The organism is Stutzerimonas stutzeri, from assembly GCF_000590475.1.
GTDB classification, from domain to species: Bacteria; Pseudomonadota; Gammaproteobacteria; order Pseudomonadales; family Pseudomonadaceae; genus Stutzerimonas; species Stutzerimonas stutzeri_D.
Genome location: NZ_CP007441.1, coordinates 1776842 through 1833497, shown reverse-complemented (window position 1 = coordinate 1833497; position 56656 = coordinate 1776842). Strand labels below are relative to the sequence as shown.

Sequence of the window (56656 nt, the reverse complement as noted above, 5' to 3'; positions counted from 1 at the left end):
GCGCCGGTCACGGCAATCGTCATCGTTTCACCAGACGCTTTGGCTTCCAGGACCAAATTGCCGTCAGCGTCTTTGGAAGCAGTCGCAACGGCGCTAACGCCAGCATCTGCATTGAGCTTGGTGATTGCAGCATCGATATCATCACCGTCGGCGAGCGCTACATCGATTGCAGTTCCGCCATCGTACGTCACGGAAATTTGTCCAGCCGCGCCGTTAGGAGCAGCATATGTGCCTACGGTTTTGGCTGTAGTTGCGGGGGTAGTAACAGTCCCCTCCAAAGTAGCCGTGTCCATTTTTCCGATAGACACACTAATGGTCTCATTAGCGTTCGCACCCACCTGGAACGACTGAGTAGCGAAACTACCATCAAGCAATTTGCGTCCACCGAAGGTAGTGGTCTCGCTGATACGATCCATCTCGCTAACCAGCGCGGTAATCTCCTTCTGGATCGAGGTGCGGTCGTCCAGGTTGTTACTGCCGTTCGCTGCTTGCAGAGACAAGTCGCGCATCCGCTGCAGAATATTGGTCGACTGTTGCAGGGCACCTTCAGCGGTCTGTGCCAAGGAGATGCCATCATTTGCGTTGCGAACGGCCACATTCAAACCATTGATCTGGCTAGTCAAACGGTTCGAAATCTGCAAACCGGCGGCGTCGTCCTTGGCGCTGTTGATGCGGCTGCCAGTAGACAAGCGCTGCATAGAGGTGCTGAGCGCATTAGACGAGTTGCTAAGGTTGCGCTGAGTATTGAGCGACGCAATGTTTGTATTGACTGTAAGAGCCATGATGTGCCTCCAAGGGCGCTAGTTACTTTGGTTGCCTGAGCTTGCGACTCCGGGCCGGCTTTTGCCCAGGCACCCATTGAGTTCGCATTCGATTAGCTTATCGGCGTCGTTTCGGTGAGCTTTAGGAGGCAGTCGAAAATAATTTTACAAGCCCCGAAAACAACCTGTACGACACCGGCGAATCCGCCAACAAGCGAGCCCGCCTGCGAAGGTTTTCGGTCGGGTGACGAGATTCTTTAATGAAGAATTGGGGATTGAATGCGGGACGCGATTGCTAGCATGGACGGCAACGGGGCGCGTATGGCTCTGTGCAGTCCGAACGAGCGTTTCGCCGCGGGACGCGCCTCGCACGAGGTTCGTTGTAGACTCGCAGGGTGGGCGCGACCCGCCGATTCAATCGGCATCAAAGCGGCGGGGCGCAGCCGTCCTTCAGCTCGGCAGGTTTGTATGACGATCACACAAGTTGAGGCCGCACTTGGGCAGCATCCCAACATCCGGCTGGCCTACGTTTTTGGTTCAGTTGCCGCTGGCACGGCGCGAGGTAACAGCGATGTGGATGTCGCCGTTCTGTGCGACGGCCCCATGACGGCCAACCAGCAGATACAACTTATCTCGGATATTGCTGAAGCGACTGGCCGTGCCGTAGATCTTATTGACTTGGCAACGGTGGGCGAGCCCTTGCTCGGTCAGATACTTCAGCACGGGGTGCGCATCATTGGCGGAGCGGAACGGCATGCGCGGCTCGTATCGAAGCACATCCTCAACAACGAGGACTTCATGCCTTATGTTGAGCGATTGCTCGCCGAAAGGAGGCAGCGGTGGATAGGCTGATAGTCGAGCGAAAGATCGATTCGCTCCAACGGTGCCTTGAGCGTGTGCGAAGCAAGACGCCCGAAAGCGTCGACGACTTGCTTCATGACCTGGATCTGCAGGACGTGCTGGTTCTTAACTTGAGCCGAGCCGTACAGGTTTGCGTGGATATCGCCGTACACATTCTCAGCGAACGTAAGCAGCCACCCCCGGAAACGATGGGCAAGGCCTTCGATCTACTGGCTCAAGACGGCTTTATGGACCATGCGCTGGCCCAACGCCTGAAAAAATCGGTGGGTTTTCGCAACTTGGCGGTTCACAACTACGACGCCATCAATTGGGTGATCGTGCACACCATTGCGACCAAGCACCTCGCGGATTTCGAGGCTTTTGCCAGAACGGTGATTCGGCAATGTCTGGACAAGGGTTAGCTACTGTCGAAAAAACGCTGCTCTGGGCTTTCGCACCCGTTATAGATAAGCATCGGAGGGTTTCTCCCGCCCTACTGTTTACAGCTTAAACGAGGAGAACTCCAGCGCATACGTTCACCAGCACCGTGCAGGGCTAGGCTTCGAGGGTAGCGAGTCGTTGCAGGAAGGACTCTTCGTCAGCTACTTCGACGCCCAGTTCGTTGGCCTTCGTCAGTTTCGAACCCGCACCGGGCCCCGCGACCACCACGCTAGTCTTGGCTGAGACTGAACCCGATACTTTCGCCCCCAACGCTTCCAACCTGGCCTTGGCCTCGTCGCGGCTCATGCTTTCCAGGGTGCCGGTGAGCACCCAGGTCTGGCCCGCCAAAGGGAGTCCTTGCGCCGCCTTCCGTTCGCTTTGCCAATGCATCCCGAACTCACGTAGTTGGGCTTCGATAGTGCGGGCGCGCTCGGCGTTGGCCGGGTCGTCGAAATAGTCGCGCAAGGCGCGAGCCGCCTTCTCGTTGAGGCGCTCGACCTGACGCAAATCCAGCCAGTCGGCTCCGATGATGCCATCGAGGCTGCCGAAGCGATCAGCCAGACGTTGGGCGCCCGTACTGGCGATGAAGGGAATATTCAGTTTGTCGAGCAGCCCGGCTAATGTTGCGCAAGCCGCGAACTCGGAATGCACCTCGCCCTCCTCCTGCAACTGCACGCCGCGCTCGCGGAGCTGCTGGATGACTAACTGGTTATGCTCGTCCTCGAAGAAGCTGTGGATTTCGTGGGCGACTTCCAGACCGATATCCGGCAGATAGACCAGCACGTCCGGCATCGCTCGACTGATGCGATCGAGCGATCCCAGAGCACGCGCCAGCAGCTTGGCAGTGCCCTCGCCGACATCCGAAATTCCCAAGGCAAAGATGAAGCGTGCCAGGGACGGCGTACGACTGGCATCGATGGCTTTGAGCAGGTTGCGGCTCGACACCTCGGCGAAGCCTTCGAGCGCCAACACCTGCTCGAAGGTCAGGCAGTACAGATCGGCTGGCGAGCCGACCAGTCCGGTATCCACGAGCTGTTCGACGATCTTGTCCCCCAGGCCGTCAATATCCATCGCACGGCGCGAGACGAAGTGGATGATCGCCTGCTTGAGCTGCGCCTGACAGGCCAGGCGGCCGACACAACGATAGATAGAGCCCTCGCTGATCGATTCCCTGCCCTTGCTGCGTTTGATTAGCTGGGTGCGCTCTACGGCAGAGCCGCATACCGGGCATTGTTCAGGCACATGGACTTCACGTGCATGCTCGGGACGGCGCTCCGGGATAACCCCGAGAATCTGTGGAATGACGTCTCCGGCGCGCCGCACAATGACCGTGTCCCCGATCATCACACCCAGGCGTGCAACCTCGTCCATGTTGTGCAGCGTGGCGTTGGAAACCGTCACGCCGGCGACCTGTACGGGCTTCAGCCGCGCGACGGGCGTGATGGCGCCGGTTCGACCAACTTGGAATTCCACATCGAGCAGCTCGGTGACTTCCTCACGGGCGGGAAACTTATGCGCAATGGCCCAGCGCGGTTCGCGAGCGCGGAAGCCCAGCTCGCGCTGCTGGGCGGTCGAGTTGACTTTGAACACCACGCCGTCGATTTCATAAGGCAATGCGTCGCGCTTCTCGCCGATGGCATGAAAGTAGTCGCGACATTCCTTTACACCCTTGGCCAGTTTGAGCTCCCGGCTGATTGGTAAGCCCCAGCTTTTCAGCGCCTCGAGGATACCGATGTGGGTGTCCGGCAGGTCACCATCGCTGCGGCCGACGCCATAGGCACACAGCTCTAGCGGACGGCTGGCGGTAATCTTTGAATCCAGCTGGCGCAGGCTGCCAGCTGCCGCGTTGCGCGGGTTGGCGAATGGCTTGCCGCCCGCCTCCAACTGACGCGCATTGAGCCCCTCGAAGCCCGCCTTGGGCATATAGATTTCGCCTCGCACTTCCAACACGGCTGGCCAGCCGGTGCCCCGCAGTTTCAAAGGAATATTGCGAATGGTGCGCACATTGGCGCTGATGTCTTCGCCGGTGCTGCCGTCACCGCGGGTTGCGCCGCGCACCAGATTGCCATTCTCGTAAAGCAGGCTTACGGCTAAACCGTCGAGCTTCGGCTCACAGCTGTACTCCAGCTCGACACCGTCGCCGAGAAGATCGCCGGCTGGCAGATCCAGCCCTTCGCGAGCGCGCCGGTCGAAATCGATCAGGTCCTGCTCTTCGAAGGCATTGCCCAGGCTCAGCATCGGCACTTCATGGCGGATCTGGCCGAAGGCCGCCAACGCCGCGCCGCCGACCCGCTGAGTTGGCGAGTCCGGAGTAACCAACTCAGGATGCTCGCCCTCAAGCGTCCTGAGCTCTTTGAACAAGCGGTCATACTCCGCGTCGGGGACGCTGGGCTCGTCGAGCACGTAGTAACGGTAGTTGTGGGCGTCGATTTCACTGCGCAGTTCGGCGATGCGCTCGGCGGCGGTTTGAGCGGAAGGCATATGACGGAGCCGTAGCTGTGGCAATGCTGATCAGACAATCTCAGCGCGCCGTTGGTTGATATGAAGCGCGGAATTTTAGCCGATCCTGCGGCTGGAGGCAGGTCGCGATGGTTTCAGGCGGCGGGGCGGGACTGGCAAGCCCTGATAGGCGCCGTACGGCATTCCGCTTCAGCTCGCCGCAGAAGCTGCTCGATGAGAAAGCGGTGGGCTGAAATCGACCCTACGCAACTGGCGCGCATGCGTTGCTCTTTTGAGCAACCCGACCAGCGATGTTTTTCGCTCGCTTCTCCACCCACAAAAAAAACCGCTCCTGAGAGCGGTTTTGGGTCAACGTTTGGTAGTAGTCATCTGCCGGCGTTCGTAATCGACGATGCGCTGGCGGTAGTGTTCGATGGTCTGGGCCGTCAACACACTGCGTTGATCATCCTTGAGCTCGCCGTTGAGTTCCTGCGACAGCTTACGGGCGGCAGCAACCATCACATCGAAGGCCTGCTTGGGATGGCGGGGGCCAGGCAAGCCGAGGAAGAAGCTCACGGCCGGCGTCGTGAAGTGGTCGATATCGTCCAGATCGAAGGTACCGGGCTTGACCGCGTTGGCCATGGAAAACAGCACTTCGCCGTTGCCCGCCATGCTTTCGTGACGATGGAAGATATCCATTTCGCCGAACCGCAGACCGCTCTCCAGAATATTCTGCAGCAACGCGGGCCCACGGAAGCCATGCGGATCGCGGGAAATTACGTTGATGACCAGCACTTCCTCAACCGGGGGCAAATCCTGATCGGATGCGCTTGCCGTTTCATCGTCGCCCGCTACCGGATCCAGCAAGGTTGGGACCGGTTCTTCATCAGAGAAATGCAGGTCGCCCTGTTGGGGATCGCTGTTGCGGCGCTTGCTCGTCTCGCGCGCGCTCATCGAGGGAAGATCGGATTCGTCCCAGGCTGGCTCGTTGTTGCGGCTCACGACTCGTGGCGGCCCCAGCAGCTCGTTGGAATCGTCATCGTCTGGCAGATTGCTCGCGATATTGCGGTCCAGCTTGAACTTCAACTTGCCCTTGCTACCGCGCATCCGCCGCCAGCCATCGAAAAGAATGCCGGCGATGACAATGATGCCGATGACGATCAGCCACTCGCGCAGACCGATATCCATTAATGCTTAAACCCCTGAAATCGATGATAAAGACGCAGATTCAAAGCCGCTGAACAGGCCCATCTGCGCATCGTAAAAATTGCGCTCTAAACTAGCACGACGAACGGTAGATGTGCACCGCCCAGCACGGCTCTTTTATTGGTCTCCGCATACTCTTGATGTTCCTTGGAAACGAGCACGACTCAAGCCTCCACGAGCGCCACCGCCTGCTCCACGTCGACCGCTACCAGCCTCGAGCAACCCGGCTCGTGCATGGTCACCCCCATTAGCTGGTCGGCCATTTCCATCGCGATCTTGTTATGCGTGATGTAGATGAACTGCACCTTCTCCGACATTTCCTTGACCAGACGCGCATAGCGCCCAACGTTGGCGTCGTCCAATGGCGCATCCACCTCATCGAGCATGCAGAACGGTGCCGGATTGAGCTGGAAGATCGCAAACACCAATGCCAGAGCGGTCAGAGCCTTTTCCCCACCCGATAGCAGGTGGATGGTGCTGTTTTTCTTGCCCGGCGGACGCGCCATGATCGCCACCCCGGTATCGAGTAAATCTTCTCCGGTAAGTTCCAGATAAGCGTTGCCACCGCCGAAAACCTTAGGGAAAAGCGCCTGCAGGCCGCCATTGATCTGATCAAACGTCTCTTTGAAACGATTACGGGTTTCCTTGTCGATCTTGCGGATGACGTTTTCCAACGTATCCAGTGCCTCGGTAAGGTCGTCGTTCTGTGCATCGAGATAACGTTTGCGTTCCGACTGCTGCTGATACTCATCGATCGCTGCAAGGTTAATCGGGCCCAGACGCTGAATACGTCCACCTAGACGTTCCAGTTCAGCCTCCCATTCCGATTCGTTAGCCCCGGCAGGTAGCGTCGCGAGTACACCGTGCAAATCGAAGCCGTCTTCATACAGCTGATCTTGCAATGCCTTGCGTCGGACGTTGAGCGCTTGCCATTCCATCCGCTGCTGCTCGAGCTGGCCGCGTAACAGCTGCGCCTGTTGCTCGGCTTGAGTCCGACGTTTTTCGGCATCGCGCAGGTCACGATCGGCATCTTCGAGCGCCAAGCGCGCCAGTTTGAGCTCCTCTTCCACTCCCATGCGCCGCTCCAGCAGCTCTTCGAGCTTCATGCGCAGTTCTTCGAGTGGCGCCTCGCCCTCCTCCAGATTCAGGTTGAGCTGCTCGCGCCGCTCCACGACACGTTCGAACTGCTGTTCGAGGCGCTCCAGTGCCTGGCGAGTCGAATCGGATTGTGCTTTCAGCGATCCCACTCGAACAGCCAGTTGGTGCACATGATCCTTTTGCTGGCGGGCCTCCTGTCGGATGCGATCGAGCTGTTCGCGAGTGCCGTCGCGACTCGCCAGCAACGTCTCGCGCTGCTCGGTATCAAGCGCCATTGCGTCGAGTGCATCCTGCAGATGCAACCGAGCTTCGCCCAGCTGTTCGGTTTCCAAGGCGCGCTGCTCGGACAACTCGAACAGCTCTTCCTCCAGGCGACGACGGCGCAAGCTCAGCTGTTCCAGCTTGGCTTGACTGGCGGATAGGCGGGCATTCAGCTCACCCTGCTGACGGGACAGATCCTGATGATCACGGCGCAGCTGCTCGCGTCGATCTTCCTTTTCGCGCTGCGCCTCGCGAAGCCGCCCGAGCTGGTCGCCCAGTACGTCCAGACTTGCCTCGCGTTCATCACGTTCGGCCTGGAGCCTTTCAAGCTCCTGGCCACGTGCCAATAACCCGGACTCGGCCTCCCCGGCCCGCCGGACCCTCAGAAAGTGTCGGCCCACCCAGTAACCGTCACGGCTGATGAGGCTTGCGTCAGCGGCCAGCGAACCACGCTGCGCCAGCGCCTGCTCAAGATCCTCAACCGGCCGTACTCGTCCTAGCCAGGGAGAAAGGTCGACGGCTGATTCCACCTTGTCCAGCAAGCTGCCATTGACCGCTCCGCCTGCTGGAGATGGACTGGCCAGGCGCAGTTCACCCAGCCCGAAGCTGCTCATATCAAGGTCGTCGAACGAATCCAGCAGCACCGCCTGCAGGTCCGCGCCCAGTACGGTTTCGACCGCCAACTCCCAACCCGGCTCGACGCGAAGCCCTTCGGCGAGACGCGGCTCCTGATCGAGGCCTCGTTCCTGCAACCACTCCGACACGCCCTTGCCTGGGTCCATCGCAGCCTGTTGCAAGGCTTCCAGCGACGCAATGCGACCATTCAGCCGTTGGAGTTCGCCCTGCGCCTGCTGCTCGGCCTGCGTAACCTGCCGTATCTGCTCGCGTAGCTGCTCGAGCTGCTGATCGGCCTCTTCCTGTGCGGCCGATAGCTCTTCAAGATTCAATTCGCCAACGGCCAGCAATTCGCTCATCTCGGCCACCGCGGCATCTTCCGGATCACCGGCGAGTGAGGTGCGCTCGTCGTCCAGGCGACGTTGGCGCTCAAGCAATCGCTCAAGGCTCTGCTCCAGTTGCTGGATGCGCGACTGCTGCACCTCCGACGCGCGACGTGGCTCGGCGCTCTGCTGGTTGAAGCGCTCCCACTGCTCCTGCCAGCGCTGCATGGTGGCTTCCGCCTCCTCGAGTTGCGCGGAGGCTTCCTCCGCGGCGGCATCTGCGATGTCCTGTTCCGGCTCGAGCATTGCCAGCTCCTCGCCGAGGGTGGCGAGCAAGGTGCGGTCATGGCCCAGGTGCGATTCGGTCTCCAGCCGCGCCTGTTCCGCTTCACGCAGATCGTCCTGTAACTGGCGCAAACGCTGCTGGCCGTGCTGGATGCTTTGTTCGACCCGTGCGATGTCGCCGCCGACCGAGTAGAAGCGCCCTTGGATTAAGTTGAACCGCTCGGAGAGTTCATGATGGCCGTCGCGCAGGCGCTCGATACTGGCGTCCGCATTGCGCTGCTCGGCGACCAGCGCCTCGAAACCGACCTCCTGATCGCCGATGACCTGCTCGCGCTGGCCGACCTGATCATTCAGCGCTTGCCAGCGCAAGGCTGACAGTTGCGCCTTAAGCTGGCGCTCCTCGGCCTTGTATTCCTGATATTTCTCCGCCGACTGGGCCTGGCGGTGCAGGCGCTCGAGCTGGCGTTCAAGCTCTTCGCGCAAATCGGTCAGTCGCGCAAGGTTTTCGTGGGTGCGGCGAATGCGGTTTTCAGTTTCGCGACGACGCTCCTTGTACTTGGAGATGCCCGCCGCCTCCTCGATGAAATTGCGCAAATCCTCCGGCTTGGCCTCGATCAGTTTGGAAATCATGCCCTGTTCGATGATCGAATAGCTGCGCGGGCCCAGACCGGTGCCGAGAAAGATGTCGGTGATATCGCGGCGGCGGCACTTCACGCCATTGAGAAAATAGGTGTTCTGCGCGTCGCGCGTGACCCGGCGGCGAATGGATATCTCGGCGAACGCCGCGTATTCGCCCGTCAGGGTGCCATCGGAATTGTCGAAGATCAGCTCGATGCTGGCCTGGGTCACCGGCTTGCGGGTGTTGGAGCCGTTGAAGATGACGTCGGTCATCGACTCGCCGCGCAGGTTCTTCGCAGAGCTCTCGCCCATCACCCAGCGCACGGCGTCGATAATGTTGGACTTGCCGCAGCCGTTGGGCCCGACGACGGCCGCCATATTGCTCGGGAAGCTGACCGTTGTCGGATCGACGAAGGATTTGAAGCCGGCGAGCTTGATGCTTTTCAGACGCATGCGGGCCTATCCGTGGCAGTCAGCGTGAGGAGCAAGCAAAGTCGCCGTGAACATCGTGATTCCTGGCATCGAGTGGTTGCCGTGCAAAACGGCGGAGTTTATCACGCTGTTTTGCCGCCATCGCGGAGCATAGATGCGCAGTGCTTCAAGCAATCGAGAATCGATGCGAACATGGGTTGGCCGAGAGGATGCGATGTCTAGTGTGGGCTTCAGCCCACCGACAGCGATAACCGAGGCGCTTCGCCACTGCTTCGGTGTGGCCCAAGTTATGTTCAGGTGGATTGAAGCGGAACGCCGCACGGCCCAGCCTATTGCTGAAACCGAACGCTGGTTGGCTCTAGCTTTTTCGTAAGAATTTCATCTGCGGCTCGCTTCAGCCGCCCGTCATGCTCATGAAGCGCACCACTTGAACCTGCTCGTCAGTACGGAATTCATGCTTCTCCGGCTTGAGCTGCAGCGCGTCGACCAGCGCCTGGCGCAGTCGCTCGCTGTCGCCCGGATAGCGACGCATCAGGGTCTTGAGATCGAGCGCGCCCTCGTGTCCCAGGCATAGCACCAGCTTGCCTTCAGCCGTGACACGCACTCGGTTGCAGCTTCCGCAAAAATTGTTGCTGTGCGGCGAAATGAAGCCGACTTGGGTTTCGCTACCGGCAACCTGCCAATAACGCGACGGGCCTCCGGTGGTATGGCTGCTGCGGATCAGCTGATGCCCTAGCTCGATGCGCTCACGTACCTCCTCACTGGAACAGAAGGTGATTTCACGCTCATGGCTGGAGATGTTTCCGAGCGGCATTTCCTCGATGAAGCTGATGTCCAGTCCGCGGTCGACGGCGAAATTCACCAGATCCAACACCTCGTCATCGTTCCTGCCTTTCTGAATCACACTGTTGAGCTTGATCCTGCGGAAACCTGCACTGCGCGCTGCATCGATGCCTTCGATGACCTGATGAAGCATGTCACGGCGGGTCAGCTCGGCAAACCGCTCGCGCTTGAGCGAATCGAGACTGATATTGAGACGTCTGACACCTGCCTCGCGCAGTGCTGTCGCGAGTACTGGCAGTTGCGAGCCGTTAGTGGTGATGGCTAGATCTTCCAGCTCTTCACGGGCGCCCAGACGCTCCAGCAAGCTCGGCAAGCCTTTGCGTACCAGCGGTTCACCGCCGGTTACACGAATACGTTTGACGCCCAGGCTAATGAACGCATCGGCCACGGCGTAGAGCTCTTCCAATGTGAGGATTTGCGCGCGCGGAGCGAAGACCATGTCTTCGCTCATGCAATAGGTGCAGCGAAAATCGCAGCGGTCAGTAACCGACAGTCTGAGGTAGGTGATGCGTCGGCCGAACGGATCGACCAACTGAGATTCTGGCATGTCGCTCTCCAAGGCTTGATGCGCGCCCCCTAAGACTATTCCGGAACGTGACACGAGGCAAAGGTATGAAGCTGAATGGTTTCTACCGGAGCGGCGTCACAAATCCCGCTGAAGAGATCGTCCTGGTTTTTTGCACCGCGTCCGCAACGATGTTTTGCTACTGCGGTTCGAACACAAGGATAATTTCACTTTCACCGATTTGCCGGGAGCTTACGCACATGGACAACGACGCCCTCAGATCGATGGGCTGGCGCGAGCGCCTCTACGTCATCATTTTCTTTACCAATACGCCAGCAGGTAAACGCTTCGACACCTGGTTACTGGTATTCATCTTTGCCAGTCTCATAGTCGTGATGCTCGACAGCGTGGCTGTTTACAGTGATCGGTACGGTGTTCTGCTGGACGGGCTCGAGTGGTTGTTTACAGGCATCTTTCTGATCGAGTATCTGGTGCGCATTTACTGCCATCCAGAGCCACGCAAGTACGTATTCAGCTTCTACGGCGCGATCGATGTCCTGTCGGTGGTGCCTGCCTTTATTGCGCTGCTATATCCAGACGCCGAATATCTGTTGGTGGTGCGCGCCATCCGCATGCTTAGAGTGTTTCGCGTATTAAAGCTGACTCACTACCTGAGCCAGGCCAACTTTTTGATGGTCGCTCTTCGCGGCAGCAAACAGAAAATCGTGGTCTTTCTGCTCAGTGTCACCACCATGGTCCTGGTGTTTGGCACCTTGATGTATGTGATCGAGGGTCCATCGAGAGGCTTCACCAGCATTCCGATGAGCATCTATTGGGCAATCGTAACCATTACCACCGTCGGGTTTGGTGACATCGTGCCCCATACGCCACTCGGCAAGGCAGTGGCGAGCATGGTGATGATCACGGGTTATTCGATCATTGCCGTACCCACCGGAATCTTCACAGCCGAACTGGCTACAGCGATGCGGGCAGACAGCCTGCAGCATCGATGCCCAACTTGCGAAAAGCTCAGCCACGAAGCCAACGCGGCCTTTTGTAGCCGCTGCGGCAGCCAGCTGTTCAGGCCAAAGGCGCGTGACAGCGAAGAACCTCAAGCTACACCAGATCAATAGGCCGACTGGACCGCTGTGACTCAGCGACAATCGCGCTGACCCCAATCCCGGCACTCGATCCGAACCGCCCCAGTACGAGGTTGTCACAACCTCTGACTTGCCGCGGGCTGGATGGAGACATGAATGCCCTTGCTCAAATTGGTGCACTTTGCGGGCCTGCTGTGCTGGTGCGGCACCCTGCTTTATCTGCCGGCGCTGATCGCAGCAGGCACTCGACGCAGCGAACCACTCTTCTACCGTGACCATGCGCATCTGACGCGCATGGTCTTCAACCTGATCGGCACGCCTGCCGCCCTGATTGCAATTGCATCAGGCACTGCGCTGTTCCTGAGCGAAGCGCTTGTTGCTGGATGGTTGATCGTCAAGCTCAGCACTGTCGCGGGGATGGTGCTCTGCCATGCGCTCTGCGGTGTGCTGGTACTGCACATCGAGCGTGCACCGGAGCAAAGCGTGAGCGTTCGCTGTCGATTTCTCGGTGCGGTCGCCGCGACCTTCATAACCGCGACGCTTTGGTTGGTGCTGGCAAAGCCCTTCTAGCCCGTGCCCCGAACCGCTCGATCAATTCGAATAAGCCCATGACCGAACGATCCCAACACCGTGCCGTTATCAGCTCAGACCTTCTCCAGATCGACTCCGACGGCGTGTTCGTAGACCAGTCGTCCACCGAGATAAGCGGCGAGGGATATGAGTACGGCCGTGATGCCAGACAGGTACAGCGCCCACAACTGCATGCTCTGCGCATCGTTCTGGTAGCGCAGCAGCCAGTTCAGCGAAGCCAGCGACAGCATCATCACCGCGAGGATGGCATGACACCAGGCGGTGATTTTGTGGCGGATCTCGCGCACCGTTACCAGATCGATCAGACCGAAGATGCTGGCGATCCAGCCACCCAGCGCGCCCACACCGGACAGCCACAAACCGGCACGCCACCAGAAACCATCCAGCGTCCAGAGGTGGGCGAGATCCACCGGCAGCAAGCCGATCAATGCGGCGACAGGGAAATGAATCAGCATCGGGTGCAGCGGGTGGCCGGCTATCGCAGCACGGCTGTGGATGGAGTCTCTGTAACGGGCCATTCAGCGCTCCGGCAGCATTTCGTGGGGATCGGCGACCGCGCCAAACGAGCCGGCAGCCTAATGAAATGGACCACTTTGGCGCTGGCAGTTCCTTTATTGGCCGCGTGTGGCGGTCCGCTGTCGTCACTCAATCCAGCCAGCCACATGGCGCGCCAGGTGGCGAACGTCTGGTGGGGAATGTTCGCCTTCGCCACGCTGGTGCTGGTCGCCGTAAGCGCATTGTGGATCTACGCGCTGGCACGCAAGCCACGTGAAACCAGCAAAGAGCAGGCACTCAAGATCAATCGCCGCTGGGTAATCGGCGGCGGCATCGTACTGCCAAGTCTGAGCATCGTTGTCCTGCTGATCTTCGGCATTCCTACCGGGCGCAGCATGATGCCATTGCCGGTGGACGGTGAGCAGCCGTTGAAAGTCGAGGTCACCGGCCATCAGTGGTGGTGGGAAGTTCATTACCCGGACAGCGGCGTGACCACTGCCAATCAGTTGATCATTCCAGCCGGCCGGTTGATCGATGTGAATGTCACCAGCGCCGATGTCATTCATTCGTTCTGGATTCCGCGGCTTGGCGGGAAAATGGACATGCTGCCAGGCCGCACCAATGTGATCCGCCTGCAGGCCGGCCATACGGGAATCTTTCACGGCCAGTGCTCTGAGTTCTGCGGTCTGCAACATGCGCATATGAAGCTGCATGTCGAGGCGCTGGACGAGGCAGGCTTCGCTGAGTGGGTCAACGAGCGTGAGAACCTCAGCATTACGCAACGTGCGCCGGGGGAAGCCGGTCAGGTGTTCGATGAACGCTGCGGTCAGTGCCACCGCGTCGCTGGCGTTTCCTCAGGCAATAGGGCTCCGGATCTCACCGACCTAGCCACCCGGCCGAACCTTGGCGCTGGGGTGATTGAAAACGACCATGAAGGCCTGCGCCGCTGGCTACGCGAACACAAGACGCTCAAGTTCGGCAATGGGATGCCCGCGCACGACGACGTCGCACCGCAAACACTCGATCAGATCGCCGACTGGCTGGAGACGCTCGCCCCATGAATCCAACCATCAGGGACAACGCCCCTTGCACCGATCCTGATCAGCTTCACGATCAGTTCAACGAAGTCTGGGGCAACCCGCGCGGATGGCGCGCGCTGACCATCGTCAACCACACCAGCATCGGCTTGCGCTTCCTCGTCACGGGTGCGGTGTTCTTCCTGATCGGCGGGCTGATGGCGATGCTGATCCGCACGCAACTTGCCCTGCCTGGCTATGTATTGATGGAGCCGGAGGTCTACAACCAGGTTTTCACCATGCACGGCTCGGTGATGATGTTCCTGTTTGCCGTCCCGATGATGGAAGGGCTGGCGGTTTATCTGATTCCAAAGATGATCGGGGCGCGTGACCTGATTTTCCCGCGTCTGTCGGCCCTCGGTTACTTCTGTTATCTATTCGGCGGAATCATCCTGCTGTCGAGCGTGTTTCTCGGCGTAGCGCCCAAAGCGGGCTGGTTCATGTACACCCCGCTATCCAGCTCAGCACACATGCCGGGGGTGAATTCTGACTTCTGGCTGTTGGGAATCACCTTCGTCGAGATTTCAGCTGTGAGTGCGGGCGTCGAGCTGGTGGTATCGATCCTGCGCACCCGCACCAACGGCATGGCGCTGCACAAAATGCCGCTCTATGCGTGGTACATCCTGGTGATGGCGCTAATGATCGTGTTCGGCTTCCCGCCGCTGATCCTCGGCAGCATTCTGCTGGAACTGGAGCGCGCCGCCGGCCTGCCCTTCTTCGATACCGCCAAGGGCGGCGATCCGGTGCTCTGGCAGCATCTGTTCTGGCTGTTCGGCCATCCCGAGGTGTACATCATCTTCCTGCCCGGAGCCGGCATCGTCTCGACGTTATTGCCCGTGTTCTGCCAACGGCCGCTGGTGGGGTATCGCTGGGTGGTGCTCGGCGTGCTGACTACCGGTTTTCTCAGCTTCGGGCTTTGGGTACACCACATGTTCACGGTGGGCATCCCCGCGCTGGCGCTGGGATTCTTCTCGGCGGCGAGCATGCTGGTGGCGATACCCACAGGCGTGCAGATTTTCGCCTGGATCGCCACGCTCTGGCTGGGCAAACCGGTCTATCACGTGCCGATGCTCTGGCTGGTCGGCTTTCTGATCGTCTTCGTCTGTGGCGGCCTGACCGGCGTAATGGTCGCCCTGGTGCCCTTCGATTGGCAGGTGCATGACACGCACTTCGTCGTCGCGCATATGCATTACGTACTGGTGGGCGGGATGTTCTTTCCGCTGATGGCCGGACTGTATTACTGGCTACCGCATTTTTCCGGTCGCATGCCCTCGGTGCGTCTGGGCCGCTGGGGCTTCTGGCTGGTGTTCATCGGCTTCAACACCACCTTCCTGATCATGCACTGGACCGGCCTGCTGGGCATGCCGCGCCGAGTCTATACCTACGACACAGGGCTGGGCTGGGACATACCCAACCTGATCTCGTCGATCGGCAGTTTCATCATGGCCATCGGCATCGGCACCATCCTGCTGGATATCGTTATGCACTTCCGCTTCGGTCAGCCGGCAAAAACCAATCCCTGGAAAGCCGATACGCTGGAATGGGCCACCAGCCTGCCGCCAAGCCCCTACAACTTCGTCAGCCTGCCGGATGTCACCGACCGGCATCCGCTGTGGAAGGACCCGGATCTGCCAAACAGCATCGCCCGCGCCGAGCACGCCTTGACCACTATCGATCACGGTCGGCGCGAAACCTGGGGTTCGGACCCGCTGAGCGGCGAGGTGCGCGAAGTCATTCACCTGCCGGGCAACAGCTGGTGGCCGTTCGTGGCCTCGGTTTTTCTCGCCGTGCTCTGCCTTAGCCTGCTGAACAAGTTCTACTGGGTCGCGCTTATTGCCACCTTCGCAACGCTGATCGCGCTCTTTCGCTGGTCCTGGGAAAACGGCGCACATCCGGCCGCCGCACCGGATGCGCGCACCCAGCCGGACGAGCCACCGCTACACTCACGCACCTTCGACGGTCCAGGATTGTGGGGCATGGGCGTCACCTTGCTGGCCAACGCCACCCTGTATCTGTCGCTGCTGTTCGGCTGGTTCTACCTGTGGACCGTTTCGCCGGGATGGCAGGTTCCGGAGCGATCCGATCTCAATGTCTGGCTGATGCTGGCCAGCGCCATTGTGCTGACGATCGGGACGCTGTGGATGCGAGTCATACCGGCGCGACTTCGCCGGGGCGACAACACCCGGTTGCAGAGCAATCTGGGCATGGTTGCAGCGATCGGCGTGGTCCAGTTCGCCATGCTGCTGTGGGTGTTGCTGAGCGCCAATCTACGAATCACCGAAACCGCCCACGATGCCGTGATCTTCGTGATCCTCGCCTACAGCCTGATCCACTGTGGCCTGGCGGCGATCTGCACGCTGCTGCAGATGCTGCGGGTGCATTACGGTTATGTTGGTGAGAAGGCGCCCTACGAACCCGTGGTGGTCGAGCAACTCTGGTACTACAACCTGGGGGTAGTCTGGAGCGCTTATGCGGCTATCGCTCTGTTCCCGTCGGCCGTGGGAGGTGCCTGATGAAGTATCGCCGCACCTCGATTTTCCATCCGATGCAGATCCCATTCGGGCTGACCATCTGGAGCCTCTGGTTCGCTGCCATGTATGGCTCGCAGGCCGTGATCTGCTCGATCGCGCCGCCGGATCCCGACCAGGACGTCTTCAACTGGCTGAACGCCAGTTTCGGCGTGCTCACCCTGATTGTGGTCGCGCTGCTGCTCTGGTTGGGCCGTCGATCCTGGAGGCTGTCGCGCAAGCCGCACGAACTCGACGAGCGGCAGGTGTTCGTCACCAAGGTGGCGTCGGGAATTCATTTCATCGCCGCGCTGGCAACCGTATTCGTCGGGCTTCAGCTGGCGTTCTTGCCGCCCTGTGTCTGACCGAACGGCAACCTGGGAACATTTCAGACCGAGCAGCACGCTCAGTCGGTCTTCTTGCGGATCCAGTAGAGATAGGTGCCCTCTTCGGTCTGTTGCTCCACCAATTCGTGACCGAGGAAAACGCAGAACTTCGGGATATCGCGCTGGGTGGACGGATCGGTTGCGATCACCTTGAGCAGTTCACCGCCGCCGAGGCCGCGCACCTTGTTGTGCAGCATCATCACTGGCTCGGGACAGTTCAGGCCGCTGGCATCGAGCACCGCGTCGGCAGACAGTTCAGCAGATTGAGTCATCACAGGCTCCTAAAACAGGACGACATTGTCACCCAGACAGATCATGCGGTCACCCACTGGCGCGTCACCGGCGACGCAAATGGCAGGTCACTTCCTCGCGGTCATGGTAAAGCTGCTTGCAGCCAATGCTCGCTTTCACCCCTCGTTCGGCAAGCCCATCGGCGATGCGTTCCAGCAGCCGCTTCACCTCCGCGTAGCGTTGTTTCATCGGCAACTTGAGGTTGACCACCGCCTCTCGGCACAGACCTTCGCCGATCCAGGTTTCCAGCAAGGCAGCGTTCTTTGCCGGCTTCTCGACGATATCGCAGACCATCCAGTCCACCGGCTGCTTCGGGCGGAAGGCGAACCCGTCGGCGCGGTAATGCCCAACCAGGCCGGATTCCAGCAACTCCTGGTTCATCGGCCCGTTATCCACAGCCATCACTTCTATGTCCCGGTTGACCAGCTGCCAGGTCCAGCCGCCTGGCGATGCGCCCAGATCCACCGCGGTCATACCGGGTGCCAATCGCGCGTCCCACTGCTCGCGCGGAATGAAGTGATGCCAGGCCTCTTCCAGCTTCAGCGTTGAGCGGCTCGGCGCCTGCCTTGGGAACTTCAGGCGAGGAATACCCATCGGCCACATGGCGCTGTTGTCGGCCTCAGCGATGCCGAGAAATACCTCGCGGCCACTTTTGAAGGTCAGCAGCAAGCGCGGCCCCGAGCCACCTTCGACCAGCCGTCCAGCCTTGGTCAGCGCCTTGCGTAACGGGGCCTCGAACTTGCGGCAGAAGTTCGACAGTTCCTTGCCATCGTTGGTGTCCAGCACCTCGAGCCAGACGCTGCCGCATACCGGGTAGGCCTTGAGTTGTTCGAGCAATACGCCGATACGGTCGGTCTCTGGCAGCGTCAGATGCTCGCCGCGCGCCCATTGCCGAGCGAAGATCAAGCGGGCGAAGCGCACGCCGTGCATCAATCGCTGCGCTTGTTCCGGCTCGCTGCAAATGAACTCGGCGCAGGCGCTGTTCGGTTTCGCCTTGGCGTAGCCGGCCACGCTCAGTCGGGCGGCCTGGTCGCTGATCTCGGCGCAGACTTCATTTTCGAAGCCTGGGCGGCAGTGCAGCAGCAATGTATTCATGGTACGAACCCTGTTGTCGCGCGAAGGTGCATGGGCGTCGAAGCGCTCTGCGACCAAAGCCGCGCATGATAGCCGACTGGGGAACCCGGGGCTTGCTGCCTCGGTCCAGTGAACAGTCACCTCGGAATCATTGCAGCCGCATGCGGCATCGTCAGGTGTACATCACTCGATGCCTTGGCCCGGATTCCATTGCCAACTGGACTGGCGGCCCGTTCGTGGCGAAATGATTCGCCAAGGGCTAGCTTCAACAGACCGCTCCCTACTCAGTCAGCCCGACCGTGCGGGCACAAGGAGAGACGAATGCCATCCCTGGACAGCCTGAATTGCCGACGAAGCCTCGATGTAAACGGCAAAACCTATCACTACTACAGCCTCCCCGAGGCGGCGAAGCAGCTCGGCGACATCAGCCGCTTACCGACTTCTCTCAAAGTGCTGCTGGAGAACCTGTTGCGCTGGGAAGATGACGTCACGGTACGCGCCGACGACTTCACCTCGCTGGCGGTATGGCTGAAGACGCATACGTCGGAACGGGAGATTCAGTACCGCCCCGCGCGGGTGCTCATGCAGGATTTCACCGGCGTTCCCGCAGTGGTCGACCTGACCGCCATGCGCGATGCGGTGTCGCGTGCCGGTGCCGACCCCCAGCGCATCAACCCGCTATCACCCGTGGATCTGGTTATCGACCATTCGGTAATGGTTGATCGATTCGGCAGCGACAGTTCGTTCGAACAGAATGTCGAATTCGAAATGCAACGCAACGGGGAGCGCTACGAGTTCCTACGCTGGGGCCAGCAAGCATTCGACAACTTCCGCGTGGTGCCGCCGGGTACCGGCATTTGTCACCAGGTCAATCTCGAATACCTCGGTCAGGTGGTCTGGACGAAAGAAGAAGACGGCGAAACCATCGCCTATCCGGACACCCTGGTCGGCACCGATTCGCACACCACCATGATCAACGGCCTCGGCGTGCTGGGCTGGGGCGTGGGCGGTATCGAAGCGGAGGCGGCGATGCTCGGCCAACCCGTGTCGATGCTGATACCCGAAGTTATCGGCATGCGTCTGACCGGCAAGCTCAACGAAGGCGTCACGGCCACCGACCTGGTGCTCACCGTCACACAGATACTGCGCAAGCACGGTGTAGTGGGAAAATTCGTCGAGTTCTTCGGCCCGGGTCTGGATCACCTTCCGCTCGCCGATCGCGCCACTATCGGCAATATGGCGCCCGAGTACGGGGCCACCTGCGGCTTTTTTCCGGTGGATCAGATCACCATCGATTACCTGCGCCTGACAGGCCGTGATCCGGACCGCATCGCGCTGGTCGAGGCATACAGCAAGGCCCAGGGCATGTGGCGAGATAGCAACTCACCGGACCCGGTATTCACCGCGACGCTGGAGCTCGATCTCGGTCAGGTACAGCCCTCCCTTGCTGGTCCGAAGCGGCCACAGGATCGGGTCTCACTGGGTGACATCGGCGCCAGCTTCGACCTTCTGTTGGAAACCAGCGGCAAAATCCAGCATGCAGACACCGCGGTGCCTGTCGCTGGCGAAAGCTTCGATCTAAAACACGGCGCGGTGGTGATCGCCGCGATCACCTCATGCACCAATACCTCCAATCCGAACGTCTTGATGGCCGCTGGTCTGGTAGCCAAGAAGGCACTCGAGCGCGGCTTGAAACGCGCGCCCTGGGTTAAATCATCGCTCGCGCCAGGCTCCAAGGTGGTCACCGACTATCTGGAGCGGGCCGGCCTGACGACCTATCTGGACCAGCTCGGCTTCAATCTGGTCGGTTATGGCTGCACCACCTGCATCGGTAACTCCGGACCGCTACCCGACGCGATCGGCCAGGCGATCACCGAAAACGACTTGATCGTCTCCTCGGTGTTGTCTGGCAACCGCAACTTCGAAGGGCGCGTGCATCCGATGGTCAAAGCCAACTGGCTGGCTTCGCCACCTCTGGTTGTGGCGTTCGCGCTGGCCGGCACCACACGTATCAACATGGACAAGGAACCGCTGGGATACGACGAGCAGAATCAGCCGGTCTATCTCAAGGACATTTGGCCCACCAGCGCGGAGGTGAACGAGGCCGTCAGCAAGATCGATGGTCAGATGTTCCGCACTCGCTATGCCGATGTATTTAGCGGTGACGAACATTGGCAATCCATTGCCTTCACCGAAGGCGACACCTACGCATGGAACGACAGTTCCAGCTACGTGCAGAACCCACCGTTCTTCGAAGACATCGGCCAACCGCCCGCACCGCCGACGGATGTTGAAAATGCACGTGTATTGGCGCTTTTTGGCGACTCGATTACCACCGATCACATCTCACCGGCCGGCAATATCAAGGCCAGCTCGCCAGCCGGACTGTATCTGCAGCAACTGGGCGTGAAACCGGAAGACTTCAATTCCTACGGCTCGCGTCGTGGCAACCACGAAGTGATGATGCGGGGCACGTTCGCCAACATCCGTATCAAGAACGAGATGCTGGGCGGCGAAGAAGGCGGCAATACGCTTCATCAACCCAGCGGTGAGCGGATGTCGATCTACGATGCCGCGATGCGCTATCAAGCTGAAGGCGTGCCGCTGGTGGTGGTTGCCGGGAAGGAATATGGCACCGGCTCAAGTCGCGATTGGGCCGCCAAGGGCACCAATCTTCTTGGCGTCAAGGCAGTGATTGCGGAGAGCTTCGAGCGCATCCACCGATCCAACCTGATCGGTATGGGCGTGCTGGCGCTACAGTTCGTCGGCGATCAGACCCGGCAGTCGTTGGGCCTGACTGGCAATGAGCAGCTCTCGATTCGTGGCTTGGGGGCTGATATCAAACCCCGCCAACTGCTGACCGTGGATATTCAGCGAGCGGACGGTTCACGGGAGAACTTCCAGGTGCTCTGCCGCATCGACACGCTCAACGAGGTGCAATACTTCAAGGCAGGCGGAATCCTGCACTACGTGTTGAGACAGTTGATCGCAGCCTGAAATCCCTCATCTGTCCTCACCACAACGCCCGCTGCAGCGCTGCTGCAGCGGGCGTTTTGCTTTACGAGCGGGCCACCTGTCGACCCGCACTCAATTAATCGAGTGGCCTGCCGTTAAAAAAAATATCGGTCAGCCGACCACGCCACAAGAAAGACACGCACTAGCCCCACCTCGAACTATCAGGCGTATCCAATGCGAAACAACCAGCCCATCACCCAACGCGAATATGCGTTTCCTGACCAGCAACGGCTGATTTCCACAACCGATCTGAAAGGCAAGATCAGCTATTGCAACGACATCTTTGCCGAAGTCAGCGGTTTCGAGCGCAGCGAGATTATCGGCTCTCCACACAACCTGATCCGTCATCCGGATGTGCCGTCCGCTGTGTTCGCCCATATGTGGGCCACGCTCAAGGACGGCAGGCCCTGGATGGGCATCGTCAAGAATCGACGCAAGAACGGCGACCATTACTGGGTCAACGCGTACGTAACGCCGGTGCTCGACATGCAGCGTACCGTTATCGGCTATGAGTCAGTGCGTACCAAGCCCACCCGCGAGCAGGTGCAGCGCGCCGAAGCGCTCTATGCACGCCTTAACGCGGGGAAAAGCGGTGTGCCGCAGCGCGACAAGTGGCTACCCGTTGCGATCAACTGGTTGCCCTTCATCGTCATCAGCCAGATCGGCTTCATGATCGGCACGTGGTTCGATCATGCCTGGGGCTTTGCGCTGGCCGCACTGCTGTCCGTGCCACTGGGCCTTGCCGGGCGTCACTGGCAGATGCGCGGGGTGAACCGCCTGGTGCGCCTGGCCGAGCAATCTACCAGCGATCCTTTGGTCGCACAGATGTACACCGACAGCCATGGCGTTGAAGCCCGCCTGGAAATGGCAATGCTCAGCGAGCATGCGCGCCTGAAAACCTGCCTGACGCGTCTGCAGGACAGCGCCGTGCAACTCCAGCAGCAGGCCAAGCAGGCCGATGAACTGGCGCACAGCTGCTCGGATGGCCTCGCGCGCCAGCATCACGAAACCGAACAGGTCGCCACGGCCATCAACCAGATGGCCGCGACGACCCAGGAAGTCGCTGGCAACGTGGCCCTGGCGGCAGAGGCCACCGAGCAAGCCAACCGGCTTGCTGCACACGGCCAGGAAATCAGTGGCCAGACCCGCAAAGCCATCGAACTGCTGGCCCATGCCGTGACGGAAACTGGCGATGCGGTGTCGGCCCTGGCACAGAACAGCGACGAGATCGGTACCGTGGTCGATGTGATCAAAAGCATCGCCGACCAGACCAACCTGCTCGCGCTCAACGCGGCCATCGAAGCGGCTCGCGCCGGGGAAAGCGGCCGCGGCTTCGCCGTGGTCGCCGACGAGGTCCGCCAATTGGCCCAGCGTACCGCTGCCGCCACGGGTCAGATCCATCAACTGATCAAAAAACTTCAGTTGCAGGCGCGCCAGGCCGTCGAGACGACGGAGCAAGGCCGTGCACAGGCGAACCGTGGTGTGGAACGGGTGATCGACGCGGACAAAGCGCTCTCTGGTATCAGCACGGCCGTGGAGCGCATCATCGACATGACGTCGCAAATCGCTTCGGCAACCGAGCAGCAGAGCTCAGTTGCCGAGGAGATCAGCCACAACGTCAGCAATATCGCTCGCCTCGCCGATCAAACGTCGGGGGACGCGCAGAGCTCGGCGCTGCTTTCTGAGGGCCTGGCGGCTACGGCGCAATCGCAGTACTCGCTGGTGGAGCGCTTCAACCGCTGAATGCAAACCTGACCCAAGCCCTGCGGCCACGCTAGACGCCCGCTTGCAGTACTGCTGCAGCGGGCGTTCTGCTGTGCGACCGTTGATTAATCAGGGACGGTGCAAGAATGCCGCGACAACGCCCGCCGCGCTGTCCAGGTGTTGCTCGTGGGTCAGCCCTGACTTTTTGAGCGGCTTGAGATCATGGTCGGCGGCCGTCAGCCAGTGCATGCAAATCGCCGGCGACAGCGAATAGCTGGCGACAGTATCCCGATCGCCCAAAGCATCGCGTGCGCCCTGAATGATCAGGCTGGGCGTGCGGAGCTCGGCGAGATGCGCCACGCGGGGCTTTTCTGGCTTGCCCGCGGCGTAGAAGGGATACCCCAGACACACGAGCGCATCGACCTCCAGTTCGTCGGCCAGCAGGCTCGCCATCCGTCCCCCCATCGACTTGCCACCAATCGCCAAGCGCCCTGCGGTTTGCTGACGCACCGACCGGTATACCTCGCGCCACTGCTGCAACAGCTGCGACTGCGGATTGGGTGGACGCTTGCGCCCGGTCGCACGCCGCTCGGCCATATAGGCGAACTCGAAGCGCAAGACCGCCACGCCACGCGCCACAAGCCGCTCGGTCATCTGCTGCATGAACGGACTGTCCATCGGAGCACCTGCACCGTGCGCCAGGATAAGGTTGGCATAAGCCCCGCCCGGCGGATGATCGCCTCTGACGAACGGAATTTCATCGCCCTGTGAGTATTGATCGGCGTCAATACCGGCCATTTGCCCTTTGCCCATCCTTACCCCCGCTTTCGAATGAAAGAAATGCCCGCTCAGCGCAACAAAAACATGCTCACTACCGTGGATGGAAGCCCATACATGAACACAGCAACCAGTACCGCCTATAACTATAAGGTGGTCCGCCAATTCGCCATCATGACGGTGGTGTGGGGAATCGTCGGGATGGGGCTCGGCGTTCTCATCGCATCGCAATTGGCTTGGCCGTTTCTCAACTTCGACCTCCCCTGGACCAGCTTCGGTCGCTTGCGGCCTTTGCACACCAATGCGGTGATTTTCGCTTTTGGTGGCTGCGCATTGTTCGCGACCTCCTACTACTCCGTCCAGCGCACCTGCCAGACCACGCTATTTGCGCCCCAGTTGGCGGCTTTCACCTTTTGGGGCTGGCAATTGATCATCCTGCTGGCGGCGATCAGCCTGCCGTTGGGCTACACCAGCTCCAAGGAATACGCCGAGCTGGAATGGCCGATCGACATTCTGATCACCATCGTCTGGGTGTCCTACGCGGTCGTGTTCTTCGGCACCCTGGCCACCCGCAAGGTCAAGCACATCTATGTGGGTAACTGGTTCTTCGGCGGCTTCATCCTGACCGTTGCGCTGCTTCACGTGGTCAACAACCTGGAAGTGCCGGTCACCGCGATGAAATCCTATTCGCTGTATTCCGGCGCGACCGACGCCATGGTCCAGTGGTGGTATGGCCACAACGCGGTGGGCTTCTTCCTGACCGCCGGTTTTCTCGGGATCATGTATTACTTCGTGCCCAAACAGGCCGAGCGTCCGGTGTATTCCTATCGCCTGTCGATCGTGCATTTCTGGGCACTGATCACTGTGTATATCTGGGCCGGCCCGCACCACCTGCATTACACCGCACTGCCGGACTGGGCGCAGTCGCTCGGCATGGTGATGTCGCTGATCCTGCTGGCACCGAGCTGGGGCGGCATGATCAACGGCATGATGACCCTCTCGGGTGCCTGGCATAAGTTGCGCAGCGACCCGATCCTGCGCTTCCTGGTCGTCTCCCTGGCGTTCTACGGCATGTCGACTTTCGAAGGTCCGATGATGGCCATCAAGACCGTCAACGCGCTCTCCCACTACACCGACTGGACCATCGGCCACGTTCACGCCGGCGCCCTCGGCTGGGTTGCCATGGTTTCCATCGGCGCGCTGTATCACCTGATCCCCAAGGTCTTCGCTCGCGAGCAGATGCACAGCATCGGCTTGATCAACGCCCACTTTTGGCTGGCCACCATCGGCACCGTGCTCTACATCGCCTCGATGTGGGTCAACGGTATCGCGCAGGGCCTGATGTGGCGTGCAATCAACGAAGACGGCACCCTCACCTACTCCTTTGTCGAAGCGCTCGAAGCGAGCCATCCAGGCTTTGTGGTACGCATGATCGGTGGCGCGATCTTCTTCGTCGGCATGTTGCTGATGGCTTACAACACCTGGCGCACCGTAAGTGCCTCCAAGCCAGCCGAATACGCAGCCGCCGCGCAGATCGCCTGAGGAGCCGACCATGAAGAAGCACGAAATACTTGAAAAGAACGTCGGTCTGCTGACCCTGTTCATGGCACTCGCGGTGAGCATCGGCGGCCTGACTCAGATCGTTCCGCTGTTCTTTCAGGACGTGGTCAACGAGCCGGTGGAAGGTATGAAGCCCTACACCGCGCTGCAGCTGGAAGGTCGTGACCTGTATATCCGTGAAGGGTGCGTCGGCTGCCACTCGCAGATGATCCGGCCGTTCCGTGCCGAGACCGAACGCTACGGTCATTACTCGGTAGCGGGCGAAAGCGTCTATGACCATCCGTTCCTGTGGGGGTCCAAGCGCACCGGTCCGGATCTGGCTCGCGTCGGCGGCCGCTATTCCGACGACTGGCACCGGGCGCATCTCTACAACCCGCGCAACGTCGTGCCCGAATCGAAGATGCCCTCCTACCCGTGGCTGGTGGAGGACACCCTGGATGGCCAGGACACCGCCAAGAAAATGAAGGCACTGCGCGCCGTTGGAGTGCCCTACAGCGACGAGGACATCGCCACTGCCGGAGCCGCGGTCAAGGGCAAGACCGAGATGGACGCGCTGGTGGCTTATCTGCAGGTGCTCGGCACCGCGCTGCAGAACAAGCGCTGATACCGGGCTATCGAAAACGGCGCGCTGCCGCAGCAGCCGTCAGAGATCCAACATCGAGGGCAGTTCGAGCGTTCGGGCTGTCCAGGAGTCACACATGAACGCTTTCTGGAGTGGTTACATCGCCCTGCTGACGCTGGGCACCATTGTCGCTCTGTTCTGGCTGATCTTCGCGACCCGCAAGGGAGAGTCGGCTGGCACGACCGACAAGACAATGGGTCATTCCTTCGATGGAATCGAGGAGTACGACAACCCGCTGCCCCGCTGGTGGTTCCTGTTGTTCATCGGCACGCTGGTGTTCGGCATTTTCTACCTGGTGCTTTACCCGGGACTAGGCAGTTGGAAAGGCGTGATGCCGGGCTATGAAGATGGCTGGACACAGACCAAGCAATGGCAGCGCGAAGTTGACCAAGCTGAAGCGAAGTTCGGTCCGATCTTCGCCAAATACTCAGCCATGGAAGTTGCTCAGGTCGCCCAGGATGAGCGAGCCCTGAAGATCGGTGGCCGCCTTTTCGCCAACTATTGCGCTGTTTGTCATGGCTCAGATGCCAAAGGCGCGAACGGCTTCCCCAACCTGGCGGACAGCGAATGGCGCTGGGGCGGGGATGCCGAAACCATCAAAACCACCATCCTGCACGGTCGCGTTGCGGCCATGCCCGCCTGGGGTCAGGTCATCGGTGAACAAGGTGTGAAGAACGTTGCGGGCTACGTGCGCGCTGATCTGGCCGGTCTGCCTCTGCCGGAAGGCAGCGATGCGGATATCGCAGCAGGTGGCGAGGTGTATGCGCAGACGTGCTCGGTCTGCCATGGTGCGAACGGACAAGGCACGGCCGCGCTGGGCGCGCCAAGCCTGGCGAAACCCGCGGGCTGGATCTACGGCTCGAGCCTGCCGCAGCTGCAACAGACCATTCGTCACGGACGCAACGGTCAGATGCCGGCGCAGAAACAGTACCTGGGCAACGACAAAGTGCATCTGCTGGCTGCTTACGTGTACAGCCTCTCGCAGCAGCCAGAACGCCTGGCGAAACAGTAGAGCCTTACAGGGCGGTATGGCCGTACCGCCCTGTTACCGATCAAATTTTGCTCGGGAATGCCACCGTGCGACGCTCTGTCGCAGACCGTCCGGCCGCTGCCATCTTTGCCCTTCAGCCTGACTACTTCTATAGTCTTCCCCACTCGCCGAACCCCCGCAGAACTACAAGGCGAAGCCCTCGATTCAGCACATCGGCATGATGTGATAAACGACCCTGCAAAAAGCATGGAAAACGCCTGGAATCAGGGTCCGAACGGCACGAGATGGCCCGGGCGTCGATTGCATTGCCCCCCTCCTTTCTCCATACTTGCCGCCGTTTTTGCCCCTTGATATGCCATTTAGCGTGGAAGCCTTGCATGAGCACAGCAATAAGTGAGACTGCATATAACTATAAGGTGGTTCGCCAGTTCGCCATCATGACGGTGGTCTGGGGAATCCTCGGAATGGGGATGGGTGTGTTCATCGCCGCACAGCTGGTGTGGCCCGAGTTGAACTTCGACCTGCCGTGGGCCAGCTTCGGCCGCCTGCGTCCCCTGCACACCAACCTGGTCATTTTCGCCTTCGGCGGCTGCGCCCTGATGGCCACGTCTTTTTACGTGGTACAGCGCACGTCCCAGGTCCGGCTGTTCTCAGATGGCCTCGCGGCCTTCGTTTTCTGGGGCTGGCAGGCGGTAATCCTCCTCGCTGTGGTCACCCTCCCACAGGGCTTCACCAGTTCCAAGGAATACGCCGAGCTGGAATGGCCGATCGATATCCTGCTGGCAGTCGTCTGGATCAGCTATGCAGTGGTGTTCTTCGGCACCATCATGAAGCGCAAGGTTTCCCATATCTACGTGGGCAACTGGTTCTACGGCGGCTTCATCCTGGTGACGGCGATGCTGCATATCGTCAACAACATGGAAGTACCGGTGAGCTGGTTCAAGTCCTACTCGATCTACTCGGGTGCGACCGATGCGATGATTCAGTGGTGGTACGGGCATAACGCGGTTGGATTCTTCCTGACCACCGGCTTCCTGGGCATGATGTATTACTTCGTACCCAAGCAGGCTGGCCGTCCGGTCTACTCCTATCGCCTGTCCATCGTGCACTTCTGGGCGCTGGTTACCCTGTACATCTGGGCCGGTCCGCACCACCTGCACTACACCGCATTGCCGGAATGGGCACAGAGCCTGGGCATGGTGATGTCGATCATCCTGTTGGCCCCGAGCTGGGGCGGCATGATCAACGGCATGATGACCCTCTCGGGCGCCTGGCATAAGCTACGCACCGACCCGATCCTGCGCTTCCTGGTCGTCTCCTTGGCGTTCTACGGCATGTCGACCTTCGAAGGCCCGATGATGGCCATCAAGACCGTCAACGCGCTGTCCCACTACACCGACTGGACCATCGGCCACGTTCACGCTGGCGCCCTTGGCTGGGTCGCGATGATCTCTATCGGTTCCATGTACCACCTGATCCCCAAGGTCTTCGCTCGCGAGCAGATGCACAGCATCGGCTTGATCAACGCCCACTTCTGGCTGGCAACTATCGGTACCGTGCTCTACATCGCCTCGATGTGGGTCAACGGCATTACCCAGGGCCTGATGTGGCGTGCGATCAACGAAGACGGCACCTTGACCTACTCCTTCGTCGAAGCGCTGGAAGCCAGTCACCCCGGCTACATCGTCCGTGCATTGGGCGGTGCATTCTTCCTCACCGGCATGCTGCTGATGGCTTACAACACCTGGCGCACCGTGCGCGCCGCCAAGCCGGCCGAATTCGAAGCCGCTGCGCAGATCGCCTGAGGGAACGGATAAATGAAGAACCACGAAATACTTGAAAAGAACGTCGGTCTGCTAACCCTGTTCATGATCCTTGCGGTGAGCATCGGCGGTCTGACTCAGATCGTCCCGCTGTTCTTCCAGGATGCGGTAAACGAGCCGGTTGAAGGCATGGAGCCTCGCACCGCGCTGCAGCTGGAAGGTCGCGACATCTATATTCGCGAAGGTTGCGTTGGCTGCCACTCGCAGATGATCCGTCCGTTCCGCGCCGAGACTGAGCGTTACGGCCACTACTCGGTCGCTGGCGAGAGCGTCTACGACCACCCGTTCCTGTGGGGCTCCAAGCGCACCGGTCCGGATCTGGCCCGTGTCGGCAACCGTTACTCCGATGACTGGCACCGCGCGCACCTGTACAACCCGCGCAACGTGGTGCCCGAGTCGAAGATGCCGGCTTACCCCTGGCTGGTAGAGAACAAGCTGGATGGCAAACACACCGGCGACAAGATGGTTGCCCTGCGCAGCGTCGGCGTGCCTTACACCGACGAAGACATCGCCGGTGCCAAGGATGCCGTCAAGGGCAAAACCGAAATGGACGCCCTTGTCGCCTTCCTGCAAAGCCTTGGCACATCCCTCACCAACAAACGGTAACGCACCATGGAAATCGGGACTCTCCGCGGTCTGGGCACCATTTTGGTATTCGTCGCCTTTGTTGGCCTCGTGCTCTGGGCGTACAGCAGCAAGCGCAAGAAAAGCTTCGATGAAGCCGCCAACCTGCCCTTCGCAGATGAGCCCGATACCAAGAAGCGTGATGAAGAAGCTTCCAGGAGTAAGAAATAAATGACCACGTTTTGGAGTTGGTACATCACAGTGCTGAGCCTGGGTACCATTGCGGCCCTGGTCTGGCTGCTGCTTGCGACCCGCAAGGGACAGCGTGGCGACAGTACGGAAGAAACCGTCGGCCATTCCTACGACGGTATCGAGGAGTATGACAACCCGCTCCCACGCTGGTGGTTCATGCTATTCGTCGCCACCGTGATCTTCGCCCTTGGCTATCTCGCCCTATACCCGGGCCTCGGCAACTGGAAAGGTCTGCTGCCGGGCTATGAAGGTGGCTGGACCCAAGTCAAGGAATGGCAGCGCGAAGTGGACAAGGCCAACGAGCAATACGGTCCGCTGTACGCCAAGTTCGCCGCGATGCCGGTCGAAGAGGTTGCCCAGGATCCCCAAGCCCTGAAGATGGGCGGACGTCTGTTCGCGTCCAACTGCTCCGTCTGCCACGGTTCCGACGCCAAGGGTGCCTATGGCTTCCCCAACCTGACCGATAACGACTGGCTGTATGGCGGTGCGCCTGAAACCATCAAGACCACGATCATGGGCGGCCGTCAGGCAGCCATGCCAGCCTGGCGCGACGTGTTGGGCGAGGAAGGCATTCGCAACGTTGCCGGTTACGTTCGAAGCCTGTCCGGTCGTGACGTTCCTGAGGGAATCACCGCCGATATTGAGCAAGGTCAAAAAATCTTCGCGACGAACTGTGTAGCTTGTCATGGTCCAGAAGGCAAAGGCACCCAGGCAATGGGCGCGCCCAATCTGACCGACAACACGTGGCTGTACGGCTCGAGCTTCGGGCAGATTCAGCAAACGCTTCGCTACGGTCGTAACGGGCGCATGCCAGCCCAGCAAGACCACCTTGGCAATGACAAAGTGCACCTGCTGGCTGCTTACGTGTACAGCCTCTCGCAAAAGTCGGAGAACTGATCCGACTGTTCAGGCGCGACCGACGGTCGCACCTGATATCAACTATCGAGGCGTACCATTCGCAGCAGGTAAGCAAAAGATCCCGGCCGGCACGTATCGACCGGGACACTCACCCTCCGCCGTGGTACGTATTCGATGTCCGAGCAAATCCCCGTTCATGATGTAACCCCTCCTGCCAAGGTCGCCTCGTCTTCCGACCTTTACGCTGCTCGCGAAAAAATCTACACCCGCTCCTTCACCGGCCTGTTTCGCAATCTGCGACTCGTCGGCGGCGCGCTGCTGTTCATTCTCTATTTCGGAACCGTGTGGCTGACCTGGAACGGTCGTCAGGCGGTCTTTTGGGATTTGCCCGAGCGCAAGTTCTACATCTTCGGCGCAACCTTCTGGCCTCAGGACTTCATCCTGCTCTCCGCGCTATTGATCATTTGTGCCTTCGGTCTGTTCTTTATCACTGTATTTGCCGGTCGCGTCTGGTGTGGCTATACCTGCCCCCAGAGCGTGTTCACCTGGGTGTTCATGTGGGCGGAAAAGGTTACCGAGGGTGATCGCAACCAGCGGATGAAGCTCGACAAGGCGCCGATGAGTGGCAACAAGTTCATGCGCAAGCTGGCCAAGCATTCGATATGGCTCGGTGTTTCACTGGCGATCGGTATCACCTTCGTCGGCTATTTCACCCCTATCCGCGAACTGGTGCCGGATCTGCTCACGCTTCAGGTTGGCGGCTGGGCGGCATTCTGGGTGGGCTTTTTCACCCTCGCCACTTACGGCAACGCGGGCTATCTGCGTGAGCAGGTGTGCATCTACATGTGCCCCTACGCGCGCTTTCAGAGCGTGATGTTCGACAAGGACACGCTGATCGTCTCCTACGACCCGCGCCGCGGCGAGCGCCGTGGGCCACGCAAGAAGGACGCCGACTATAAGGCCATGGGTCTCGGTGACTGCATCGATTGCACGATGTGCGTGCAGGTTTGCCCGACCGGCATCGATATCCGTGACGGCCTGCAGATCGAATGCATCGGCTGCGCCGCCTGTATCGACGCTTGCGACACCATCATGGACAAGATGAATTACCCACGCGGGTTGATCAGCTATACCACCGAGCACAACCTGTCCGGACAGAAAACCCGGCTCGCGCGACCGCGGCTGATTGGTTATGCCGTCGCGCTGATCGCCATGATGGGTGTGTTCGCCTATGCGGTCACCGATCGCTCTCTGGTCAAACTGGATGTGCTCAAGGATCGCGTGCTGTATCGCGAGAACGAGCAAGGCCGGATAGAAAACGTCTATACGCTGAAGGTAATGAACAAGGCTCAGAACGAACAGATCTTCATCATCGAAGCCACCGGACTGGCTGGTCTGCGCTACGAAGGACGCAACGAGATCCACGCCGCAGCTGGCGAGCTGGTTACCGTTCCGGTAGAGCTTTCGGTCGCACCGGAACAGCTTCCATCGAGCACCAACGATATCGTCTTCCACATCAAATCGGCAGACGACCCCGCAATTGAAGACGAATCTGAGAGCCGTTTTATCGGCCCTAGCATTCGCTGAACAGGTAGCACATGAGCAATCCCGACCTCGAAAACAGCCGTTGGTATACCCAGTTCTGGGCCTGGTTCGTCATTGGCATCCTGCTGCTCTCGGTCGTCCTCGGCACCTCGATGCTGACCATCGCAATTCGCAATTCCGACACCCTGGTCTCGGATAATTATTACGATGCCGGCAAGGGCATCAACCAGTCGCTGGAGCGCGAGAAGCTCGCCGAGCGTCTGCAAATGCAGGCAACGATCGTCCTCAACGACGAACGAGGGCTGGCCGAGGTGCAACTGAGCGGTCATAGCGGGCCGCAGCAATTGGTGCTCAATCTGATCTCTCCCACTCAACCCGAGCGTGATCGCCGCATTGTGCTCCAGCCCCAAGGCGACGGTTTCTACCAGGGGCAAATGCAAGAGCCGGTCACCGGTAGACGTTTCGTCGAGCTGCTCGGCCGCGAGGGCGATCAGGACTGGCGCCTGTTCCAGGAAAAGGAAATCGTAAGCGGCCAGACGCTCAAGCTGAGCCACTGATCGGTCGATGGCGAGCCCTACTCCCTGCTATCACTGCGGACTTCCAGTTCCAGCTGGCAGCGCCTTCCGCGCCCGCGTGCTCAATGAGCAGCGGGCGCTGTGCTGCCCAGGCTGCCAGGCGGTCGCAGAAGCAATCGTTCAAGGCGGCCTGGAGAGCTACTACCTGCATCGCAGCGATGCCTCTATCAATCCCGCCGCTCTGCCACAGGCACTCACCGAAGAGCTGGCCCTCTACGATCGCAAGGACGTACAGCAGCCATTCGTGCAGCACGAAGGCGAACTGGCCAGCACCTCCCTGATGATCGAAGGCATCAGCTGTGCCGCCTGCGGTTGGCTGATCGAGAAACATCTGCGCGGACTCGACGCAATTGCCGAGGCGAGCCTGAACCTGTCCAATCATCGCCTGCGGGTCCGCTGGAGCGATGCCGCCCTACCGCTCAGCGAGTTGCTCGCCGAACTGCGACGCATCGGTTACGCCGCGCATCCCTACCAGGCTGACCAGGCGGCGGAGCGCCTTGCACAGGAAAACCGCCGCAGCATGCGTCAGCTGGGTGTGACCGGGTTGCTCTGGATGCAGGTCATGATGGCAACCATGGCGACCTGGCCCGAGTTCAACATCGACCTCTCGCCTGGCATGGCCAGCATTCTTCGCTGGACCGCCCTGCTGCTGACCACCCCTATCGTTTTTTATTGCTGCACCGACTTTTTCAAGGGGGCGCTGCGGGATCTACGCACCCGCCACCTGACCATGGATGTCTCGGTGTCCTTGGCCATCGGCGGCGCCTACGTCGCCGGAATCTGGTCGACCGTGACAGGCCAGGGCGATCTGTATTTCGACGCCGTGGGCATGTTCGCGCTGTTTCTGCTCGCCGGACGCTTCCTTGAACGCCGTGCCAGGGAACGCACCGCCGCGGCGACTGCGCAGCTGGTCAACCTGCTGCCAGCGTCCTGCCTGAAGCTCGTCGAAGACGGCCAAACGGTGCGCATCCTGCTCAGCGAGCTGCAGCTCGGCGATCGTATATTGGTGCATCCAGGTGCGCTGGTCCCGGCCGATGGGCGTATCGTCGACGGGCAATCGAGCATCGACGAATCGGTCCTCACCGGGGAATACCTGCCGCAGACGCGAAGCACCGGTGATGCCGTCACCGCCGGCACCCTCAACGTCGAAGGTAGCTTGATCATAGAAGTGAGCGCTCTGGGTGACAGCACCCGCCTTTCCGCTATTGTGAGTCTGCTGGAGCGCGCTCAGTCGGACAAACCGCGATTGGCCGAGCTGGCCGACCGGGTCGCACAGTGGTTTCTGCTGATCGTACTGCTGACCGCTGCCGTCGTCGGCTTCGTCTGGTGGCAGATCGACCCGCAACGCGCGTTCTGGATTGTTCTCGCCTTGCTGGTTGCCACCTGCCCCTGCGCATTGTCGTTGGCGACCCCAACTGCATTGACCACAGCCACCGGAACGCTGCATCGACTCGGGCTATTGCTTACCCGCGGGCACGTCCTCGAGGGGCTCAATCACATCGACACGGTGATCTTCGACAAGACCGGTACTCTGACCGAAGGGCGCCTGACCCTGAGTGAGGTTCGCCCCTTGACCGAATTGGACGTCGACGCCTGCCTGGCCCTGGCCGCTGCCCTGGAGAATCGTTCCGAACACCCGATCGCCAGAGCGTTCGGGCGAGCGCCACAAGCGGCCAATGCAGTGGACAGCATCCCTGGGCTGGGTCTGCAGGGCTCGGTCGACGGACGCATCCTGCGCATTGGTCAGCCCGATTTCGTTGCCGCCGGCTATGCCGGCACTGCCCCCGCCATACCCGGCGACCAGGGCCAATGGCTGCTGCTGGGCGACACGCAGGGACCACTGGCGTGGCTGGTGCTTCAGGATCGTCTGCGCGACGACGCGCCCGCACTGCTGCATGCGTGCAAGCAGCGTGGCTGGAAAACAGTTCTGCTGTCTGGTGACAGCTCGCCAATGGTCGGCGAGGTCGCCCGACAACTCGGCATCGCAGAAGCCCACGGCGGGATGACCCCGACCGACAAGCTCGCTCATCTGCAGCAACTGCAAGCCGAAGGCCGTCGCGTGCTGATGCTGGGCGACGGCGTCAATGACGCGCCGGTGCTGGCTGCTGCGAATATCAGTGTGGCCATGGGCTCGGCGACCGATCTGGCCAAGACCAGCGCGGACGCGGTCCTGCTCAGCAATCGTCTTGACAGTCTGGTGCTGGCGTTCGCCGTGGCACGCCGCAGTCGTCGAATCATCGTCGAGAATCTTGCCTGGGCGAGCCTTTACAACGGTTTGATCCTTCCGTTCGCCGCGATCGGCTGGGTCACACCGCTATGGGCGGCGCTGGGGATGTCGGCCAGTTCGCTGCTGGTGGTGCTGAATGCCTTGCGATTGACCCGCCTGCCCAATCCGCCGACGCCCCGACAACCCGCGCTGCCTGGCGTAGGATAAACGCTGTACGTCAGCGCCGACTCGCCCTTGCCGTACCCTACTGGAGACCCCTATGGCCGCGCTCTATATTCTGATTCCCGTCGCCGTGGTGCTGGTCGCGCTGGCCATCTGGGTGTTTTTCTGGGCGGTCGACAGCGGCCAGTACGACGATCTGGACGGCCCCGCCCATAGCATCCTGTTCGATGAGGAAGACCCCAAGCATCGCGCCGGCATCGAACAGGCCGACAAAGGCAGCGACGAAGGAAAATCCGATCGTGGCTGAACTGTTGCCGCTGCTGGTATCGGCCCTGGTACTCGGCCTGTTGGGCGGTGGGCATTGCTTGGGTATGTGCGGCGGATTGATGGGAGCCTTGACCATAGCGATCCCTGCGGAACAGCGCGGTAGACGCCTGCGCCTGTTGCTTGCCTACAACCTTGGCCGTGTTCTCAGCTATGCCGCTGCAGGGCTGCTCATCGGGCTGGCCGGCTGGGCAGTTGCCAACAGCCCTGCCGCCATGACGTTGCGAGTCGTAGCTGCCCTCCTGATGATCAGCATGGGACTGTATCTGGCAGGTTGGTGGAGCGGCCTGACGCGTGTCGAAGCACTAGGACGTGGGCTATGGCGCCACATTCAGCCGTTCGCCAGTCGCCTCATGCCGGTCAGGAGCCTGCCACGGGCGCTGCTGCTCGGCGCCCTCTGGGGTTGGCTGCCCTGCGGGCTGGTCTACAGCACCTTGCTGTGGGCCGCGAGCCAGGGTGATGCTGTGGACAGCGCGCTGCTGATGCTGGCTTTCGGTATCGGCACATGGCCCGTCCTGCTGGCAACCGGGCTGGCAGCCGAACGCCTTACTGCGGTGCTGCGTAAACGTGGCGTGCGAGTGCTCGGCGGCATCGTGGTCATTCTGTTCGGCGTGTGGACATTCCCGGGCCCGCATCAACAATGGCTGATGGGCCATGACGTATCAACGCCAACGCACGCTCCGGCTTCAGGGCATCAGCACCATTGACAGTCACGCCGGACGAGACGGTACGTGGGGCCGCACCCGGGCCCCGACTACCTTGCATTAAAGCTTCGGCTCTTTCGGAAGCTGGCGCTTATGCGCCGATTTGTCATACGTCTCGATGATGATTTGCGCCGCCTCGTCAGGTACCGAGCGTCCCTGCAAAAAGGCGTCGATGTTTTCGTAGGTGACGCCGTGTGCAGCCTCATCCGGTTTGCCGGGGGACAGCTCCTCGAGATCAGCCGTCGGAACTTTCTTAACCAATTGCTCGGGTGCGCCTAGCGCGGCGGCTAGCTCGCGCACCTGGTATTTGACCAGGCCCGCCAACGGCGTGAGATCGCAGGCGCCATCACCGAACTTGGTGAAAAAACCCATGACCGCTTCGGCGGCATGATCGGTGCCGATCACCAGACCCTGACGGGCATTGGCGATGGTGTACTGAGCCACCATGCGCATCCGCGCCTTGGTGTTGCCGAGTACGAAGTCGCGCTTTTCCGGCGTCAACGACTCCAGCGCCTCGGTAGCACGCGACAGTCCTTGCACGGCGGCGCCTATGTTGACGGTATGGCATTCATCCGGCTTGATCGTATCGACCGCCAACTGCGCCTCGTCCTCGTCATGCTGCACCTGATAAGGCAGGCGGACGGCGATGAAGCGGTAATCATCGCCCTCCCCTGCGGCGCGCATGCCTTCGACCGCACACTGTGCGAGCAAGCCGGCAGTGGTCGAATCGACGCCGCCGCTGATCCCCAGAACCAACGTCTTAAGGCCGGATTCGCGTAGGCATGACTGAATAAAAGCAACGCGCCGATCGACCTCGGCCTTTACGGCGGACGGGCCGTCGAAAGGCGGGCAAACGTTGAGGGCGGCAGCGATCTCTTGCTGGCGGCTGTGCATGAGTTTCTCCTTTGCAGATAAGCGATTGGGCTTCAGTTTGACTAATCCGACCATAATTCAGCGAATAAATCTCCTTCTACTCGCCACCGGTCTCTGAGCCTATCCCAAGTTCTGGACTCGCTTGATACAGGTCAAGTCTACGCGGCTACGCTCGCCCTAGAATCCCATCACCGCCGTCAGCCCGAGAACCTAAGATGCTCGACGTCATTCGCTGGGATGCCGATCTGATTCATCGTTACGGCCAGACTGGGGCACGCTATACGTCGTACCCGACGCCGTTCCAGCTCAGCAGCAACGTGGGTTCCTTCCACCTGTTGTACGCGCTGCGTCGCAGCCGGCACGCAAGCCGGCCGCTTTCGCTGTACCTCCATCTGCCTTTCTGCACTAACGCCTACTACCATTGCCAGCGCAACAAGGTCATCACCGATGACAGCAAACGAGCATCTTCCTATCTGCAGCGTCTGGAAAAGGAGATCGAGATGATCGCCTGCCACCTCGGCGCTGACCAGATAGTCAAACAGTTGCTTTTCGGTGGTGGCACACCGACATTTTTCGGACATGACAAATTGCGGCGGCTGATGGCTCACCTGCGCAAGCAGTTCCTCCTGCCGGACGATGACCACGCAGATTTCGGGATCGAAATCGATCCGCGCGAAGCGGACTGGCCAACGATGGGGCTGTTGCGCGAGCTTGGGTTTAATCGCGTCAGTATCGGCCTGTCGGATCTGGATCCGCAGGTGCAGCGGGCAAACAAGCGAGTGCAGACGCTCGAACAGACCCAGACGATCATCGAGGCCGCTCGAACCCTGCAGTACCGCACGATACACATCGATCTCGTCTTCGGGCTGCCATTACAGACGTCAGAGCGTTTCGCGCAAATGGTGGATGCCGTCATCGCCCTGCAACCGGACCGCGTAACCGTGTCCGGCTATGCGCATATACCTGTACGGTTCATGGCGCAGCGACGGATCGATGCCGCAGACCTCCCGACCCCAGCCGACAGACTGGCGATGTTGCAATACAGCGTGGAGCAACTGACCCGATCCGGCTACCGCTATATCGGTATGGATCTTTTCGCCCTGCCAGACGACGAACTGGCCATGGCGCAGGAAGACGGCAAACTGCAATGCAATGTTCAAGGCTATACCACCCATGGACACTGCGATCTGATCGGTCTGGGCGTTTCGGCAATCAGCCAGATCGGCGAACTGTACTGCCAGAACAACAGCGATATAACCCTCTACCAACAGACGCTGGACCAAGGTCAATTGGCAACGGTTCGCGGACTGCGATGTAGTGAAGACGACCACATCAGACGCCGGGTGATCCAGGCGCTGGCCTGCAACTTCGAGCTGCACTTCAACGAAGTCGAGCGGGACTACGGTATCGGTTTCAGGAGCTATTTCGAAGCGATTTGGCCCGCGCTGGAGCGGATGGCCGCCGATGGCCTCATCCAACTGAAGGAAAACGCTATCTTCATCTTGCCAGTCGGACGCCTCTTGGCTCACTCGGTGTGCATGCTGTTCGACCATTACTCGTCTGTACACCCCACTGCGCGTCTTCCCCGAGCTATCTAACCACCTAAAAGCCACCTGCGACCCTTGGGCCAATTGGCCTATGTTCCGTGCCTGAGTTAACCTTACGCGTCCCGCAAGGTTTTTCAGGAACCGTCAATGTCCGAGTCAATCAAGGCCCGCAAGCTGCCGCAACCTCATTGCAAGGACTGCAGCCTTTCCGGCCTCTGCCTGCCGCTTTCGCTGAATATGCAGGATATGGAAGCGCTGGATGACATCGTCAAGCGTGGGCGTCCATTGAAGAAAGGTGAAACGCTTTTTCGTCAGGGTGATGCCTTCAGTTCCGTGTTCGCGATCCGCTCCGGCGCCCTGCGCACATTTAGCCTCACGGACGCTGGCGAGGAACAGATCACGGGGTTTCACTTACCCAGCGAACTGGTCGGGCTATCCGGCATGGATACAGAAACCTATCCGGTTTCCGCACAGGCGCTTGAGACGACCTCGGTATGCGAAATTCCGTTCGAGCGCCTCGATGAGCTCAGCGTGCTGCTGCCTCAACTGCGTCGACAGCTGATGCGCATCATGAGTCGTGAAATTCGCGACGATCAGCAGATGATGATGTTGCTGTCGAAGAAAACCGCTGATGAACGCATCGCGACATTTTTGATCAATTTGTCGGCTCGCTTCAGTGCGCGCGGCTTTTCGGCCAATCAGTTCCGTCTACCCATGTCACGTAATGAAATCGGCAGCTATCTCGGCCTGGCGGTAGAGACCGTCTCCCGTGTGTTTACTCGCTGTCAGGCGAACGGCTTGTTGGAAGCCGAAGGCAAGGAAGTGCGTATCCTTGACTCCGTCCGGTTATGCGCCCTGGCGGGCGGAAACATGAACGCGTAATGGAGTCCTTATGATTTTCGATGAATTCTCGATCAAGACATTGATACGTCCCGTCCCGGATTTTCCCAAGCCAGGCGTGATATTTCGCGATATAACACCGTTACTGCAGTCGCCAAAAGCTCTTCGAATGGTGGCTGACAGTCTGATCCAGCGTTATGTTGAAAGTGACTTCAGTCATGTTGGCGCGCTGGATGCCCGCGGCTTCATCATCGGCTCGATCATCGCCTACGAATTGAACCGCCCGCTGATTCTTTTCCGCAAGAAAGGCAAGCTCCCCGCCGACGTGCTGGCTGCCTCCTATCGCACCGAGTACGGCGAAGCCTATCTTGAAGTGCACGCAGACAGCCTCTGTGAAGGCGACTCGGTATTACTGCTGGACGACCTGATCGCCACCGGTGGCACATTGGTTGCCGCCGCTCAGCTGGTTCGGCGCATGGGCGCACAGATTCACGAAGCCGCTGCGATCATTGACCTGCCCGAACTGGGTGGCTCGCGCAAGTTGCAGGACATGGGTATTCCCACGTTCACCCTGACCGCATTCGAGCTGAACGAGCGCTAGTAGTGCTGCGCCAGACCGCAACGGCCGTTCGCTGTGCAGCGCTGCTGGGGTTGCTGGTGTATTGCTCATCCTCGCTTGCCCTCGACCGCAACGCCCTGTTCGATGAGGCGAACCTGTTGCTCCTGCCCCGCGAGCGGCAGCTGCCGAATCTGGAGTTCGTGGACGAGCATGGTCAGGCGGTCACGACCGATTCGCTGCGCGGCCGCTGGCATCTGCTGTTCTTTGGATTCACGGCTTGCCCGGACATCTGCCCTACGACGCTGAGCGACATGCGCCGGCTGTTCGGCCAGTTGCCGTCGTCGGTCAGCGATCAGATCCAACTGATATTGGTCAGCGCCGATCCGGCCCGCGACACGCCCGAGACACTGCGTACTTATCTCGGCTATTACCGGGCGGGATTTAAAGGTTGGACCGGCGATATCGCGCAACTGCAGAAACTGTCCAAGGCACTAGGCCTCCCATTCGTTCCCGTAGATAAGACCGAGGGCGAATACAGCGTCAGTCACAGCGGCAACCTGGCCATTGTCAGTCCCGATGGCAAGCTGCGTGGCCACATCCGTAGCCCCCTCAGACTGGACGGCCTCCGCCACGCCCTGCCGCAGTTAATCGAAGCCGAGTGACGGACTGTCGGGACGACCATCAGGTCTTAGTGACAGTCCAGCGTGTCGGCTAACACATAGGCTTGAAAGGCGACTTCGTCGACCCAGTGCTGAGTGACATCGGCCAGCATCTGTTTTCCCCGGCTGCCTGAAACGACCCGTTCGATCCGCTGCTGGAGCGCAGCGTCATCCGCCTCGATTCGCAAAGACAGAACGGCGTCTTCTAGCGCAGGCAGCAGCCGGTTATAGCGACGCCATTCAGGCAAAGCGGCGATCGGCTGCAGCAACAGACGATCGCCCACCACCGCCTGGCATTCACCGAGCTTCAGACCGATCAGCGCTTGCGCAGCGCTGGGATAAGTGCGCGCGACACCGCCGAAGCGGGAGACAACGACAGCGGCATGGGGACTGCCCTCCGCAACGCAAAACGGCTTGCCGGCGAGCTCCGACCATTTGGCAGGCCCCGTTTCGGCTGCCGTAAGCCCCGCGATCTCGCTGGAGTAGTAGGTCGCACCCGAGCCAACTGCACCGATCCGAAGATCGGCCTGCGCGTATCCATCGACCAGAACGATATCGCCATCCAGCATCTCGCCCAGGCCGGCGAGCCAGGAGGCCTCGAACCCGTCGGCCACTGGCTCCGCTTCCGCCGCCTTGAGCGGGCGATAATCTCCAACAAGCACAGCCTGCAAGGGCGCCGCAAAAGCGGCGAACGGGACCATCAGCAAAAGCATCAGCCGCAGCAGGCATGACATCACCGCGTACCTCTCAGACGTACTGGTAGCGCAGCATCCGTTGCTTGAATTTTTCCAGCACCACCTGATCGATTATCGTCGCCAGGATGGCAATAACCAGAATGTTCATCATCACCCCAATCATGTCGGCTATCTCGCCGGAATAGGCCAGTGAGCGCCCCAGTCCCTGACCAAAGCCGATCAGCATTTCCGCCGAGATCAGTGCCCGCCAGGCATTACCGAAGGCCAGCTGCGCACCGGTGATCAGCTCCGGCATGACCGCTGGCAGATAGACTCGCCGCAGCAATTGCCAGCGCGACGCGCCCATCACTCGCGCCGCGGCGACATGGACCGGTTGCACACTTTCGGTGGCATTCATCACTGACAACGCCATCGGGAAGAATGCCGCCAGCGCTACCACCACAATGATGGGCAGATTGCCGAAGCCCATCACGATGAGAAACAGCGGCACCCAGGCAATCGATGGAATCGATTGGAGAATCACGATGGCCGAGCGCAGAATTTCGCGGAAGAAGAACAGGACCCCTCCCACCAGGCCGAACCCGATCCCGAACAGCAAAGCAAAGCTGTACCCGCTGCCCAGCCGACTCATGCTGCCGTAAAGTCCTTCACGAAACACAGGCTCCTGAACCGTGGCGAACAATCGCTCGAAAACGACCGGAATGCCCGGCATCAGGAATGCTGGCAAACTCCAGGCCGCGACCTGCCAGATCAACAGAATGAAAAGAATCGCCAGTACCACGGCGAGGTATTTTTTCGGACCGGTAAGACGACGTCCCTGGCTCATCAGTGTCCTACCTCCGTTTTAATGCCCAACAACCGCAGAATTTCACGCCGCTCGGCCGCGAACTCGGACAGATCGTGGCTCTTCTCGCAATGGGTGAAATTGAAGGTATTCAGCACCCGTGCCGGACGCGCGCTGAACACCAGCACGTGGTCGGCCAGGTACAGCGCCTCGTCAACGTCATGCGTAACCAGCAGCACCGTGGGTTGATGCTCGTCGATCAGCTCACGCAGCACATCCTGCAAGGCCATGCGCGTAAGTGCATCGAGAGCGCCGAAGGGCTCGTCGAGCAGCAGCACTTCCGGCTTGGCGATGAAGGCGCGCGCTAACGCGGTGCGCTGGCGCATGCCGCCGGAAACCTGATGCGGGTAGTAATGTTCGAAGCCATCCAGACTGACTCGGGCGAGCCAGGCCTTTGCTTGCTCGAACGCATCGGTTTTGGCGACCCCTTGTAGCTCCAGGGCCATGGCTACGTTGGCCTGCAGCGAAAGCCAGGGATACAGCGCATGCTCCTGAAAAACCAGCGTGCGCCGAGGACTCGGCCCGAGGATCTTCTTGCCGTCTGCGAGCACCCGCCCTGCGGTCGGATTCTCCAGCCCGGCAACCAAGTGCAACAGTGTCGACTTGCCACAACCGGAAGGCCCCACCAAGGCGACCAGCTCACCTTGGCCGAACTCGCCGTTGAAGCCTTTTATGACTTCGAGCTCCCCAAAATGCTTGTCTACTTCTTCAAACCTGAGCTGCATTGCGTTGAAGACCTCAAAAAACTACCCGATTGGACGGGCTGAATGACACTGCCCGACGCTAGGGCCGGGCAGTGTGTTAAACGATCCGCGGTCGGGCTTAGAGCTTGCGGGCTTCCTGCCAGGACAGATCCAGGATGGCGCTGGTGTCGAACGGTTTACCGTCGCGGGTCTTGAGCGAACCGAGATCCTGGAGGATGTCGGCCAGCTCCTGTATGCGTGCCAGGTCGTCATTGCCCAGCTTGGCGCTGAACGTCTGAGTAGCGATAGCTTCTTTGATAACGACTTCGCGAGGCAGATCACCGCGATTGAGCGTTTTCAGCGTCGGTTCGGCAATGAAATAATCAGCGATAAGCTTGGCTGCTTCGGCCGGTTGATTTTCCAGCAAGTCGATCGCCTCACGTTGGGCGTCCAGCGATTGCCAGACTTCCTCCTTGCGCTTCTCCAAGGTTTCGCCCGAGGTAATCACCACCATGCAAGGGAATGGCCAGACCTCGCCGATCTCATAAACCTGCTTCACGGGAGCCACGAGCTGGGCGATACGGTCGTAGGGCTCGAAGAGGAACGCCGCATCGGCGCGACCGGAAACCAGAGACTGTACCGCGACCGCCGGGCTGGTACCCATGATGTTCACGTCACGGGGTGACACGCCGGCGTCCTTCAATGTAACGCCACGCAGGACCGCGTCAGCGGTGCTGCCCTCTTTCTGAGAGGCGAGAATCTTGCCTTTCAGGTCAGCTATCTTCTCGATACCTGTTCCTTCACGAGCCACGATGGAGTGATAGCCCTGCTGCGCACCGCCGACAACTTTGAGGTCAGCACCCTTGGAGGCCCAGGCAACTGCGTTGGTGAATCCGAGAACACCTGTGTCCAACTGTCCGCCGATAATGGCCTTGATCAGGTCGGTACCGGAGCTGAATTCAACCAGCTCGACGTCGAGGCCGTGCTTCTTGTACAGCTCCCCTTCGTAGGCAACCATCGCCTGAGCATCATCCATGACTCGGATGTAGCCGACTTTGAATTTTTCCTGTGCTTGCGTAAAAGCGCTCAGCAGCAGCAGGGCGGGAACCAGCCAGTGTTTTGCCTTCATCATCGACCTCGGGTTCTTAGGCAGCGTTAGGCTTTATAACCAAAACAAAGCCTATAATTACTTTTGGCTATTAAGCGTTTCTGGCTTAGAACTTTACACGAAGTGCTTTTAGATCGGCACTACCTAGCAGCCATAAGCCACTAACGTTAGGTTATAAAGCTCGAATCCTATTGCCCTAACAGCAATGGGCGACAGTCAGAGCGTGATCGTCTTTCGCCCGGCCAACGCATGAGCAAGGGTGCCCCCATCCACCAGATCGAGCTCGCCGCCCAGCGGTACGCCGTGCGCAATGCGGCTGAGCGTCAATCCCTTCGGGATCAATAGCTGGGCGATGTAATGAGCAGTCGCCTCGCCTTCCACGGTCGGGTTGGTGGCCAGTATCGCCTCGCTGAAATTGCCTTCAGCCACGCGCACCAAAAGTTCGGGAATGCCAATGGCTTCGGGCCCCAGGCCATCGAGTGGGGACAGATGCCCCTTGAGTACGAAATAGCGACCGCGAAAACCAGTCTGCTCTACGGCGAACACATCCACCGGGCTCTGGACAATGCACAGCAGCGAATCGTCCCGCCTCGGGTCGGCGCATTGCGGACAGAGTTCCTCCTCACTCAGCGTACGGCACTGCCGGCAATACCCCACTTCTTCCATCGCTCGCGTCAGCGCCTGGGCCAATCGCAGCCCGCCGCTCCGGTCACGTTCAAGCATTTGCAGCGCCATGCGCTGTGCGGTTTTTTGCCCGACACCGGGAAGAACGCGCAGCGCATCGATGAGTTGACGAATAAGCGGGCTGAAAGACATGGGTTCACCGGAGCGAAGATGAAACGAGAGGGATTGTTCGAGGAAGACAAGGACAGACGGGCCCGAGCCGTAAAGACCGCCTGATCCTGGCGCCTTTCACGGCTCGCACGGTCCGTCGATTGGGTGTCAGATCGACACCCGTGGTGGATCAGAAAGGCATCTTGAAGCCCGGCGGCAATTGCATACCGTCGGTCATGCCCGCCATTTTTTCCTTGCTGTTCTGCTCGATCTTGCGCACCGCATCATTCACCGCAGCGGCAATCAGGTCTTCGAGGATTTCCTTGTCTTCCTGCATCAGGCTGTCGTCCAGGCTCACGCGCTTGACGTCATGTCGGCCGTTCATCACGACGCTTACCAGGCCGGCACCGGATTGACCGGTCACCTCGGCGTTGGCGAGCTCCTCTTGCATCTTCTGCATTTTTTCCTGCATCTGCTGCGCCTGCTTCATCAGGCCGGCCATGCCACCTTTCATCATGGGATCTACCTCGGATCAGGGTTCGGAGTGTTCTACGGGTTCGATGGTACCGTCGCGAATGACCGCCGCGAACTGTTGCATCAATTGCTGTACCACGGGATCGGCCTGGATCGACTGTTCAGCCGCCCGCTGCCGCTCACCGCGGCGGCGCGCCGCTGCCTGAGCGGGCGTTTCCTGTTGGGGGCTCTGCAGCTCGATATCCAGTTGCAGCGTGCGGCCATGGTACTGGTTCAACGCATCGTTCAGACGTCGATGCTGAGTCGCGTTGAACAGCGCACTTTGAGCCGGGTCCAGGTGCATAAGCCAGCGATCACCGTCTACGGATATCAATGTGCAATTTGCCGCGATGCTACCGGTCAAGCCTCCCAGGCCCAGCTTGAGATAGATATCGAGCCATTCTGCAGCCAGCCCGGTTGCGGGCTCGATCGCTGGGGTTGGCTCAGCGGCCTCCGGTTCCGAAGCCAGGTCATCCAGCCCATCTATATAAGCTTCGGCCTGCGTTTCGACCTCAAAATAGTCTTCATCAGTCAGCGGTGGTTCATCATCGTCCGGCTCGCTTACCTCGACGACTGCAGCCAGATGCTCCGGCTCGCCGGTAGGCTCTGGCCTTTGCTCCAGCGCCTCACTCTCCACCGCTACCGGAGGCGTGTCGGGCGGCTCGTTCCAAGGCACATCGACAACGTGGGGCGCGGGCTCCGGCTTTGCGGGCTCGGGTAACGCATCAACCGGCACGGCACTCGTTGTGGCCAGCGGTTCCGGCGCGGGAATGGCAGCTGCCGGAGCGGGCGGCGGTTCTGCCTGGTGAACGGGCTGAGGGGCAACGGCAGCGGGCTGCGCGGGCGCCTTCGGCACTGCAACCGGATCACGAACCGGCGCAGCCGATGTCGCTGGGCCGGCCACGTTCGTTGTTCCGGAATCAGTCGTGGCCGGACTGATCCCCAATTTCTTTAATGGCGTTCGCGGTGCGCCTTCACTGTCGGCGGGCCGAAACGCGAGCATGCGCAACAGGACCATTTCGAAGCCGCTGCGAGGGTCGGGGGCCAGCGGCAGATCGCGGCGGCCGATCAGGCCCATCTGATAATAGAACTGTATGTCCTCAGCCGGCAGCGCCTGCGCCAGAGCCAACACCCGGTCACGATCACCCTGACCGTTGTCGATCGCGTCCGGCAACGCCTGGGCGACGGCGACACGGTGTAGAACATTGAGCATTTCGGCCAGCACGCCGCCCCAATCAGGCCCTTGTTCGGAGAGATGACGAACCGCCTCGAGCAGGGCCCGGGCATCGCCTTCGAGCAGCGCCTGCAACACGCCATACACCTGTCCGTGATCGAGGGTCCCGAGCATGCTGCGGACATCGGCCGCGAGCACCTTGCCTTCACCAAATGCAATAGCCTGATCGGTCAGACTCATCGCATCGCGCATCGAGCCGTCGGCGGCGCGACCCAGCAACCAGAGGGCATCTTCCTCGAAAGGCACTTGCTCGACACCCAGCACATGGGTCAAGTGCTCGACCACGCGCTCGGGCGGCATGTTCTTCAGCGAGAACTGCAGGCAGCGCGAGAGGATGGTTACCGGGAGTTTCTGCGGGTCCGTTGTGGCTAGCAGGAATTTGACGTGGGGTGGTGGCTCCTCAAGGGTCTTGAGCAGCGCGTTGAACGAGTGCGACGACAGCATGTGCACTTCGTCGATCAGGTAAACCTTGTATCGACCGCGGCTGGGGGCGTACTGCACGTTGTCCAGCAGCTCGCGGGTATCCTCGACCTTGGTGCGGCTCGCGGCGTCGACCTCGATTAGGTCGACGAAACGACCTTCGTCAATCTCACGACAGACCGAGCATTCGCCACAGGGCGTGGAACTAATGCCGGTCTCGCAGTTGAGGCATTTGGCGATGATTCGCGCGATGGTGGTCTTACCGACCCCGCGCGTGCCGGTAAACAGGTAGGCATGGTGCAGGCGCTGGCTGTCCAGCGCGTTGATCAGGGCCTTGAGCACGTGCGTCTGCCCGACCATTTCGCGGAACGAGCGCGGACGCCATTTACGGGCTAGTACCTGATAACTCATAACACCATCGCGGGATAAAGCAGAGGACGGGTAATGCTAGCGGAGCAGGCCGCAAATTGCATCCAGCCTGTCGCCCGGAACCCGAACGGGCATCGCATTCACAACAAGGTCCGATCAGCGCTTCAGGGTCGCACCGAGGGCTTCCACCAGCTGCTCCAGCTGCGGCTGGGCGGAGCTGATCTCGATCTGCAAGCTGTCTATTTCCCGACGCGGCGGGTATTGCTTGCGTAGCTGATCGAAGTCGATCCGGCGTTGCTCTTCTTCTTCGCCCAGGCTGCGGCGAAAAGCAGCGTCATCCCTGCGCGGGTCATAAACGGCTCGGCAGATCGTCGCCAGGACGTCTCCGGGCTTGGCCGAGGCATCGAAGGAAAGCCCCCGGAGCGGCGCAACGGGCATCAGTTCGGATAGTGCGACTTTCGGCTCCAGCCCTCGGCTGGCGCAAAACGCCTGATAGACCTGGGCCGTTCCACGCAGTTTGCCGTCCAGGCTGTAGCCGGCAATGTGCGGTGTCGCGATCCAGCAGAGTTCCGCCAGTTCGACATTGACCTGCGGTTCCCCTTCCCAGACATCGAGCACCGCCTGGATATCGGGCCGCCGGGCCAATTGATCGCGCAGGGCGGCATTGTCGACGACCGCACCACGGGCGGCATTGATCAACCATGCGCCTGGGCGCAACTGCGCCAGGCGAGCGCTATCGAACAAGTGGAACGTCGAATGCTCTCCTTCCAGCGTCAAAGGCGTATGCAGACTGATGACATCACATTCTTGGAGTATTTCATCCAGGCCGACGAACTCACCGACCTCCCGCGCCTGGCGCGGTGGATCGCAGACACGCACATCCCAGCCCAGGCCACGCAACACGTTCACCAGCCTGCCACCAACCTCGCCAGCCCCGACCACACCGTAGCGGCGAGCGTCCAGCTCCAGACCCTCGCCTTCGGCCAGTGCCAGCAGGCTGCCGAGTACGTAATCGACCACACCACGGGCGTTGCACCCCGGCGCACTCGCCCAACCGATACCCACTTCTTCGAAGTAATCGATGTCCAGATGGTCCGTACCGATGGTGCAAGTGCCTACGAAGCGTACAGCGCTCCCTTCGAGCAGCTCGCGGTCGACCCGGGTGACAGACCGCACCAGCAATACCTCGGCCTGCTCGACCGCCGCTCTATTGATACTTCGGCCCGGCATACGACGAATCTCGCCATGCTCGGCAAAAAAGGCTTCGATCAGTGGGATGTTTTCATCGGCAAGGATGCGCATTGGTAGGCTCCGTCATTGATCCGCCCATTCTAGACCGCGTCCAGCCGCTGTGCTGCCTTCCCGAAAGCCGCTCTCGCGGCGTAGACTAGGTCGCTTCTGTATACAATCTGGAAACATCAGCAATGCCCACTGAGTTGAAACTCAGACGAGTACGCATTGAACTGCGAACGCTCTTTGCCCTCGCTTTACCAATGATGATCGCCCAACTGGCGAACACGGCCATGGGCTTCGTCGACACACTGATGGCCGGGCGTGTCAGTCCCCACGACCTTGCCGCAGTCGCCCTGGGCAATTCCATCTGGGTTCCGGTGTTCCTGCTGGTCACCGGGATCATTCTGGCAACAACACCCAACGTCGCTCAGCGCTTCGGCAGTGACCAGCATGCACAGATCGGCCCGCTGGTCCGGCAAGCGCTGTGGATGGGGTTCGGTATCGGATCGCTGTTCGCATTATTGATGTGGAATGCCGAACCGGTGCTGCATCTGATGCAGGTCGAGCCGGTGCTGATCGACCCCACCATGGCCTACTTGCGGGCAGTCGCCTGCGGCTTTCCGGCAGTGGCTCTGTATCAGGTGCTGCGTTGCTTCAGCGACGGGCTCGGTCACACCCGGCCTAGCATGGTGGTGGGCATTCTCGCGCTGACGCTGAATATCCCGCTGAACTACATTTTCATCTACGGCAAACTGGGCCTTCCGGCCATGGGCGGGGTCGGCTGCGGCTGGTCGACCGCACTGGTCATGGGCTTCATGTTGCTGGCAATGCTGTTCTGGGTACGCCGCGCCGAGTATTACCAACCAAGCCGGCTGTTTGCCCGGTTCGATTGGCCAAAATGGTCGGTGCTCAGCCGTCTGCTGTCGGTCGGCGTACCCATTGGCGTTGCGGTGTTCGCCGAGGCCAGCATCTTCTCGGTCATCGCGCTGCTGATCGGCGGCCTGGGCGCCACCGTGGTCGCCGGGCACCAGATCGCGCTGAATTTCACCTCGCTGATCTTCATGATCCCGCTGTCGTTGGGCATGGCCATCACCATCCGCATCGGCCAGGCGCTGGGGCGTGGCGCACCGCGCGATGCGCGCTTCGTAGCGGGTGTGGGAATCGTATCGAGCCTGGTCTATGCCTGCTTCTCTGCAGGTTCCATGCTGCTGTTCAGCGAGCAGATCGCCCGAATCTACACCACCGATCCGGCGGTCATCGCGGTCGCGGCCAGCCTGTTCTTCTATGCCGCGCTGTTCCAGTTCTCCGACGTGGTCCAGGTCACCGCCGCAGGCGCCCTACGCGGCTACCAGGACACGCGCATGACGATGATCTTCACCTTGTTCGCTTACTGGGGGATTGGCCTGCCGGTAGGCTACGTGCTTGGCCTCACCGACAGGTTCGCAGATCCGAGCGGTCCCGCCGGACTCTGGCAAGGTCTGATTGCCGGTTTGAGCTGCGCTGCAATACTCCTGACCATTCGCCTGGTGCGAAGCGCCCGGCGCGAAATCCACCGACAGCCTTTCCGGGTCACCACATAGCAGCGGCCCGGCCCGCTCACACCTCAAGCGCCAGCATGACCGCACTCGCCAACAAAAAGCCGCTGAACAGCAGGCGAAGCAGGCGTTCCGGCAGTGCATGTGCCAGCCTCACGCCAAGGCTGATGCTCAGGAGACCGCCGATGGCGAGCGGCAATCCCAGCGCCCAATCGACCTGTCCATGGGTTGCATAGGTGAACAAGGTGACCGCGGTGCTGGGTGCCGCCAGCGACAACGAAAGCCCCTGCGCCACGACCTGGGAAGTACCGAAAACGGCGGTGAGCACCGGCGTCGCAAGCACCGCGCCACCAACGCCGAACAACCCGCCCAGCGCTCCGGCACCAGCGCCCAGTACTCCCAGCCAAGGCCAGGGATGACGCAGCTCGGTCCCTCCGGGGTGAGGGCGAAAGAAAACACGCGTTAGGGTGTAGATAGCCAAGGCCACAAGGAAACCGACAAAAGCGATACGCATACGTCCTGCATCCAGCGATACCGCGATGGCGGCGCCGCCGATAGCGAAGCAGAAACTGGCGACACCCAGCGCCGCGGCGTGACGTGCGTCGATGCGGTTGCGTTGGTGATAACGCCAGATGGCGAGCAGAACATTGGGCACCACCATGACCAGCGCCGTGCCTTGCGCAACCTGCTGGTCAAGATCGAACAGCACACCCAGTACTGGAATCGCGATCAGCCCACCGCCGATCCCGAACAGACCACCAAGTGTTCCCAGCGCCAAACCCAACACTATGTTCAGTCCGAATTCGACGAGGTCCATGATCGCTTCCTGATAAAACTGCCATGCTACTCAGCGGCGCCTGGCAGGTATACGCACAGATGTGCACAATGGTTTTGCGATTCCTGCACAACTGAGCAAACCCATGGATGCCACCGCCCTCACAGACCAGTTCAGACTGTTTCTCGATGTGCTCGATACCGGCAGCTTCTCGGCTGCGGCCCGCCTGCACGCGCTCACCCCGTCATCCGTCGCACGTCGCATCGACTCGCTGGAACGTTCACTCGACTGCCAGCTGGTCAGCCGCAGCACCCACTCAATCAAGCCCACCGCCGCCGGGCAGGCGTTTGCCGAACGCGCCAGACGCATCGTCCAGGAGCTGCACCTTGCGCGGGCGGAGATGACGTCGCTGCAAAGTGCACCAGAAGGTCGTATCCGCATCGATGCGCCCGCCCCCTTCGGACGTCGGCACCTGGCGCCCGCGCTTGCAGAATTCTTGCAAATCTATCCGGGGGTGGACATTCAGCTGCGTCTGATCGACAGCTTCGTCGACTTGCAAGGCGAGCATCTCGGCGAAGTCGATTTGGTGCTGCGCATCGGGCCGCAGGCCGATACGCGTCTGGTCGCCACGCCGTTGGCGCCGCTACTGCGCATCCTCTGTGCCAGTCCTAACTACCTGCAAAGCCGAGGCAGACCGCACAGCGTGGCGGAACTGCCGGAGCATGACGGACTGGACTGGGATACTTTGGCGCCACCGCATGCGTGGAGGTTCGAGCACGAGGGCAAACGGCAACTGTTGCGCCCAAGACGCCTGCGCATGGTTGCGAACAATGCTGAGGCATTGCTTTGCGGCACCTTGGCCGGTCTGGGCATCGGGCATCTTCCGACCTGGTTGGTCAGCGACCACCTGCTGCGTGGCGAACTGGTGCCGTTGTTTTGCGAAAAGGGCCTGCCAACGCCGGAGCCAAGCGGCATTTATGCCCTTCGACTGACTCGGGAAGCCGACTCTCGAAGTCGGTTATTGCTGGAATTCTTGAAAAGCCGCTTCGGCCCGGTCCCACCTTGGGACCAGGCGCTGCAAAGTGGACTCAGCCTTGGTTGAACGGAAACGGTGATCAGACGGAGCAGCCGGAGAGTTCTTGAGTCACACCCCAGCCATCGACTACACCACCCAGCGGTTCGACTAGATCCTCCAGATCTTGCTCGAAATCACCAATGCCATCGAAGGTGGCATACATCACTTTGCTGACCTGAAGATCCCAAGCGCCATCATCACGGGGGGCTATCTGAGCGTTGACGCACTCGCCTCGAAATGTACTGGCCGCGGCGCTTGCACGTTCACGATCGGGAAACACGGCATAGAACTCTATCGGATGGACACGGGCAAAATCGAAACCGCCCTCTTTCATCCTCAGTAGCACATTGCCGCTTACATCCTCATGGAAGGTGGTACTCATAAAACAACCTCCTCGCACTCATGGATGAACGATGTCAGGAATGGAAAAGCCTTTATTCAGCCTCGTTGCAGATATTGATATTGACTAGACAGTGTCAACGTTAGTTATGCGGCCGGATAATCGAGGCCTGGGGCAAAGAAAGAATCTGTGCGGTGTAATCAATAGGCCTCTACGGCGCCAGGTAGTTCGATTCAGCTGCAGTCATAACGATGATTGCAGCACCTCGGGTCCGCATGCCTCGGGCTTGCCCTACCGGCCCCCCAATCGCCAGCAGCATGCAGCCAGCCGCCCTTCGAACATACGGTGAATGCCACGTGGCTGCAATGGGCGTGTCGGGGCGCCAGGCGGAAGGATCAGAAGTTGTGCTGAGCTAGCGCCCTGCAGCAAAGCTACAAGGCACTGCGCGACTTAGTCGTTACTGGGCTTGCTGATAGCCTGCAGCACGTACTGAGGCAACGCGAACGCGCCGAGGTGAATGTGCGGGTTGTAGTAGCGGGTAACGATGCCGCTCCCGGCGAAACGCTGGCACAGCGTTTCCAACGGCAGTTTGCGGGTGCCCGAATCGCAAGCGCCCCAGGCGAAGGTCATCGCGCCGCCGATATAAGTGGGCACCGCGGCCTGATAGAAGTGCCAGTCCGGGAAGAGCCCTGTCATGCGCTTGGCGGTAGTCTGCACTTCAGCCAGTTGCATGAACGGCGTGCCGTTCTGCGTGACGAGGATGCCGCCTTCATTGAGGCAACGACGGCACGCCTGGTAGAAATTTTCCGAGAACAAGACCTCACCCGGCCCGATGGGATCGGTCGAGTCGGAAATGATGACATCGAACTTTTCTTCGGTGGTTGCGACGAAGCGCATGCCGTCATCGATCACCAGGTTCAGCCGCGGATCATCGAATGCCCCTCTTGAATGCTCCGGCAGAAATTCCTTGCACATCTCCACGACGGTGCCGTCGATCTCGACCATGGTGATGCTCTCAACATCCAGATGCTTGGCGACTTCGCGCAGCATGCCGCCGTCACCGCCACCGATGATCAGCACGCGACGCGCCAGACCATGGGCCAGAATCGGTACGTGAGTAAGCATTTCGTGATAAATGAATTCGTCTGCCTCGGTGGTCTGAATCACCCCATCGAGTGCCATGACGCGTCCCATACGAGCGTTCTCGAAGATGACCAGATGCTGATGCTCGGTGCGTACTTCATGCAACATCTTGTCGATGCTAAAGCGCTGGCCGTATCCCTCGTAGAGAGTTTCCTGATAATCGCTCATGGGGTATCTCCCTGATGGATGGCGTAACAGACACCTGCAGGCCGCGCAGGCTGTCCGTTGGCAAAGAGGCGCATTCTACTTTGCTCTCAAGACAGGTGGAACCTTCCGCTTTCAAAGCGCATCCGGTGAAGACAGCCTAATCAATGCCGGCTATCGTCGATCCATGAAGCTCATTCTTCTCCCTTATCTGCCCCCTTGGACCTGGTCGCAATTTCACCAGCATTTTGCGCTGCGCTTGCTGCCTAGCGTCGAGACGCTCGACTCCGACCGCTACAGCCGCACCGTGCGCATCGGCGACCGTGCCGGCTGGATCAGCGTCCGGCCATTACCGGCGCAGGCCTGCCTCGAACTGATGCTGAGCGATTCGCTGCACGATCACGCGGCCGAGCTGGCACTGCGGGTGCGCAAGATGTTCGACCTCGATAACGATCCAGCCATCGTGGCACGGCATTTCTCGGCCGACCCATTACTCGGCCCGCTGATCGCGACGAGTCCCGGACTGCGGCTACCCAGCGCCTTCGACCCATTCGAACAAGCTGTACGGGCTATTGTCGGGCAGCAGGTCACGGTGAAGGCGGCAGTGACCATTACCCGGCGTCTGGTGGAACGGCTTGGCAACGAGCTCGCTCAGACACCGCCAAACGAAGCCGGCGGTTTGCTCAGGTTGTTTCCCACTCCGCAAGCCATAGCTGGCGCTCAGCTGGATAAGATCGGCATGCCCGGCAAGCGAGTCGCGACCTTGCAATATCTTGCAGCCGCGGTGGCTGAAGGCGCACTTGAGCTTCATGTTGATAACGGCGTCGATGAACTGGTCAGCCGGCTCTGCGAACTGCCCGGCATCGGCCCTTGGACCGCCCAGTACATTGCCTTGCGCGGATTTGGCGAGGCGGACGCCTTTCCGGTCGCCGACCTCGGCCTGCTGAAAGCGCCAATGTGGGGAAGCGGAGGCATTTCAGCCAGAGAGCTGCTGGCGCGCTCGCAGGCCTGGCGGCCCTGGCGAGCCTATGCCGCTGTGCATATCTGGCAGAACTACGGCAGTGCCATGACGGATCCGAAGCAGAGGCAGCTTAAGGCGGTGGAATCTTCGCCAGTACTTGCGGTGGGTCGCTAAACGGCAGAGCCAGGATCAACCCTTCACCAGAGCGAGGAAACACGCCAGTCAGTGCGGTGACATTGACCTGGTGAGTAACGAGGACAACAGCCTGCGTCATCGGTAACGAATCAAGCAGCTCGTGCAACGCATCGGTCTGCCCAGTTTCCCGGTCTGCATGGCCAAAGAACGAATCAAGTGCCGGTAGCGGCTCGATCGAGCCCAGCGCCATCTGCTCCGCAGTCTCCAATGCCCGACACCAACGACTGCTGAACACTCGCGGATTGGATATATCTTTGCCTCGAAGCAAGGCGCCCCAACGCTGTGCCTCCAGCCGTCCGGCGTGGTCAAGATTACGCTGAGTCGTGCAATCTCCAAGCACGAACCCAGGCGGATCGCCGTATCCCGGCGCCGTGGCATGACGAAGAAGCAAAACCGCGCGTCCTTCGCGCAGCATCGTCCAGGCAGCAGCATCATCAGCAAGCACGCCGATTGCCCAGAGCACCAGGGCGACCGCCATGCTCGCCTTGCGCACGTTACAACCTGACTTTGGCAAGATGCCCGGCGGCCACTAACCACATGATCAGCCCCACGACCGGCAATAGCACAATGACGAGGCTCCAGATGATCTTGCGTCCGACCTCGATGCGCGTGCGCCAGACCTGAATGATGGCGACGACATCAGCCACCAGCACCATCAGGGCCAGCAGCGCACTCCAGATTTCCACGCGTCAAGGCCTCAGGTTCCGATCGTCGGGACGGTTACCACGCGGCCCCATGATGCCCCAGAGGATCAGGCCCAGAACCGGCAGGATGACGATCAGTAACACCCAGAGGGCCTTTTTGCCCCCGGTGCTATCGCTACGGAGCACGCTGACGATGGCCCAGATATCCAGTGCCAGGATAAGCAGGCCGAAAATACCGCCGAAGGCATCGGTCATGGCAAGACTCCAAATTACGGTGAGTTCGTAATTAGGATGCCTGGGCGGTAAGAGGGTTCAGTAGACGCCCGCTCAGTAACGGGCCGGATCGATTGCATCGAAGCGCTCAACCACCTCATGGTCGGCCAGCGTTCCACCTTCGCGGACCAACCCACAGGTATACATGCCGGCCTGACGTGCGGCGTCCAGCTCTTCCACCACGTCGGACAGAAACAGGATCTCACTAGCCGACAAGCCGATCGAGGCGGCAATACGGACATACGAATCCATCTCGCGCTTATGACCGCTGCTCGTATCGAAATAGCCGGAAAAAAGCGGCGTCAGGTCACCCACCTCGGCGCAGCCGAAGATCAGCTTCTGCGCCTGGACCGACCCCGACGAGTACACATAGAGCGCGTAGCCCTGCTCATGCCAGCGGCGCAACGCCTCCACTGCGTCAGGGTATACATGACCTTTGAGCTGCCCGGCGCGATAGCCTTCAGCCCAGACCATGCCTTGCAGCGACTTCAGCGACGTCGCCTTGCGATCGGCAGCGATCCACTCCAGCAGGATCTCAGCAACGCGCTCGAGTTCGGCATCCGGCTCGCCGCTCTCGCGGCGTACCGCCTCGATCTGCTCAGCCACCGCAGGCTCTTGCGCACGGCTGCGCACGAACGCCGGCAAATGCTCTTGAGCGTACGGGAACAGCACATCGAACACGAAGCTCACCGCACTGGTAGTACCTTCGATGTCGGTGAGGATGGCTTTGATCGGCATCTTCAATCCTCCAGGCGCGGAAAGCGACCGGCGATGTCTTCACCGGTAAACTGCGCGACCCAACCTTCTGGGTTGTTGAACAGGCGAATGGCGACAAAGTGGGGATTCTCACCCATGTCAAACCAATGGCTGGTTCCTGCCGGAACCGAGATCAGATCGTTCTTCTCGCACAGCACGGCGTATACCTTGTCCTCGATGTGCAGGGTGAACAGCCCGCGGCCAGCAACGAAGAAGCGCACCTCGTCTTCGGCATGGCGATGCTCTTCGAGAAACTTGGCACGCAGCTCGGCCTTCTGCGGGTGATCGCTGTTCAGGCTGATCACGTCCACAGTGACGTAACCGCGCTCAGCCATCAGCCGGTCGATCTGCGGACGATAGGCTGCAATCACCTGTTCCGAACTGGCACCGGCTCCAATCGGCGCACTGGCTTCCCAACGCTCGAGATGCACACCGACCTCGGCCAGTGTGGCGACGATGTCGTTGACGTGAGTGAGGACCTTGAGTGGCTGCTCGGGAACGCTGTCCTGATAAACGCTGAGGATGCTCATCGTGGTTGTCTCCGGCGGGAATGGCTGTCCCGGACTTGTCATCG

General features: G+C 60.3%; 54 protein-coding genes (1 of these 54 only partly in view). 28 read left to right on the top strand and 26 right to left on the bottom strand.

Annotated elements, in window-relative coordinates; translation table 11 throughout:
• Positions 1-782, bottom strand: the 5' portion of a protein-coding gene (locus tag CH92_RS08575; protein ID WP_025241364.1) for a flagellin. 379 nt of this gene lie to the left of the window's left edge; only the first 782 of its 1161 coding nucleotides appear in the window; its start codon is at positions 780-782; its stop codon lies beyond the left edge, outside the window.
• Between the two features lie 447 nt (positions 783-1229).
• On the opposite strand from CH92_RS08575, the gene mntA reads away from it, so the two are divergent.
• Together mntA and hepT are read left to right on the top strand one after the other, a co-directional pair.
• Positions 1230-1613 (top strand): type VII toxin-antitoxin system MntA family adenylyltransferase antitoxin, encoded by a 384-nt coding sequence (gene mntA, locus CH92_RS08570; protein WP_025241363.1) that lies wholly within the window; start codon positions 1230-1232, stop codon positions 1611-1613.
• Positions 1601-2023, top strand: coding sequence for a type VII toxin-antitoxin system HepT family RNase toxin (gene hepT / locus CH92_RS08565; protein ID WP_025241362.1), 423 nt, complete (start codon positions 1601-1603; stop codon positions 2021-2023). The genes mntA and hepT overlap by 13 nt, the downstream gene beginning before the upstream one ends.
• A 133-nt stretch (positions 2024-2156) precedes the next feature.
• Here hepT and ligA read toward each other — a convergent pair whose 3' ends face one another.
• The 4 genes from ligA to moaA form a co-directional block, all read right to left on the bottom strand.
• Positions 2157-4523 (bottom strand): NAD-dependent DNA ligase LigA, encoded by a 2367-nt coding sequence (gene ligA / locus CH92_RS08560; protein WP_025241361.1) that lies wholly within the window; start codon positions 4521-4523, stop codon positions 2157-2159.
• A 327-nt stretch (positions 4524-4850) separates the two neighbouring features.
• Positions 4851-5669 (bottom strand): cell division protein ZipA, encoded by an 819-nt coding sequence (gene zipA, locus CH92_RS08555; RefSeq protein ID WP_025241360.1) that lies wholly within the window; start codon positions 5667-5669, stop codon positions 4851-4853.
• A gap of 182 nt (positions 5670-5851) precedes the next feature.
• The gene (gene smc / locus CH92_RS08550; protein WP_025241359.1) at positions 5852-9340 is read right to left on the bottom strand and encodes a chromosome segregation protein SMC; all 3489 of its coding nucleotides are present in this window, start codon (positions 9338-9340) and stop codon (positions 5852-5854) included.
• A 373-nt stretch (positions 9341-9713) separates the two neighbouring features.
• Complete coding sequence (gene moaA / locus CH92_RS08545; RefSeq protein ID WP_025241358.1) at positions 9714-10709, bottom strand: GTP 3',8-cyclase MoaA; 996 nt, start codon at positions 10707-10709, stop codon at positions 9714-9716.
• 218 nt (positions 10710-10927) lie between these two features.
• Here moaA and CH92_RS08540 point away from each other — a divergent pair, with 218 nt between their 5' ends.
• Entirely contained in the window at positions 10928-11800 is an 873-nt protein-coding gene (locus CH92_RS08540; RefSeq protein WP_025241357.1) for an ion transporter, read from the top strand.
• Positions 11801-11923: 123 nt separating this feature from the next.
• Positions 11924-12337 (top strand): CopD family protein, encoded by a 414-nt coding sequence (locus CH92_RS08535; RefSeq protein WP_025241356.1) that lies wholly within the window; start codon positions 11924-11926, stop codon positions 12335-12337.
• 74 nt (positions 12338-12411) lie between these two features.
• On the opposite strand, the gene CH92_RS08530 is transcribed toward CH92_RS08535, so the two are convergent.
• Positions 12412-12876 (bottom strand): DUF2231 domain-containing protein, encoded by a 465-nt coding sequence (locus CH92_RS08530; RefSeq protein ID WP_025241355.1) that lies wholly within the window; start codon positions 12874-12876, stop codon positions 12412-12414.
• Between the two features lie 144 nt (positions 12877-13020).
• Between CH92_RS08530 and coxB the strand changes: the two genes are divergently transcribed.
• The 3 genes from coxB to CH92_RS08515 are packed head-to-tail and all read left to right on the top strand — an operon-like array spanning position 13021 to position 16801.
• The gene (gene coxB, locus CH92_RS08525) at positions 13021-13914 is read left to right on the top strand and encodes a cytochrome c oxidase subunit II (RefSeq protein ID WP_025241354.1); all 894 of its coding nucleotides are present in this window, start codon (positions 13021-13023) and stop codon (positions 13912-13914) included.
• Entirely contained in the window at positions 13911-16442 is a 2532-nt protein-coding gene (gene ctaD, locus CH92_RS08520; RefSeq protein WP_025241353.1) for a cytochrome c oxidase subunit I, read from the top strand. Before coxB ends, ctaD begins: the two co-directional genes overlap by 4 nt.
• Positions 16442-16801, top strand: coding sequence for a hypothetical protein (locus tag CH92_RS08515; protein ID WP_025241352.1), 360 nt, complete (start codon positions 16442-16444; stop codon positions 16799-16801). The genes ctaD and CH92_RS08515 overlap by 1 nt, the downstream gene beginning before the upstream one ends.
• Positions 16802-16842: 41 nt before the next feature.
• On the opposite strand, the gene tusA is transcribed toward CH92_RS08515, so the two are convergent.
• Both tusA and rlmM read right to left on the bottom strand, forming a co-directional pair.
• Entirely contained in the window at positions 16843-17094 is a 252-nt protein-coding gene (gene tusA / locus CH92_RS08510; protein ID WP_025241351.1) for a sulfurtransferase TusA, read from the bottom strand.
• A gap of 64 nt (positions 17095-17158) precedes the next feature.
• On the bottom strand, positions 17159-18208 hold the full coding sequence (gene rlmM, locus CH92_RS08505; protein ID WP_025241350.1) for a 23S rRNA (cytidine(2498)-2'-O)-methyltransferase RlmM: 1050 nt from the start codon (positions 18206-18208) through the stop codon (positions 17159-17161).
• Positions 18209-18508: 300 nt separating this feature from the next.
• On the opposite strand from rlmM, the gene acnA reads away from it, so the two are divergent.
• Positions 18509-21184, top strand: a complete 2676-nt coding sequence (acnA, locus tag CH92_RS08500; protein ID WP_025241349.1) for an aconitate hydratase AcnA — start codon at positions 18509-18511, stop codon at positions 21182-21184.
• 192 nt (positions 21185-21376) lie between these two features.
• Positions 21377-22945, top strand: a complete 1569-nt coding sequence (locus tag CH92_RS08495) for a methyl-accepting chemotaxis protein (RefSeq protein ID WP_025241348.1) — start codon at positions 21377-21379, stop codon at positions 22943-22945.
• Positions 22946-23035: 90 nt separating this feature from the next.
• On the opposite strand, the gene CH92_RS08490 is transcribed toward CH92_RS08495, so the two are convergent.
• Complete coding sequence (locus CH92_RS08490) at positions 23036-23719, bottom strand: alpha/beta family hydrolase (RefSeq protein ID WP_025241347.1); 684 nt, start codon at positions 23717-23719, stop codon at positions 23036-23038.
• 81 nt (positions 23720-23800) lie between these two features.
• On the opposite strand from CH92_RS08490, the gene ccoN (CH92_RS08485) reads away from it, so the two are divergent.
• From ccoN (CH92_RS08485) to CH92_RS08430, 12 genes are all read left to right on the top strand, one after another.
• Positions 23801-25225 (top strand): cytochrome-c oxidase, cbb3-type subunit I, encoded by a 1425-nt coding sequence (ccoN, locus tag CH92_RS08485; protein WP_025241346.1) that lies wholly within the window; start codon positions 23801-23803, stop codon positions 25223-25225.
• 10 nt (positions 25226-25235) lie between these two features.
• On the top strand, positions 25236-25847 hold the full coding sequence (ccoO, locus tag CH92_RS08480; protein WP_025241345.1) for a cytochrome-c oxidase, cbb3-type subunit II: 612 nt from the start codon (positions 25236-25238) through the stop codon (positions 25845-25847).
• 94 nt (positions 25848-25941) lie between these two features.
• Entirely contained in the window at positions 25942-26877 is a 936-nt protein-coding gene (gene ccoP / locus CH92_RS08475; protein WP_025241344.1) for a cytochrome-c oxidase, cbb3-type subunit III, read from the top strand.
• A 356-nt stretch (positions 26878-27233) separates the two neighbouring features.
• Positions 27234-28661, top strand: coding sequence for a cytochrome-c oxidase, cbb3-type subunit I (ccoN, locus tag CH92_RS08470; RefSeq protein ID WP_025241343.1), 1428 nt, complete (start codon positions 27234-27236; stop codon positions 28659-28661).
• Between the two features lie 12 nt (positions 28662-28673).
• Positions 28674-29285: a cytochrome-c oxidase, cbb3-type subunit II gene (ccoO, locus tag CH92_RS08465; RefSeq protein ID WP_025241342.1), complete on the top strand. Its 612-nt coding sequence runs from the start codon at positions 28674-28676 to the stop codon at positions 29283-29285.
• Positions 29286-29291: 6 nt separating this feature from the next.
• A complete protein-coding gene (locus CH92_RS08460; protein WP_025241341.1) occupies positions 29292-29474 on the top strand; it encodes a CcoQ/FixQ family Cbb3-type cytochrome c oxidase assembly chaperone in 183 nt (60 codons plus the stop codon).
• Positions 29475-30392 (top strand): cytochrome-c oxidase, cbb3-type subunit III, encoded by a 918-nt coding sequence (gene ccoP / locus CH92_RS08455; protein WP_025241340.1) that lies wholly within the window; start codon positions 29475-29477, stop codon positions 30390-30392. It abuts the gene before it with no gap.
• A gap of 135 nt (positions 30393-30527) precedes the next feature.
• Positions 30528-31940, top strand: a complete 1413-nt coding sequence (gene ccoG / locus CH92_RS08450; RefSeq protein WP_025241339.1) for a cytochrome c oxidase accessory protein CcoG — start codon at positions 30528-30530, stop codon at positions 31938-31940.
• Positions 31941-31951: 11 nt separating this feature from the next.
• Positions 31952-32455: a FixH family protein gene (locus CH92_RS08445; protein ID WP_025241338.1), complete on the top strand. Its 504-nt coding sequence runs from the start codon at positions 31952-31954 to the stop codon at positions 32453-32455.
• 7 nt (positions 32456-32462) lie between these two features.
• Positions 32463-34907, top strand: coding sequence for a heavy metal translocating P-type ATPase (locus tag CH92_RS08440; protein ID WP_025241337.1), 2445 nt, complete (start codon positions 32463-32465; stop codon positions 34905-34907).
• A gap of 52 nt (positions 34908-34959) precedes the next feature.
• The gene (gene ccoS / locus CH92_RS08435; protein WP_025241336.1) at positions 34960-35169 is read left to right on the top strand and encodes a cbb3-type cytochrome oxidase assembly protein CcoS; all 210 of its coding nucleotides are present in this window, start codon (positions 34960-34962) and stop codon (positions 35167-35169) included.
• Positions 35162-35893, top strand: coding sequence for a sulfite exporter TauE/SafE family protein (locus tag CH92_RS08430; RefSeq protein WP_025241335.1), 732 nt, complete (start codon positions 35162-35164; stop codon positions 35891-35893). The genes ccoS and CH92_RS08430 overlap by 8 nt, the downstream gene beginning before the upstream one ends.
• A 57-nt stretch (positions 35894-35950) precedes the next feature.
• Here CH92_RS08430 and nadE read toward each other — a convergent pair whose 3' ends face one another.
• Positions 35951-36784 (bottom strand): ammonia-dependent NAD(+) synthetase, encoded by an 834-nt coding sequence (gene nadE / locus CH92_RS08425; protein ID WP_025241334.1) that lies wholly within the window; start codon positions 36782-36784, stop codon positions 35951-35953.
• A gap of 194 nt (positions 36785-36978) precedes the next feature.
• Between nadE and hemN the strand changes: the two genes are divergently transcribed.
• From hemN to CH92_RS08405, 4 genes are all read left to right on the top strand, one after another.
• On the top strand, positions 36979-38361 hold the full coding sequence (hemN, locus tag CH92_RS08420) for an oxygen-independent coproporphyrinogen III oxidase (RefSeq protein ID WP_025241333.1): 1383 nt from the start codon (positions 36979-36981) through the stop codon (positions 38359-38361).
• 96 nt (positions 38362-38457) lie between these two features.
• Positions 38458-39192, top strand: a complete 735-nt coding sequence (fnr, locus tag CH92_RS08415; RefSeq protein WP_025241332.1) for a fumarate/nitrate reduction transcriptional regulator Fnr — start codon at positions 38458-38460, stop codon at positions 39190-39192.
• A 10-nt stretch (positions 39193-39202) separates the two neighbouring features.
• Positions 39203-39751, top strand: a complete 549-nt coding sequence (locus CH92_RS08410) for an adenine phosphoribosyltransferase (RefSeq protein WP_025241331.1) — start codon at positions 39203-39205, stop codon at positions 39749-39751.
• Positions 39752-39756: 5 nt separating this feature from the next.
• Positions 39757-40371: an SCO family protein gene (locus CH92_RS08405; RefSeq protein WP_038623356.1), complete on the top strand. Its 615-nt coding sequence runs from the start codon at positions 39757-39759 to the stop codon at positions 40369-40371.
• Between the two features lie 26 nt (positions 40372-40397).
• On the opposite strand, the gene CH92_RS08400 is transcribed toward CH92_RS08405, so the two are convergent.
• From CH92_RS08400 to pdxB, 8 genes are all read right to left on the bottom strand, one after another.
• A complete protein-coding gene (locus CH92_RS08400) occupies positions 40398-41102 on the bottom strand; it encodes a transporter substrate-binding domain-containing protein (protein WP_025241329.1) in 705 nt (234 codons plus the stop codon).
• Between the two features lie 13 nt (positions 41103-41115).
• On the bottom strand, positions 41116-41889 hold the full coding sequence (locus tag CH92_RS08395) for an ABC transporter permease (protein ID WP_025241328.1): 774 nt from the start codon (positions 41887-41889) through the stop codon (positions 41116-41118).
• The gene (locus tag CH92_RS08390; RefSeq protein ID WP_025241327.1) at positions 41889-42632 is read right to left on the bottom strand and encodes an ABC transporter ATP-binding protein; all 744 of its coding nucleotides are present in this window, start codon (positions 42630-42632) and stop codon (positions 41889-41891) included. Before CH92_RS08390 ends, CH92_RS08395 begins: the two co-directional genes overlap by 1 nt.
• Positions 42633-42729: 97 nt before the next feature.
• The gene (locus CH92_RS08385; RefSeq protein WP_025241326.1) at positions 42730-43719 is read right to left on the bottom strand and encodes an ABC transporter substrate-binding protein; all 990 of its coding nucleotides are present in this window, start codon (positions 43717-43719) and stop codon (positions 42730-42732) included.
• Between the two features lie 195 nt (positions 43720-43914).
• Entirely contained in the window at positions 43915-44514 is a 600-nt protein-coding gene (gene recR, locus CH92_RS08380) for a recombination mediator RecR (protein WP_025241325.1), read from the bottom strand.
• A gap of 148 nt (positions 44515-44662) precedes the next feature.
• Complete coding sequence (locus tag CH92_RS08375) at positions 44663-44989, bottom strand: YbaB/EbfC family nucleoid-associated protein (RefSeq protein ID WP_025241324.1); 327 nt, start codon at positions 44987-44989, stop codon at positions 44663-44665.
• Between the two features lie 15 nt (positions 44990-45004).
• Positions 45005-47050, bottom strand: a complete 2046-nt coding sequence (gene dnaX, locus CH92_RS08370; RefSeq protein ID WP_025241323.1) for a DNA polymerase III subunit gamma/tau — start codon at positions 47048-47050, stop codon at positions 45005-45007.
• A gap of 114 nt (positions 47051-47164) precedes the next feature.
• Positions 47165-48310 carry a 4-phosphoerythronate dehydrogenase PdxB gene (pdxB, locus tag CH92_RS08365; protein ID WP_025241322.1) on the bottom strand — a complete coding sequence of 382 codons (1146 nt, stop codon included), beginning with the start codon at positions 48308-48310 and terminating at the stop codon, positions 47165-47167.
• A 122-nt stretch (positions 48311-48432) separates the two neighbouring features.
• Here pdxB and CH92_RS08360 point away from each other — a divergent pair, with 122 nt between their 5' ends.
• Positions 48433-49821 carry an MATE family efflux transporter gene (locus CH92_RS08360; protein ID WP_025241321.1) on the top strand — a complete coding sequence of 463 codons (1389 nt, stop codon included), beginning with the start codon at positions 48433-48435 and terminating at the stop codon, positions 49819-49821.
• Between the two features lie 16 nt (positions 49822-49837).
• On the opposite strand, the gene CH92_RS08355 is transcribed toward CH92_RS08360, so the two are convergent.
• Complete coding sequence (locus CH92_RS08355) at positions 49838-50593, bottom strand: sulfite exporter TauE/SafE family protein (protein WP_025241320.1); 756 nt, start codon at positions 50591-50593, stop codon at positions 49838-49840.
• A gap of 103 nt (positions 50594-50696) precedes the next feature.
• On the opposite strand from CH92_RS08355, the gene CH92_RS08350 reads away from it, so the two are divergent.
• Complete coding sequence (locus tag CH92_RS08350) at positions 50697-51653, top strand: LysR family transcriptional regulator (protein WP_025241319.1); 957 nt, start codon at positions 50697-50699, stop codon at positions 51651-51653.
• Positions 51654-51666: 13 nt separating this feature from the next.
• Here CH92_RS08350 and CH92_RS08345 read toward each other — a convergent pair whose 3' ends face one another.
• On the bottom strand, positions 51667-52008 hold the full coding sequence (locus CH92_RS08345) for a ribonuclease E inhibitor RraB (protein ID WP_025241318.1): 342 nt from the start codon (positions 52006-52008) through the stop codon (positions 51667-51669).
• Positions 52009-52416: 408 nt separating this feature from the next.
• Entirely contained in the window at positions 52417-53277 is an 861-nt protein-coding gene (speE, locus tag CH92_RS08340) for a polyamine aminopropyltransferase (protein WP_025241317.1), read from the bottom strand.
• Between the two features lie 163 nt (positions 53278-53440).
• Here speE and CH92_RS08335 point away from each other — a divergent pair, with 163 nt between their 5' ends.
• The gene (locus CH92_RS08335) at positions 53441-54388 is read left to right on the top strand and encodes a DNA-3-methyladenine glycosylase family protein (RefSeq protein WP_051517594.1); all 948 of its coding nucleotides are present in this window, start codon (positions 53441-53443) and stop codon (positions 54386-54388) included.
• Here CH92_RS08335 and CH92_RS08330 read toward each other — a convergent pair.
• From CH92_RS08330 to CH92_RS08310, 5 genes are all read right to left on the bottom strand, one after another.
• Positions 54345-54902 carry a histidine phosphatase family protein gene (locus CH92_RS08330; protein ID WP_025241315.1) on the bottom strand — a complete coding sequence of 186 codons (558 nt, stop codon included), beginning with the start codon at positions 54900-54902 and terminating at the stop codon, positions 54345-54347. The genes CH92_RS08335 and CH92_RS08330 overlap by 44 nt on opposite strands.
• 1 nt (position 54903) lies before the next feature.
• A complete protein-coding gene (locus CH92_RS08325) occupies positions 54904-55095 on the bottom strand; it encodes a PLDc N-terminal domain-containing protein (RefSeq protein ID WP_025241314.1) in 192 nt (63 codons plus the stop codon).
• 3 nt (positions 55096-55098) lie between these two features.
• On the bottom strand, positions 55099-55308 hold the full coding sequence (locus CH92_RS08320) for a PLD nuclease N-terminal domain-containing protein (protein ID WP_025241313.1): 210 nt from the start codon (positions 55306-55308) through the stop codon (positions 55099-55101).
• Positions 55309-55380: 72 nt separating this feature from the next.
• Positions 55381-56064: an acireductone synthase gene (gene mtnC, locus CH92_RS08315; RefSeq protein WP_025241312.1), complete on the bottom strand. Its 684-nt coding sequence runs from the start codon at positions 56062-56064 to the stop codon at positions 55381-55383.
• 2 nt (positions 56065-56066) lie between these two features.
• On the bottom strand, positions 56067-56612 hold the full coding sequence (locus CH92_RS08310) for a 1,2-dihydroxy-3-keto-5-methylthiopentene dioxygenase (protein ID WP_025241311.1): 546 nt from the start codon (positions 56610-56612) through the stop codon (positions 56067-56069).
• Between the last annotated feature and the right edge of the window lie 44 nt (positions 56613-56656).

What these genes read in the sequence shown, in the direction of transcription:
- CH92_RS08515 (WP_025241352.1), top strand. Translation starts at nt 16,442, where the DNA reads ATGAAGTATCGCCGCACCTCGATTTTCCATCCGATGCAGATCCCATTC.
- pdxB (WP_025241322.1), bottom strand. Translation starts at nt 48,310, where the DNA reads ATGCGCATCCTTGCCGATGAAAACATCCCACTGATCGAAGCCTTTTTT.
- tusA (WP_025241351.1), bottom strand. Translation starts at nt 17,094, where the DNA reads ATGACTCAATCTGCTGAACTGTCTGCCGACGCGGTGCTCGATGCCAGC.
- rlmM (WP_025241350.1), bottom strand. Translation starts at nt 18,208, where the DNA reads ATGAATACATTGCTGCTGCACTGCCGCCCAGGCTTCGAAAATGAAGTC.
- mntA (WP_025241363.1), top strand. Translation starts at nt 1,230, where the DNA reads ATGACGATCACACAAGTTGAGGCCGCACTTGGGCAGCATCCCAACATC.
- ccoS (WP_025241336.1), top strand. Translation starts at nt 34,960, where the DNA reads ATGGCCGCGCTCTATATTCTGATTCCCGTCGCCGTGGTGCTGGTCGCG.
- CH92_RS08440 (WP_025241337.1), top strand. Translation starts at nt 32,463, where the DNA reads ATGGCGAGCCCTACTCCCTGCTATCACTGCGGACTTCCAGTTCCAGCT.
- CH92_RS08395 (WP_025241328.1), bottom strand. Translation starts at nt 41,889, where the DNA reads ATGAGCCAGGGACGTCGTCTTACCGGTCCGAAAAAATACCTCGCCGTG.
- smc (WP_025241359.1), bottom strand. Translation starts at nt 9,340, where the DNA reads ATGCGTCTGAAAAGCATCAAGCTCGCCGGCTTCAAATCCTTCGTCGAT.
- ccoP (WP_025241340.1), top strand. Translation starts at nt 29,475, where the DNA reads ATGACCACGTTTTGGAGTTGGTACATCACAGTGCTGAGCCTGGGTACC.
- ccoO (WP_025241345.1), top strand. Translation starts at nt 25,236, where the DNA reads ATGAAGAAGCACGAAATACTTGAAAAGAACGTCGGTCTGCTGACCCTG.
- CH92_RS08320 (WP_025241313.1), bottom strand. Translation starts at nt 55,308, where the DNA reads ATGACCGATGCCTTCGGCGGTATTTTCGGCCTGCTTATCCTGGCACTG.
- CH92_RS08490 (WP_025241347.1), bottom strand. Translation starts at nt 23,719, where the DNA reads ATGGGCAAAGGGCAAATGGCCGGTATTGACGCCGATCAATACTCACAG.
- CH92_RS08410 (WP_025241331.1), top strand. Translation starts at nt 39,203, where the DNA reads ATGATTTTCGATGAATTCTCGATCAAGACATTGATACGTCCCGTCCCG.
- CH92_RS08495 (WP_025241348.1), top strand. Translation starts at nt 21,377, where the DNA reads ATGCGAAACAACCAGCCCATCACCCAACGCGAATATGCGTTTCCTGAC.
- CH92_RS08345 (WP_025241318.1), bottom strand. Translation starts at nt 52,008, where the DNA reads ATGAGTACCACCTTCCATGAGGATGTAAGCGGCAATGTGCTACTGAGG.
- ccoN (WP_025241343.1), top strand. Translation starts at nt 27,234, where the DNA reads ATGAGCACAGCAATAAGTGAGACTGCATATAACTATAAGGTGGTTCGC.
- CH92_RS08355 (WP_025241320.1), bottom strand. Translation starts at nt 50,593, where the DNA reads ATGGACCTCGTCGAATTCGGACTGAACATAGTGTTGGGTTTGGCGCTG.
- CH92_RS08535 (WP_025241356.1), top strand. Translation starts at nt 11,924, where the DNA reads ATGCCCTTGCTCAAATTGGTGCACTTTGCGGGCCTGCTGTGCTGGTGC.
- recR (WP_025241325.1), bottom strand. Translation starts at nt 44,514, where the DNA reads ATGTCTTTCAGCCCGCTTATTCGTCAACTCATCGATGCGCTGCGCGTT.
- ccoP (WP_025241344.1), top strand. Translation starts at nt 25,942, where the DNA reads ATGAACGCTTTCTGGAGTGGTTACATCGCCCTGCTGACGCTGGGCACC.
- coxB (WP_025241354.1), top strand. Translation starts at nt 13,021, where the DNA reads ATGGCGCGCCAGGTGGCGAACGTCTGGTGGGGAATGTTCGCCTTCGCC.
- CH92_RS08375 (WP_025241324.1), bottom strand. Translation starts at nt 44,989, where the DNA reads ATGATGAAAGGTGGCATGGCCGGCCTGATGAAGCAGGCGCAGCAGATG.
- ligA (WP_025241361.1), bottom strand. Translation starts at nt 4,523, where the DNA reads ATGCCTTCCGCTCAAACCGCCGCCGAGCGCATCGCCGAACTGCGCAGT.
- CH92_RS08400 (WP_025241329.1), bottom strand. Translation starts at nt 41,102, where the DNA reads ATGTCATGCCTGCTGCGGCTGATGCTTTTGCTGATGGTCCCGTTCGCC.
- CH92_RS08540 (WP_025241357.1), top strand. Translation starts at nt 10,928, where the DNA reads ATGGACAACGACGCCCTCAGATCGATGGGCTGGCGCGAGCGCCTCTAC.
- CH92_RS08460 (WP_025241341.1), top strand. Translation starts at nt 29,292, where the DNA reads ATGGAAATCGGGACTCTCCGCGGTCTGGGCACCATTTTGGTATTCGTC.
- CH92_RS08310 (WP_025241311.1), bottom strand. Translation starts at nt 56,612, where the DNA reads ATGAGCATCCTCAGCGTTTATCAGGACAGCGTTCCCGAGCAGCCACTC.
- nadE (WP_025241334.1), bottom strand. Translation starts at nt 36,784, where the DNA reads ATGCACAGCCGCCAGCAAGAGATCGCTGCCGCCCTCAACGTTTGCCCG.
- acnA (WP_025241349.1), top strand. Translation starts at nt 18,509, where the DNA reads ATGCCATCCCTGGACAGCCTGAATTGCCGACGAAGCCTCGATGTAAAC.
- CH92_RS08445 (WP_025241338.1), top strand. Translation starts at nt 31,952, where the DNA reads ATGAGCAATCCCGACCTCGAAAACAGCCGTTGGTATACCCAGTTCTGG.
- ctaD (WP_025241353.1), top strand. Translation starts at nt 13,911, where the DNA reads ATGAATCCAACCATCAGGGACAACGCCCCTTGCACCGATCCTGATCAG.
- CH92_RS08385 (WP_025241326.1), bottom strand. Translation starts at nt 43,719, where the DNA reads ATGAAGGCAAAACACTGGCTGGTTCCCGCCCTGCTGCTGCTGAGCGCT.
- CH92_RS08530 (WP_025241355.1), bottom strand. Translation starts at nt 12,876, where the DNA reads ATGGCCCGTTACAGAGACTCCATCCACAGCCGTGCTGCGATAGCCGGC.
- mtnC (WP_025241312.1), bottom strand. Translation starts at nt 56,064, where the DNA reads ATGCCGATCAAAGCCATCCTCACCGACATCGAAGGTACTACCAGTGCG.
- CH92_RS08350 (WP_025241319.1), top strand. Translation starts at nt 50,697, where the DNA reads ATGGATGCCACCGCCCTCACAGACCAGTTCAGACTGTTTCTCGATGTG.
- CH92_RS08390 (WP_025241327.1), bottom strand. Translation starts at nt 42,632, where the DNA reads ATGCAGCTCAGGTTTGAAGAAGTAGACAAGCATTTTGGGGAGCTCGAA.
- ccoN (WP_025241346.1), top strand. Translation starts at nt 23,801, where the DNA reads ATGAACACAGCAACCAGTACCGCCTATAACTATAAGGTGGTCCGCCAA.
- hemN (WP_025241333.1), top strand. Translation starts at nt 36,979, where the DNA reads ATGCTCGACGTCATTCGCTGGGATGCCGATCTGATTCATCGTTACGGC.
- speE (WP_025241317.1), bottom strand. Translation starts at nt 53,277, where the DNA reads ATGAGCGATTATCAGGAAACTCTCTACGAGGGATACGGCCAGCGCTTT.
- fnr (WP_025241332.1), top strand. Translation starts at nt 38,458, where the DNA reads ATGTCCGAGTCAATCAAGGCCCGCAAGCTGCCGCAACCTCATTGCAAG.
- ccoG (WP_025241339.1), top strand. Translation starts at nt 30,528, where the DNA reads ATGTCCGAGCAAATCCCCGTTCATGATGTAACCCCTCCTGCCAAGGTC.
- moaA (WP_025241358.1), bottom strand. Translation starts at nt 10,709, where the DNA reads ATGCCAGAATCTCAGTTGGTCGATCCGTTCGGCCGACGCATCACCTAC.
- dnaX (WP_025241323.1), bottom strand. Translation starts at nt 47,050, where the DNA reads ATGAGTTATCAGGTACTAGCCCGTAAATGGCGTCCGCGCTCGTTCCGC.
- zipA (WP_025241360.1), bottom strand. Translation starts at nt 5,669, where the DNA reads ATGGATATCGGTCTGCGCGAGTGGCTGATCGTCATCGGCATCATTGTC.
- CH92_RS08335 (WP_051517594.1), top strand. Translation starts at nt 53,441, where the DNA reads ATGAAGCTCATTCTTCTCCCTTATCTGCCCCCTTGGACCTGGTCGCAA.
- ccoO (WP_025241342.1), top strand. Translation starts at nt 28,674, where the DNA reads ATGAAGAACCACGAAATACTTGAAAAGAACGTCGGTCTGCTAACCCTG.
- CH92_RS08360 (WP_025241321.1), top strand. Translation starts at nt 48,433, where the DNA reads ATGCCCACTGAGTTGAAACTCAGACGAGTACGCATTGAACTGCGAACG.